A 55,689-nucleotide genomic window follows, 5' to 3' on the forward strand; every position below is an offset into this window, starting at 1 on the left:
ATCATCCCCGAGGATGGCAAGATGAACCCCGCTGCGCGGCGCGCGAACCGGCTGACCAAGGGCGCAGTGGCACGCCTTGTCGAAAGTGACCGGTTCGGCAAGGCCAAAACCGGCGACGTGATCTCGCTGGCTTGGCCCGCCGGGATGGCTGCCGAGGCATTGGATGTGCTGGTTCTGCCGCGCCGTCCCGATGCGGATGAAGCCCGCAAGGCGGGGGTCGCGCTGGCCAAATTGTCTGGCGGCAAGGCGCTTCTGGTCATGGCCTCCAATCAGGTGAGAGTCGCGGATCTGGCACTTGGGATTGTGCTACGCAGCTATGATTTCGACGCGCACAAGACCAAGGACTCGGACCCGATGGGCGAGGTGGTCATCAGCCATTCGAAATCGGATGAGGCTGAAGCCACGTTTGCCCCCCTTTATGCAGTGGCGGACGGCGTACGCATGACCCGCGACCTGACCAACGAACCGGCCAACATCCTGACCACGACCGAGTTCGCCGACCGTCTGGCCGAGATGCAGGAACTGGGCCTTGAGGTGGAGGTTCTGGAAGAGGACAAGCTGGCCGAGTTGGGCATGCGAACGCTGCTAAGTGTCGGGCAGGGGTCGGACAGCCCCTCGAAAGTGGTGGTCATGCACTGGAAAGGCGGGGACACCGATGACGCGCCGCTGGCTTTGATCGGCAAGGGTGTGGTGTTTGACACCGGCGGCATCTCGCTGAAACCGGCCGGTGGCATGGAAGACATGACCATGGATATGGGCGGTGCGGGTGTCGTCGCGGGGACCATGCGGGCGCTGGCCAAGCGCAAAGCCAAGGCCAATGTTGTGGGGCTGGTCGGGCTGGTCGAGAACATGCCCTCGGGCAATGCCACGCGCCCGGGCGATGTGGTGAAGTCGATGAAGGGTGACACGGTCGAGATCATCAACACCGATGCCGAAGGTCGTTTGGTGCTGTGTGACGTGATGTGGTACGCGCAGGAGCGGTTCAGCCCGGTGGGCATGGTCGATCTGGCGACGCTCACCGGTGCCATCATCATCGGGCTGGGGCATGAGAATGCAGGTGTGTTTTCCAACAATGACACATTCTGCGAAGCCTTCCTGAAGTCGGCCAAGGCCGAAGACGAGGGCGCATGGCGGATGCCCTTGGGCGACGCATATGACAAGATGCTGAAATCGCGGATCGCGGATATGAAAAATGTGGGTGGACGGCCTGCCGGATCGATCACGGCCGCACAATTCCTGCAAAGGTTCGTGAAAGAGGACACGCCGTGGATTCACCTGGATATCGCGGGTGTGGCCTCGGTCGCTGCCGAGACCTCTTATGCGCCGAAGGGGGCAACCGGGTGGGGCGTACGCGCGCTGAGCCGGTTTGTGCAGGACAATTTCGAGTAACGTATTATGGGCGCTGTCTATTTCTATCACCTGACCCAACGTCCGTTGGAGCACACTTTGCCCGTGTTGCTGGACAAGGCGCGGCAGGCCGGGTGGCGGATTGCCGTGCGCGGAACGGAGTCCGCACGGATGGACTGGCTGGACGAAAAACTGTGGCTGGGGCCCGAGGACGGGTTCCTGCCGCATGGCCGTGCCGGAGGACCGCATGACGCAGCTCAGCCGATCCTGCTGACAACCGGCGAGGCCGAGGCGGGCAACAACCCGGCCTGCCTGATGTCGGTGGACGGGGCAAGCGTTGCACCGGATGAGGTGAATGGTCTGGAACGGGTATGTATCCTGTTTGATGGCAATGACGCCGCCGCGGTTCAGCATGCGCGCGGGCAGTGGAAGGCTCTGACCGGCGCGGGGTGTGCGGCACAATACTGGTCCGAGGAATCGGGTCGTTGGGAAAAGAAGGCCGAGGCGTAAGCCGATCGGCGATGCATTTCAGGAGAGCGACGGATGGAGATGAAGCCTTTGGGCCGCACCGGAATCATGGTGACGGATCTGTGTCTGGGGACAATGACGTTTGGCAGCCAGACCTCGGAGACCGAGGCGCATACCCAGATGGACATGGCGCTGGAGGCCGGGATCAATTTTGTCGATGCCGCCGAGATGTACCCGGTCAATCCCATTGCCAGGGAAACGATCGGACGCACCGAGGAGATTCTGGGCAACTGGAACGCCGCCAACGCTGCGCGCCGGGACCAATATGTGCTGGCCACCAAGCATTCAGGGGCCGGGATGGCACATGCGCGCGACGGGGCACCCATCTCGGGCGCGACGATCCCGGATGCGATTGAAGGTTCGTTGCGGCGATTGCGGACGGATTGTATCGATCTGTACCAATTTCACTGGCCCAACCGCGGCAGCTATATGTTTCGGCAGAACTGGGATTTTACACCATCGGGGCAGGACACGCAGGACGTGTTGGACAATATGCACGAGTGTCTGGCGGCCCTGCAGACACAAGTGGACAAGGGCAACATCCGCGCCTTTGGGCTGTCGAATGAAAGTGCCTGGGGGACAGCGCAATGGGTGCGTTTGGCCGAAGCGACGGGCACGCCCCGTGTCGCTTCGGTTCAGAACGAATACTCGTTGCTGTGCCGGTTGTTCGATACGGATATGGCCGAACTTTGCGTGCATGAGGATGTGGGTCTGATGGCCTTTTCACCTTTGGGTGCAGGTTTTCTGACCGGTAAATACCAGGGCGGAGCGGTGCCGGACGGATCGCGCATGTCGATCAATGCCGAGATGGGAGGGCGCAAATCCGAGCGGGTTTTCGATGCTGTGGCAGCTTATTTGGAGATTGCCCAACGGCATGGATTGGATCCGATTCACATGGCGCTGGCCTGGTGCCGGACGCGTCCTTTCATGATGTCGGCCATTTTTGGCGCAACGACAGTGGCGCAGTTGGAACATATTCTGGAAGGGCGCAACTTACGGCTGCCCGAGGATGTTGTAAACGAGATCAACGCGGCGCATCGCGCGTATCCGATGCCGTATTAGGGGGCGCTGCCCCCGCCGCGCGGGGCGCGCGCGGCTCCCCCGGAGTATTTTGAAAAGATGAAGATCAGTGGGGCGTAGGCTGGGTGCGTTCCAGCCTGAGGTCGCGTGCGGATTGCCCATGGGCGGTGCGGAAAGCACGGGCAAAGCTGGATTGCGAGGCAAAGCCTGTGGCAAGCGCCACATCCATCAAAGGCCGGTCGGTGTCGGTCACCAGACGGCGGGCCTCGGCCAGTCTGAGCTGCAGGTAGTGGTCCTGTGGCGTGGTGTTCAGACGCAGGCGGAATTGTTGCTGCAAGGTACGCGGGCTGGTGCCCAGGGTCTCGGCAATGTCGGCCAGAGGCAAGGGTGTGTCGAGGGAGGATTCCATCAGTGCATTTGCTTTGGCGGTCAGTGTTGTGTGGCGGAGTGGCGCGCCGGTGCGGCTTTGGGGCTTTGATGGCGCGGACGTGCCTTCGTAGAGGAACAGGCCGGAGACGCGGGCTGCGAACCCTGCGCCGTGGCGCGCGGCGATGATGTGGAGCATCATGTCCACAGCCGGGACGGCTCCGCCAGACGTCAGGCGGTTTTCGGAGACGGTGAAGCGATCCGGGCACACGTCGACGGCCGGGAAACGGGCTGCGAAGCTTTCGAGATCCTCCCAATGGGTGGTTGCGGCGTGGCCGTCGAGCAGACCGGCTTCGGCCAGCAGCCAGGGGCCTCCGTCGATGCCGGCCATGGTGGCGCCAGTTGCAGCAACGCGGCGCAGGCCCCCGAGCAGGCTGGGTGTGGCGTGGCGGGCGAGTTGGAAGCCCGCGACGACGATCATCAGATCGCAACTTTGCAGGCGGGCCAGCGGGATGCCCGGGACGGTCAGGGCGCTGGTCAGCAGCGCGGGTTCGGCTGTGGCGGTCACATAATCCCAGTCAAAGGCCGGGCGGTCGGCCAGCCGGTTGGCGGCGCGCATCGGATCGACGGCGGCGGCGAAGCTGAGCGTGTTGCACTCATCCAGCACCAGCACCGCCGTTTTCAGGGCGCGATGTTCAGGCTGGAGGATGTTTTTTGCGGATTTCATCAAGTTCGATTCGCATTCTGGCAAGTGTTTCCTCAAGGCTGCGTCAGACTTGGGAACAACGCAAATCGATAACCGGGGAGAAGTCTGGGGAGAACCCGTGGCACAAGCCGGTATAAACTGGGGAAAACGCCATGCCTTTGGAAATGAACCGCGACGTCTTTATTACTTGTGCCGTGACCGGCTCGGGCGGGACGCAGGATCGCAGTCCGCATGTGCCACGCTCGCCTGCTCAGATTGCTGAAAGCGCGATTGCTGCGGCAAAGGCGGGGGCGGCGGTGGTGCATTGCCATGTGCGTGATCCGGAGAGCGGCGCGCCCTCGCGCGATTTGGGCCTGTATCGGGAGGTGACAGACCGGATTCGCGATGCGGATGTGGATGTGGTTTTGAACCTGACGGCGGGTATGGGCGGGGATATCGTGCTCGGCGGCGTCGAGAGCCCGTTTCCGGTGAACGAGGCCGCGACCGACATGATCGGGGCGAATGAGCGCGTGGCGCATGTTGCCGCGTGTCTTCCCGAGATCTGTACGCTGGATTGCGGCACTATGAACTTTGCCGAGGCTGATTATGTGATGACCAACACGCCCGGCATGTTGCGGGCGATGGGACAGATGATGACCGATCTTGGGGTGAAGCCCGAGATCGAGGCGTTTGACACCGGTCATCTGTGGTTTGCCAAGCAGTTGGTGAAAGAGGGCGTGCTGGAACCGGATGCTCTGGTACAGCTGTGCATGGGTGTGCCGTGGGGTGCGCCGGACGATCTGAACACTTTTATGGCGATGGTTAACAATGTGCCTGATGATTGGACGTTCAGTGCTTTTGCTTTGGGACGGCATCAGATGGCCTATGTCGCGGCCTCCGTGCTGGCGGGGGGTAACGTACGGGTCGGGCTTGAGGATAACCTGTGGCTGGACAAGGGCGTATTGGCCGAGAACTGGCAATTGGTGGAACGTGCAGGAACGATCATTGAAAACATGGGGGCGCGCGTGATCGGACCCGAGGCGGTGCGTGAGAAGTTGGGGTTGGTGAAACGGGCACCGGTGGCGCCGTGAGGGTAGGGTGGATTGGGGGCCAGCCCCCAAACCCCCGGGATATTTTGGGCCAGATGAAGTTTGGGACGTGTTGAGATGAAAGCAGCGGCGATTATCGGTGGCGGGGTTATTGGCGGCGGATGGGCCGCTCGGTTCCTGCTGAACGGCTGGGATGTGCGGGTGTTTGATCCGGACCCGGAAGCCGAGCGCAAGATTGGTGAGGTTCTGGACAATGCACGGCGGTCGCTGCCGGGGTTGTGTGATGTACCTTTGCCGCCTGAGGGGGCGCTGAGTTTTCATGACGAGATGGGCGAAGCCGTGCGGGGGGCCGTCTGGATTCAGGAAAGCGTGCCGGAACGCCTGGATATGAAGCTAAAGGTCTACAAAGGTTTGCAGCAGGCCTGTGATCCGGAGGCGATCATCGGGTCCTCGACCAGCGGGTTCAAGCCATCGGAACTGCAGCAAGGAGCGTTGCGGCCTGAGCAGATTGTGGTCACGCATCCGTTTAACCCGGTGTATCTGCTGCCGCTGGTTGAGTTGGTGCCCACCGATAAAAACCCGCCGGAAATGGTCGCGCGGGCGCAGGAGCTTTTGAAATCGCTCGGGTTCTTTCCGTTGCATCTGCGAAAAGAGATCGATGCGCATATTGCTGACCGGTTTCTTGAAGCGGTTTGGCGCGAGGCGTTGTGGCTGGTCAAGGACGGAATCGCCACGACGGAAGAGGTCGATGAGGCCATTCGCATGGGCTTTGGTATCCGTTGGGCGCAGATGGGCTTGTTTGAAACCTACCGCGTAGCCGGGGGCGAGGCCGGGATGAGGCATTTTATGGCGCAGTTCGGGCCTGCGCTGAAATGGCCCTGGACCAAACTTATGGATGTGCCGGATTTCACAGACGAACTGGTCGATATGATTGCGGAGCAGTCGGATGCGCAGTCGGGCATGCATTCGATTCGGGAATTGGAGCGCATCCGCGACAATAATCTTGTCGGGATGATGCGGGCGCTGAAGGCGCAGGATTATGGTGCCGGGGCAGTACTGAATCAGCATGATGCGGTTTTGAAACCCGGCGCGCTGCCGACATTGGATCAGGCGGATTTGAGCCAGCCGATCCTGACGCTGGCCCGTGCAGTGCCGCTGGACTGGACCGATTACAACGGACACATGAATGAGGCGAAATACCTTGAGGCTTTCGCCGCGGCCACAGACCGGTTCATGGAGATCGTCGGATGTGACATGGATTATATCGCCACCGGTGGCAGCTATTTCACCGCCGAAAATCACATCAGATACATACACGAAACGCATGCGGGTGCGCGGATCGAGTGCCGGACGCAGATGCTGCTGGGGCAGGGCAAGAAACTGCATGTGTTTCATAGCATGTATGAAGGCGACAAGTTGCTGGCCACGGGCGAGAGCTTTTTGTTGCATGTCAGCCTGGACAACCGGCGCCCCAGCGCACCTTCACCTCAGATCGAGGCAGCGATGGCGCGGATCGCCGAGGCGCAAGCCGGGTTGCCCTATCCCGAAGGCGCGGGTGCCGCGATCCGCAAGCCTGTATGAGCAGGCGGGTACTGATCACGGCTGGAGCCGCTGGCGTCGGGCGCGCCATGGCTGAGGCGTTTGATGCGGCGGGTGCGCGGGTTTGGGTGGCTGATGTGGATCAGGCGGCCTTGTCGGAATGTCCCGCGCATTGGGTCACGTCCCATATTGATGTCGCGGATGAGAGCGATGTGACGACCATGTTTGCCCGGGTCACTGCGGAATGGGGCGGGGTGGATACGCTTTGCGCAAATGCCGGTATCGCTGGACCGACGGCTTTGGTCGAGGACGTGGCGTTGAATGATTGGCGGAACTGCCTGTCGGTGAACCTTGAGGGCACGTTTCTATGCGCGAAATACGCCGCCCCTATTCTCAAGCAACAGGGTAGCGGGGCGATTCTGATCACGTCCTCGACCGCAGGTCAATTCGGCTATCCCAATCGCGCGCCTTATGCGGCCGCTAAATGGGGCGTCATCGGGTTGGGCAAAACACTTGCGATGGAGTTGGGCCCATACGGTGTCCGCTGTAACATCATTTGCCCGGGCTCGATCGAAGGTCCGCGCATGGAAGGGGTTCTGCAGCGTGAAGCCGTGGCCAAGGGCATGAGTCGCGATCAGGTTTACAACGGCTATGCTTCGGGCACCTCAATGGGGCGGTTCGTCGAGGCCAGTGATATTGCCAACATGGCCGTGTTTCTGGCCTCGGACGCGGCGCGGCTGGTGTCGGGGCAAGTCATTGCCGTGGATGGGCACACCGTCAACCCCGACCCAAAGGTGTGATCAACCCTGATTGGGGCCGCGAATCTGGCGGATGGTCTGACGAACGGCCTGCCAATCCTGCGCCTGTTCTGCCTGTCCGGCGGCCTCGCATTCGCGCATCTTCTTGGCGGCTTCGGCCTCGGCCCGATCTCCGTGTGCCGAGTAAAGCGCGCGGGCGTATTGAGCGGTTTGTAATGCGTCCATTCCTGTGGTCCTCCGTCATTGGTCGGAATGCCTGAAAGTTCGCGCCTTTGGACAATACCACAGGTTGGGTCCTAGCGCATCTTTTCGCGCATATGCTCAAGATGTGTGGGGAAATCCCGCGCGGTGATATCAGCTTCGCGGACTAACTGATCAAAATGGCGGGTAAAAGTTTCGATCCGGTCTCGATCCCGGAAGGCCATGTAGTGACTTCCGGCATAAAACACGCACATTAAGGGACCAAAGATCGTCACCGGCGCGGAGTAAAGCCGTTTGGCGTCAAACAGGTAGATACGCAACCGTGGGTACAACTGATCGCAAAGGGTTAGCAGATGGTCGATCTGCGCCAGCCGTGTCGCCAGGGCCAGTCCTTCATAATACCCGGTTGCGGCAACAAAACTGTCGATTTCATAAAGCGGCATGGCGATTTCATAGTCGGATTGTGCCGCACGCATCCATGTTAGGCGGTCGGCGGACGCTCCAATCGCCTGATCTGCGCTGCGCCCCAAATGAGGCGCATATTCCCATTCCAGCACCGCTCGTGTCTTTAGCATGTCAGGCAAAGTGGCCGGAACATAACGGATTTTGTAACCTGCAGCCTCTTTGTGCCACGCGAAAATTCGTTCATCCACAAGTGCGCGTGGCGCTTCGGTCACCGTCAGGGAACTGGCCAGAAGTTCAGCGGCGCTTTCAGGCCGGTCAGACAGGCTGAGTAACCAATCGGCGGAAACGCCCAACGCCGATGCACAACTGCCGACCACATGAGCGTTGGGCAACCGCGCGCCGTCACCTGTCAGAAGCTGGGATACGGTCGAACGATCCACGCCGATGTCGCGGGCCAGCGCGCTCTGACTGATTTGACGGCCCTCCATCGCTTGGGCGAGACGATACCGGAACTCAGCGGCGCGGTCGCGTTTGTCAATTTTGTCCAACATTGTTTGGAAATTATCACAATATGTGAGTTTTGTTAACTACATACAGAATGTTCAACGTTCTGCACCGCGCGTACGTCTTGAATTATAACAACAAAACGGGTGACGGAATGGAAACGCGGCGCAGATCGGTCGTGAAAGCGGTGGTGTGGAATGCAATCGGCCTGATGGTGATGACTCTGGTGGGTGGAGTGACAACCGGATCGACAGCCATCGGGGGAACGCTTGCCGTGGTGAATACGGCCATCGGTCTGACGCTTTATGTAATGTACGAACGTTTCTGGGCCGGCGTGGCCTGGGGCCGAAATGTCTGAGCGCGCCGGGCCGGAGTGGGGCACGTTTGCCCTGATCATCCTGTGCTACATGGCGTGGCTGCTGGCATTATTCTGTCTTCCGGTTCTGTGGATGATCCCGATCATGGGGATGGTGGCAGCCCTGCATTCGTCCCTGACCCATGAGGCGCTGCACGGACATCCTTTTCGCGCACGATGGTTGAACGAGGCGCTGATGGCGCTGCCGCTGACCCTGTTCATCCCATACCAGCGGTTCCGGGATTTGCATCTGGCCCATCATCGTGATGCGACCCTGACTGATCCATATGACGATCCCGAATCGAACTATCAGGACCCTTCAGTTTGGCAAAGCTTGCGCAATTGGCAGAGACGACTGCTGCGCATCAATAACACTCTGCTGGGTCGTATCATTCTCGGGCCGGCCATTGGTCAGCTTGTATTCCTGAAAGCTGAGGCGCGCGGGATTGCACGTGGTGAAGGCAGAGTGCTGCGCGCATGGGCTGTGCATGTGATCGGTGTTGTCGGCGTTCTTTTTGTAGTCACCCAATCGGGAACGCCGGTTTGGGCCTATGTTCTGTCCGCTTATATAGGCTTGGCTCTGGTCAAAATCCGAACGTTTCTGGAACATCGGGCACATGACAAGTCGGGGGCCAGAACAGTCATTATCGAAGATCGTGGTTTTCTTGCTTTTCTGTTTCTGAACAACAACCTGCACGTCGTTCATCATATGAACCCAAGCGCACCCTGGTATCGGCTGCCAGCCTTGTATCGGGACGGCAAAGACAAATATCTGACCTTGAACGAGGGCTATGTCTACCGCTCATACGGTGAGATCTTTCGGGCTTATTTTTGGTGCGCCAAGGATCCGGTGGCGCATCCTCTCTGGCCAAAGGGCTGATTTCACGACACAAGGGTTCTTATGAGCCTTTGGATTCCCGTCACAATCGCGGCCGCGACGTTTCAGACCGTGCGGTTCATGCTGCAAAAATCGCTGAGCAGTGTGAAATTGTCGGCGGCGGGCGCAACCTTTGCACGGTTCGCCTATTCCTTGCCGCTGGTCCTGGTCGCACTGATTTCCGCAATCTGGCTGACTGGGTTTTCCGTGCCGTCTTTGACCGGTTGGTTCTGGCTTTATGCGATTGTGGGGGGAACGGCGCAGATCCTGGCGACTATTTGTGTGGTCGCTTTGTTCAAACAGCGGAATTTTGCGGTCGGGATCACCTTCAAGAAAACAGAAGTCATTCAAACTGCCATTGTCGGGTTTCTCGTTCTGGGGGATCAGGTCTCCGGCGGCGCATTTGTTGCCATTCTGCTGGGCCTGTGCGCTGTCCTGTTGTTGTCCAAAAACCCCGGCGGCGAAGGTGCATGGTGGAAACACCTGAGCAACCGTGCCTCGCGCTTGGGGCTTGGGTCGGGCGTGCTGTTTGCCTTTTCTTCGGTCGGGTATCGCGGCGCTTCGCTGGAACTGGGGGATATCGACGCCTGGTTCAGGGCATTGGTCACACTGACCTTTGTGGTCACGTTCCAGTTTCTGAGCATGGGCGCGTGGCTGCTGTGGCGTGACCGGGCCGAGTTGCGCGCGGTCTGGGACACGCGCAGGACGGGCATGTTTGTCGGTCTGACCAGTCTGTGTGGCTCGTTCTGCTGGTTCTTTGCGTTCACGCTGCAGAATGCGGCCTATGTTAAAGCCTTGGGGCAGGTCGAGCTGATCTTCAGCCTGTTTGCGTCGATCCTGTTTTTCCGCGAACGCATCACCCGGCGCGAAATCGCCGGGATGACATTGCTGGGTGCGTCGATTCTGGCGTTGGTATTGTCGATCTAGCCCGCGCGGCGCTCATCAAAGCTAAGCGCGATGAAACTGGGCATGTGATCACCCATACCAACAACGGCAGAGCCTCTGTTTTCGCTGCGACCGCGTCCACGCCCCTTGGGTTCCTTGTCCTTTTTGGGCTCGGTCTTCTTGCTGTCCGAGGGCTTGGAAGGTTTTTCAGCTTTTGGCTTCTCGGCCTTGGGGTCCTCGACCGGCATCGGATTGTCCAGACGCGGGATTTCCTTCTGGATCAGGGTCTCGATCGCGGCCAGCGCCTTTTCATCGCGGCCCGAACAGATTGTTATCGCCTTGCCGTCGCGTCCGGCACGCCCGGTGCGACCGATCCGGTGAACGTAGTCCTCGGGGTGGCCGGGGACGTCGAAATTGAACACGTGGCTGACCGAAGGGATATCCAGCCCCCGCGCGGCCACGTCTGATGCAACCAGCAAACGCAAGCTGCCATCGCGGAACCCGTCCAGCGTTTTCATCCGCTGGGACTGATCCAGATCGCCGTGAATGGCGGCGGCGTTATAGCCGTATTTCTTCAGCGACTTGGCGCAGATATCTACATCCGTCTTGCGGTTGCAGAAGATGATAGCGTTGGTGCATGCTTCGCCCTCGGCGTCGATCAGTGCACGCAGTGTCTTTCGCTTGGCGCTGGCCTCGCGGTCGCGACGGCCGCCTTTGAACAGGACAACGCCCTGTTCGATGGTTTCCGAGGCGGTGGCCTGACGAGCGACTTCGATCCGTGCCGGGGCCGACAGGAATGTGTCGGTGATCCGCTCGATTTCGGACGCCATCGTGGCCGAGAAAAACAGGGTCTGTCGCGTGAAGGGTGTCAGTGAGAAGATGCGTTCGATATCGGGTATGAAACCCATGTCCAGCATCCGGTCGGCTTCATCCACCACCATGATCTGAACACCGGTCAACAGCAGCTTGCCGCGTTCGAAATGGTCCAGCAGCCGGCCCGGAGTGGCGATCAGAACGTCGACGCCTCGGTCGATCAGCGCGTCTTGTTCCTTGAAGCTGACACCACCGATCAACAGCGCCTTGGTCAGTTTCAGGTGCTTGGAATAGGTGTCGAAATTCTCGGCCACCTGTGCGGCCAGTTCCCGCGTCGGGCACAACACCAATGACCGGGGCATCCGCGCACGCGCGCGGCCACGGGCCAGCAGGGTGATCATCGGCAGCGTAAAGCTGGCGGTTTTCCCGGTGCCGGTCTGGGCGATCCCCAATACATCGCGCCCTTCCAAAGCGGGTGGAATCGCGCCTTCCTGGATCGGTGTCGGTGTTTCGTAGCCAGCTTCCTCAATGGCTTTGAGGACCTTGGGGTTCAGGTTCAGTTCGTTAAACTTTGTCATGTATGTCCGGTTCATGCGGACACGTGTACCTGGCCCGCGCGTATGAAATATGCCGGGCCCGGATGGCCATGCGCTTCGTGCGCATTTCGGCTTGGACGGGGACATAACAAAATCGTAGGGCAGGGTCAAATGAAGAGGGTTTAATCATTTGCCATCCTGGGGCGCTCTGGATTTTCGGCAACAATTCAGATGGTTCCGGGAAAGTGTTTCTGTACCTTCTCATCCAGACACAGCGGTCTGTGCCGGATCATATCATGATCTTCCAGACGATTTAGGACCTCGGTGTCGATGCCACTGATTTCGTCATAGAACTCTTGCAAGCCCGGTTCGCCGTATTCCTGTTCGATCCAGCTGAGCAGTTCGAACTTATTCAACCCTCCGATCTCGCGGGCTCTGTTGGGGGTTCCGGTGGCTTGATAGGACCCGCGTTCCATCCGAAAACGGTAATGAGCCAGCCAATGCTCCCAATTCGGGGCGTGGCGATGGCACAGGTCGATCTCGGGGATTTCGGTTGCTACAGGCAAAAGCGCCCCGTTCTGAAACAGGTTGTGAATCCGGTCGCTGAGATTTGGTAAACCCCTGCGCACAAACAATTTGCCCTGAACGTGGCTTAGGAACCCGCCCAGCAGAAAAGCGCCGTAGTTTGGATAGATTGCCTCGACCAGCCTGTTGCGATCAGGACCGGCCGGGATGAACGCTTTATAAAGATCGTGACCTCCGGCCAGCGCCTCGATGGGGCGAACACGTACCGCCGGGATGTCATCCGGCACACCCGCCAGCAGGTCGGGAATCGGGGCCATCGGCCATAGAAACTCATCCACATCAATATGTGCCAGCCAATCCAGTTCGGTTTGGCGATAGGTGAAGTTTGCGTTGAAGGATTGCCGGACCTGATGCGCCTGAGGTCTTTCCCGCCCACGGCGAGCCCAATACGCATCATTACAGACCCGAATGTCGATCTTGGGATGCCCGCGCAGGGTTCGGACCGCGCGGCGGTTGGAGTCATCGAGAAACAGATGCAGCCAGTCCGCACCGAGATCGATGTGATGGGCGGCAAAACGCAGAATCTCGTCAAGCGGAGCCCGGGTGGTCATGACTATTCCCCAGGTCGGCTTGATGTCGCTCATCAGATGTCCAAAGTCGTTGTCGCGTGGTGCGCGCGACGGATCGCGCGCGGGGTGTTACGTCATCATTTCCTTGGTCGCCGTCAGGGTCAGAGCCGGGTAATCGCGCACCACTCGGTCGATGTCCCATTGCAGGCGCGTCAGGTAAACGATGTCGCCGTCATGATCATGGGCGATGTGCTGTTTGTTGGTGTTGACGAACTTCTCGACCTCGGCCTTTTCCCCGTTGACCCAGCGCGCCGAGGTGAACTGAGACGCCTCGAACCGTACCGGCAGGCCGTATTCCATCTCGATCCGGCTGGCGAGCACTTCAAATTGCAGCGCGCCAACAACGCCGACGATAAAACCCGATCCGATTGAGGGTTTGAATACCTTTGCCGCGCCTTCTTCGGCGAACTGCATCAGCGCCTTTTCCAGATGCTTGGCCTTCATCGGATCGCCCGCGCGGACGCCTTGCAGCAGTTCGGGCGCGAAGGACGGGATGCCCTTGACCCGGATCGCCTCGCCCTCGGTCAGCGTGTCGCCGATGCGCAATTGCCCGTGGTTGGGGATGCCGATGATATCGCCGGCCCAGGCTTCCTCGGCCAGTTCGCGGTCGGATGCCAGAAACAGCACCGGGTTCGAGATCGCCATTGGTTTCTTGGTGCGCACATGGGTCAGCTTCATGCCGCGTTTGAAATGGCCCGACGCCATACGGACAAACGCCACCCGGTCGCGGTGCTTGGGGTCCATGTTGGCCTGCACCTTGAAGACAAAACCGGCGACCTTCTTTTCATCGGGCGCAATCTGGCGGGGCTCGGCCGACTGAACCTGCGGCTGCGGGCCATAAGCTCCGATCCCTTCCATCAGTTCCTTCACGCCGAAGGAATTGATCGCAGAGCCAAACCAGATCGGGGTCATGTGCCCTTCAAGCACCGCCTGTGGGTCGAGTTTGGGCAGCAATTCGCGCGCCATCTCAACCTCCTCCAGCAATTTCTCTAGCAAATGTTCAGGGACATGTTCGGCCAGCTTGGGATCGTCCAAGCCATTGATTTCGATGCTCTCGGCCACCTTGTTGCGGTCGGCACGATCCATCAGTTCCAGCCGGTCGCGCAGCATGTCATAACAGCCGATGAAATCGCGACCCACACCAATCGGCCACGCGGCGGGCGTGACGTCGATGGCCAGCATTTCCTGAATTTCGTCGATGATCTCAAACGTATCGCGGCTTTCGCGGTCCATCTTGTTACAGAAGGTCAGAATTGGCAGATCGCGCAGGCGGCAAACCTCGAACAGTTTCTGCGTCTGGCTTTCCACACCTTTTGCGCCGTCGATTACCATCACGGCGGCATCGACGGCGGTCAGGGTGCGATAGGTATCCTCGGAGAAATCCGAGTGACCGGGCGTGTCCACCAGATTGAATCGGAAATCGCCATAGTCGAACGACATCGCCGAGGCGGAAACCGAGATGCCCCGATCCTTCTCCATCTGCATAAAGTCCGAGCGCGTGCGCCGCGCCTCACCCTTGGCGCGGACCTGACCGGCCATCTGGATGGCACCACCGTACAACAGGAACTTTTCGGTCAGCGTCGTCTTGCCCGCATCCGGGTGCGAGATGATGGCGAATGTCCGGCGCCGGGCAATCTCGGGCGGCAGAGAGGGTTGGTTCGAGGTATCAAGCATGCTCGCGCGTATAGGCGGGGAATCCTGCCGAGGCAAGATAAAGGGGCTGGTTCGAATCGTGTCGCTATGGCAATAAGAACATATAGTGAACAAATAATGGAGAGGACCTATGAATTTGAAAGAGATTGCCGACGAACTGGTGGCAGGCTGCCGCGAGGATCGCGCGAAAGAGAATTTAGAGAAGCTGTATGCGGAAGATGCCGTTTCGGTCGAGTCGCAGGATTTTGAGGGTATGGGCCGCGAAACGCATGGCAGGGATGCGATCCGGGGCAAACATGAATGGTGGGAAGGGGCGCATGAAGTCTCAGGGGCGTCCGTCAGCGATCCGTTCCCGCATGGCGAAGATCGCTTTGCTGTGATCTTCGAAGTTCAAGGCAAGGTGAAAGAGTCCGGAGAAGCCTTTGATATGCGTGAGGTTGGCGTCTACCACGTTGCCGATGGAAAGATCGTGCGGGAAGAGTTCTTTTATTAACGAGCGCTGAAATCTGGTCTTCCCCGTCTGGCCGGTGCTAGACATGGCGGCAACAATAGATGGGGAGGATCACATGGATCTGGGTATCAAGGGAAAACGCGCGCTGGTCTGTGCAAGCAGCAAGGGCTTGGGTCTTGGCTGTGCCGAGGCTTTGGCGGCGGCGGGCGTCGATCTGGTAATGAATGCGCGCGGGGCCGAGGCACTGGAAGCCGAGGCGGCGCGTCTGCGTTCGGAATATGGAGTAGACGTGCAGACCGTGGCTTGTGATGTTACCACAACGGACGGTCAGGCGCAGGTGACCAAAGCCGCGCAGGGTGTTGATATCCTTGTGACAAATGCCGGGGGGCCGCCTCCGGGCATGTGGTCGGACTGGGATCGCGACGATTTCATCAAGGCGTTGGACGCCAATATGTTGACCCCGATTGCCTTCATGAAGGCGCTGTTGCCGGGGATGATGGACAAGGGCTGGGGACGTGTGGTCAACATCACCTCGCAATCCGTGCGTTCGCCGATTGCGGTTCTGGGCCTGTCGAATGCGGCACGGACGGGATTGACCGGTTATGTGGCTGGCACATCGCGGCAGGTCGCGCCGCATGGGGTGACGATCAACAACCTGTTGCCGGGTATCCACGCGACTGACCGTGCGGATTCGCTGGATGGTGCAGTTTCACTGCAGAAAAACATCTCGATTGAGGATGCCCGTGCAGAACGTGCTGCCACAATCCCGGCACGCCGTTATGGCACAAGGCAGGAATTCGGGGCGGCCTGCGCCTTCCTGTGTTCGCAACACGCAGGCTTTATCGTTGGGCAGAACATCCTGCTGGACGGCGGCAGCACGAACCTGACGATGTAGAGATGGCGCAAGGGTTCTCACTCAAGGATCAGTTGTTCAACGCAGAAAAAGTTCGTTACCTCAGTGCATTATTCGCAAAATCTGAACCATCTTTTGATGCGGGCGTGTTCGGGAAACGGGTGATGTCGCGCCTGCCTGAGCTTGAGTTGAAAGAGCGGATGGCGTGGATCGCCACTTGCCTGCAAGACGCGGTCCCCGGCAATTTGTCAGACGTCGCACCGGTGATCCTGCGCGCTCTTCCTCCACCGCTTGATCCCACCAAAAGCGACGATGATTTTGGTGATTTCATCTTTGCGCCGCTGGGTGACTGGGTTGCTGACGTTGGGTTGAATCAACCCGATCTGGCGTTGGACCTGTTTGAGGAACTGACTCAGCGGTTTTCGATGGAGTGGGCAATTCGTCCGTTCCTGAACCGTCACCCAGATCGGGTGCTGGCGCGTATGGAGGCGTGGTGCGACCACGACAGCTATCACGTGCGCCGTCTGGTCAGCGAAGGAACCCGACCGCGTTTGCCCTGGGGGCAGGCGGTTGGATTGCAGTTGACGGACCCTCTGCCGCTGCTGGATCGGTTGCACGCTGACCGGACGCGTTACGTCACGCGGTCGGTGGCCAACCATCTGAACGATATCACCAAGAAAGATCCGGATCTGGTGCTGGACCGGCTACGGAGCTGGTCCAAAGATGGGGCGCAGGATGCGGCGGAATTGCGCTGGATGACGGCCCACACGTTGCGCGGGTTGGTCAAGTCTGGCCATCCGGGCGCGATGAAGATTCTGGGCTATGACTCCGACGCTGACATATCGGCAGCGATTAAGGTGACGGGTGAGGCGCGCATTGGTGGCGCGCTGGCATTCGAAGTTGAGCTGGAGGGCTTGGGGGATCAGCCAGTGCTGGTCGATTATATCGTGCATTTTCAACGTCCGGGCGGTAAAAAATCCGCCAAGGTGCATAAGTTGAAACAGACCACATTGAAGGAAGGCGCGCTAAACCTTGGCAAGGTGCACAAGCTGAAAGGCAATGCGACGACGTTCAAGCTGGTGCCGGGTCCCCATCGGTTGGAGATTCAGGTAAACGGTCGGGTGCGGGCAGGTGTGGATTTCGAATTGCTGAAGTAACGCTTTTGTAAAGTGTCGCTGGAGTGGATTGCGCAAAGGGCGGGGCTGCATTAGCTGACCCAAAGTCAGACACAGGGGATAGTTTCGATGAAGCATGAATCAGTGCAGAATTACTACGGCGATGTCCTTCAAAGCAGCGCGGATTTGCAGACCAATGCGTGCTGCACGCCGGATGACATGCCGGATCACGTGAAAAAGATCCTCTCGAAAGTGCATGACGAGGTTCTGACCCGCTATTATGGCTGCGGGTTGATTGCGCCACTGGATCTGGAGGGGATGAGCATCCTTGACCTGGGTTGTGGGGCGGGGCGCGATGTCTATGCGCTGTCAGCCATGGTTGGAGAAACGGGCCGCGTTGTGGGTGTGGACATGACACCGGAACAGCTGGATGTGGCGCGTGCCCATCAGGAATATCACGCGCAGGCCTTTGGTCACGGCGCGTCGAATGTGGAATTCCATCACGGCTATATCGAAAAGCTGGATGAGCTTGACCTTGAACCCGGGTCTTTCGACATCATCGTTTCAAACTGCGTGATCAATCTGGCCACGGACAAAGAGGCCGTTCTGCGCGGCGCGCATCGGTTGCTGAAGGATGGCGGCGAGATGTATTTCTCGGATGTCTACGCGGACCGCCGGGTGCCGCAGGCTATGGCCGAAGATGAGGTGCTGTATGGCGAATGCTTGGCCGGCGCGCTCTATTGGAATGACTTCCTGTCGATGTCACGCAAGGCCGGGTTCGGCGATCCGCGCCGGGTCACACATCGACCTCTGACCATCGAGAACCCGGTTCTGGAAGACCGCGTTGCGCCGCTCAAGTTCCTTTCGGCCACTTATCGCTTGTTCAAACTGCCTGCCCTGGAACCGGCCTGCGAGGATTATGGGCAAGCGGTGATCTACAAGGGCACCATACCTAACGCTCCTCACCTGTTTGAACTGGATGACCATCACGCGATCGAGGCAGGCAAGGTCTTTCCGGTTTGCGGCAACACGTGGATGATGCTGAAAGACACTCGGTTTGCGCGGCATTTCGACTTTATTGGCGACTTCTCGACCCATTACGGCATTTTCGAAGGCTGCGGCGGGGAAAGCCCGTTTGAAGCAACCGGCGAAGCCGTAACGGGTGGATGCTGCTGATCTCTTGCGCCTGATGGGTGGGGTTGCTATCCCCGCCAAGCCCGATGAATTTGATCGGAAAAGGCAATGGGGTCCTTAATTGGCGGTGAATACAGTTCCTCCTCGGCTTGAAATTCGCAATCTGGTTGCCCGTTTTGGTGGCCGAACCGTAGTGGATGATGTCTCGCTGGCTGTTGCTGCCGGGCAGGTGACCTGTCTGCTGGGCCCTTCGGGCTGCGGCAAGTCGACGACACTGCGCATGATTGCGGGCGTCGAGATGCAAAGCTCGGGCGAGATATTCGTCGACGGCAAGCTGATCTGTGACACGGTGTTTCGTGTTCCGCCGGAACGGCGCGAGATCGGGCTGATGTTTCAGGATTTTGCCCTGTTTCCGCATCTGAGCGTTGCTGACAACGTGGCCTTTGGCCTGAAAGGCAGCAAAGACGAAAAGCGGACCCGGGTCGAAGAACTGTTGAACAAGGTGGACCTGATGCGGTTCATTGACGGCTTTCCGCATCAATTGTCGGGCGGTGAGCAGCAGCGGGTTGCATTGGCGCGCGCGTTGGCCCCGCGACCGCGGATCATGCTGATGGACGAGCCGTTCTCGGGCCTTGATAACCGTTTGCGCGACGGGATCCGGGATGAGACGTTGGCGATCCTCAAGGAAGAAGATGCTGCCGTTTTACTGGTCACGCATGAGCCGGAAGAGGCCATGCGCATGGCAGACGAAATCGCGCTCATGCGGCGCGGCAAGATCGTGCAGCAGGGCGCGCCCTATAATGTTTATACTCGACCAGCGGACAAGGCTGCAGTTGCTTTTTTCAGCGATGTCAACGTATTGCAGGCACAAGTTAACGGCGCGTTGGCGCATACGCCATTCGGGCGTTTTCTGGCGCCGGGGATTGCGGACGGAACCGATGTCGATATCGTCTTTCGCCCTCAGCACGTTAAGCTGGATTTTGATCGCAACGGCAAAGGTCCGTCACCCACACCCACGGATGGTGTTGCCGCGCGGGGCGTGGTCGAACGGGCGCGCTTTTTGGGCAATGAAAGCCTTGTCGAGTTTCGGATGGATTACAACGGCTCAATACTCAAGGCGACGGTTCCAAACGTTTTTGTGCCCGCGCCCGGACGAGTTATGTGGCTGACCATCCGCCGTGACCGGTGCTTTGTCTTTCCGTCCTGATTGCTGGCACTTTGCGCAAAAGTGGTGCGCGAATGCCGCAGATTGAGCGCGCCCGCTGCTTGCCGCAGCGCGGGGGCGGGTCTATCAAGGGCAAAACGCGGGGGTGGAGCGGGCATGCGAGTTCTTCTGACAAATGATGACGGGATCAATGCACCGGGGCTGATCGCGCTGCAGCATATCGCGCAGGACGTGGCGGGCCCGGATGGCGAGGTCTGGATCGTCGCGCCCGCCTTCGAGCAATCCGGGGTTGGCCATTGTATCAGCTACACCCATCCGATGATGGTCGCCAAGCTGGACGATCGCCGCTTTGCCGCCGAAGGCTCGCCTGCGGATTGCGTGCTGGCGGGTTTACATGACGTGATGAAGGACGCACCGCCGGATCTGGTGTTGTCCGGCGTGAACCGGGGCAATAACTCGGCAGAGAATACGCTGTATTCCGGGACCATTGGGGGCGCGATGGAGGCGGCCTTGCAAGGCGTGCCGGCAATTGCATTGTCCCAGTATTTCGGCCCTCGCAACCTGGGTCTGGAAGACCCGTTTGAGGCCGCGACCCGTTTTGGCGCCGATGTGGTTCGCCGCATTCTGGCGGCCAGCCCGGCCCAACAGGGTGACTATAAACTGTTTTACAACGTGAATTTCCCGCCCGTTCCTGCAGATGAGGTTCTGGGCAGGCGCGTGGCCCCGCAAGGGTTCCGCCGTGACACGCATTTTGGCGTTGAACCTCACAGCTCGCCTTCGGGGCGGCGGTTTTTGTGGATCAAGGGCGGATATCAGCACAACCCGACGGCCCCCGGCACCGATGCGGCGGTGAATCTGGAGGGGTACATCTCGGTTACACCGATGCGCGCCGATCTGACCGCCCACGATGCGCTGGAGGCGCTGAAGGTAGTCGAATGACCGGACTGACACCCGAAATCACCATGCAATTCCTGTTTGCCCTGCGTTCGCGCGGGGTGACGGATGCGCGCGTTCTGGCCGCGATGGAGCAGATTGACCGGGGGCAATTCGTCAAAGGGCTGTTTGCGGATCGCGCCTACGAGGACACGCCGCTGCCGATCGCCTGCGGACAAACGATCAGCCAGCCGTCGGTCGTGGGGCTGATGACGCAGGCGCTGCAGGTCCGTGCGCGGGATACGGTTTTGGAGATCGGCACCGGCTCGGGCTATCAGGCGGCGGTCTTGTCCAAACTGGCCCGGCGGGTTTACACAGTCGAGCGTCACAAGCGTTTGGTTCAGGAAACCGGGCAGTTGTTTCGCCAACTGGGTCTGACCAATGTCACCGCCATGCTGTCGGACGGGTCCTTCGGGTTGCCGGAACAGGCACCGTTTGATCGTATCATTGTGACCGCAGCCGCCGAGGACCCGCCCGGGCCGCTCTTGGCGCAGTTGAAAATCGGCGGTATCATGGTGTTGCCGGTGGGACAGTCAGATGCCGTTCAGACGCTGATCCGTGTGACGCGCACTGAAACCGGCCTGGAATATGATGAATTATTACCCGTTCGATTTGTTCCATTGCTGGAAGGTCTGGGAAAGGACGGCAATTAAAGGTATACTCGGTGAAAAGCGCTGGAACCCCGATCAAACAGGGGCAGGTGTTGAGGACAGTAAAATGAGAGCAGTTTCCAAATTCCCTCTGGGTCGATTTGCGGCATGTGGTGCGGCGCTGGCGGTTCTGGCTGCCTGCGAAGGACCGCTGGATTATGATTTGCGCGGTCAGGTGGGCGGATTTTCCACCACGGATGCGGTGCAGAATGCGACGGCCAATCGTCCGGTGCCTGATGCGCGAGGGGTGATTTCCTATCCAAATTATCAGGTCGCGGTCGCACAGCGCGGTGACACGGTGACAGATGTCGCCACGCGTGTCGGGTTACCCCCGACCGAACTGGCCCGGTTCAACGGCTTGCAGGTCAGCGACCCGTTGCGGGACGGTGAAGTAATTGCCTTGCCGCGTTCGGTGGGTGGGACAAGTAATGTTGATATTGCCGCCCTTGCGGGCTCGGCGATTGATGGAGTGCCGAGCACCGGGTCGGTTCAGACCTCGACTTTGGAGCCGGCCAAACCTGCGCCCGCGCCCGCACCTTCGGGGCCGGAGCCGATCGGCCACAAGGTCAAGCGGGGCGAGACGGCCTTTACGATCTCGCGGCTCTATGATGTGCCGGTTGAATCGCTGGCCGAATGGAACGGGCTGGGTCCGGATTTCGTGGTGCGCGAGGGTCAGTTTCTGCTGATCCCGATCAAAAACCAGCCCGCACCGGTCCAGACCGCCGCTGTTCCTGCGACCAACGTCACGCAGCCCGGTGAGGGTTCGCCCACACCCACGCCGCCCAGTGCGACCCAGCCATTGCCGGATGAAGAGATCACTCCGCCGCCGCCAGCGCCGGATGTGACTGCGGATGCGCCTACCAATCAGAGTAATTCTGCGCTGGCCTTTCCGGTCGGCGGGACCATCATTCGCACCTATGACAAAGGCAAGAACGAGGGGATCGACATCGCCGCATCACCCGGAACACCGGTGCAGGCGGCCGAGGCAGGGACCGTTGCGGCCATCACAGCAGACGCGGATCAGGTGCCCATCATCGTGGTCAAGCACCAGAACGATTTGCTGACAGTCTATGCCAACGTCGACGATATCACTGTCAAGAAAGGCGACCGTGTCCGCCGGGGCCAGAAGATTGCAGCGCTTCGGGATGGCGATAACGCCTATGTTCATTTCGAAGTGCGCAAAGGGTTTGAGTCCGTTGATCCCGAGCCGTTCCTGAAATGACCCGTGCCGGGCCATGCCTCCGGCGGGAGTATTTTGGAAAAGATGAAGCGGGTCAGCCGTTTGGGGTATAATCGCTGAGGCGTTTGCCGGGTTCATCGGCGAAAATCTCGGGTATGGGTGAGAGCGCTTCGATCAGGTCGATGCGAAACACGCGGAAACCTGCGCGCAATTCGCACCAGGCGGTGAGCGTCCAGACCCGGCCCCAGTATTCCATATGCAATGGACGGATGATGCGTTCGGTCAGGGTGCCGTCGATCCGCCGGTAGCTGAGCTGCAATTTCTGGCGGGATTTGATGGCGGCACGGATCGGGGCCATATGGGCCAGTCCGCGGGCAGCATCGGCAAAGGGGTAGACGGCGAATTTCCAGGTGTCAGCTTCGGAAATGACCTGTGTCGGCAAGACCGCGTCGATCTTGTCAGCCAGGGATTGGGCGGCGGATTTGAGCTCGGGGTCGGCGGCCTCGGCCACGATAGCCATGCCGAGGTTCAGGGCTTCGAGTTCGGCCGGCGTCAGGTTCAGCGGGGGCAGGGTAACCTGCTCGCGCACCATATAGCCCACGCCGCGTTCCCCTTCGACCGGGACGCCTGAGGCGACCAGCGTATCCATGTCGCGATAAATGGTGCGGACCGACACTTCGAGCCGATCCGCAATGTCCTGCGCGCGGTGCAGTTTGCCGTCACGCAGGATCTGGATGATGTCGAACAGGCGGTCAGTGCGGCGCATGACACGCCGCCTGATCCGCGTTTAGGCGGTCATGTTCCATAGTACGGTTTCATGGCGCATCTGCGCGCTTTCGGGGTTGATCGCGGCCATCAGGGCGGGCGCAAAATCCTGCTGCATGAAGGCTGCGGCGGCTTCTTCTGCGGATTTCATGTCGGTCCAGATGACATAATCCGTCCAGCGGCCATCCGCGCCCTGGCTCAGTTGACGATGGGCGAAACCGGGCGCGGCGCGGACGAAGGCTTCGGTCGTTTGGCTGAGTTTCACGAACTCTTCGGGTTTTACGCCATCTGCCAGGGTGAACGTGACGATTTCTGCGACATGGGTCATCTGAGTCTCCGTTGATCAGGGTTTGATGCCCTGTTCCTAACGATTACCAACTGACATAAACCTGTCAGTTGAGAAATGCGAGTCCTCAAAAAATGCGGGTTTGGCCGGAATTTGATCGTGGATTTGATCTGTCTCACTTTCTCCGGGCGCCGTCCGGGCGTAGACACGGGGCCAGATCATATTTCCGGCGCGTGGCGCCGACGCAGAAGGAGACAAGACATGCTTAACAATATCGGCCTTCCAGGCCTGCTGCTGATCGCTGTTGTGGTGCTGGTGCTGTTCGGTCGCGGCAAGATCAGCTCGCTCATGGGCGAAGTGGGTAAGGGCATCACCGCATTCAAGAAGGGCGTCAAAGACGGATCGGAAGAGCTGGAACAGGACGCATCGGAACTGGCCAAGGACGTCACGCCCGAGACCGAGAAAGACAAGGTCTGAACATAGATGTTTGATCTGGGCTGGACCGAGCTTCTGGTCATCGGAATCGTTGCACTGATTGTGGTGGGTCCAAAAGACCTGCCCGTGTTGTTTCGCAATGTCGGGCGTTTTGTCGGCAAGGCGCGCGGCATGGCGCGCGAATTCAGCAGCGCCATGAATGAAGCTGCCGATCAGGCGGGTGTGAACGAGATCAAGAAAGGTCTGAACGCTGCGACCAACCCTGTCAGCACGGCTATGGAAGGTGTGAACGAGGCTGCGCGCGATGTGGCCAAGTCGCTTGATCCGACCAAGTTTGATCCGGATAGCGAAACCGGAAAGCTGGCTGCGGAACGCGCCGAGCAAGCCAAGAAGATACAAGCCACGACGGCGCGGGCCGCCGCCGAGCGCAAGGCCAAGGAAGCAGCCGAGGCCTTGACCAAAGCGGAAGAGGCCGAAGCGGCGTTGAACACTGAAAGCAAGACATGACCAAAACGGACGAGATCGAGGATTCCTCGGCCCCTTTGATCGAGCATCTGGCGGAACTGCGGACCCGGTTGATTCACTGCGTCGTGGCGTTTCTGATCGGAATGATCATCTGTTTTTCGGTGGCCACGCCGCTGTTCAACTTTCTGACCCAACCGCTATGCGAAGTTCTTACAGAGCGTGGCCAGGATTGCGGTTTGATCTTCATCTCGCCGCAAGAGGGCTTCTTTGTCGCGATCAAGGTTTCTCTGTTGGGTGGCTTCATTCTGGCCTTTCCCTATATCGGGATGCAAATGTGGCGCTTTGTTGCGCCGGGCCTGTATAAGTCCGAGAAGAATGCATTCCTGCCGTTCATGCTGGCCTCGCCCTTCATGTTTCTTCTGGGGGCGAGCTTTGCCTTCTACGTGGTCACGCCGCTGGCTTATGATTTCTTTCTGGGCTTCCAGCAATTCGGAGCCGAAGGAGAGGCCGTAACCGACGGCACCGCTGCCGCGCCGCTGAGCGTGGTGTTTCAGGGCTCGGCACAGGAATATCTGAATCTGACGATCAAGTTCATTGTCGCCTTTGGCTTGTGTTTTCAGCTGCCGGTGCTGCTGACCCTGATGGGTAAAGCGGGGTTGGTCAGCGCGCAGGGTCTGGGCGAAGTTCGCAAATACGCGGTGATTGGCATCCTGGTGCTCGCCGCCATCGTCACCCCGCCGGATGTGATCACGCAGATCATCCTGTTTGTGGTGGTCTACGGCCTTTACGAAGTGTCCATCTTCCTCGTCGCCCGGGTCGAGAAAAAGCGCGAGGAACAACTCCGCGCCGACGGCTATTACGATGATGAAGCCGAAGCCGATGCCGAGATGATGCAGGAAGAAGAAGGAAAGTAATCCAGCCCGGCTGAAACGAAAAGGCGTGCCCGGGATCGGGCGCGCCTTTTTCGTGCCGCGCCCTTGTTGAGACTGCGGGAAAATGGTTTGAAAAGCGCATGTGCAGACCGGAGGCAAATATGAATGAAGAGGCCCTGAACCGTATCGCCGACGCGCTCGAACGGATCGCACCCGCGCCTCTGGCGGCCCCGGATTTCAATGTAGCGCCGGCATTTGTCTGGCATGTCGACCCGGACCGGCTGGAGCCGGTGACGCAGGTCAATCGTGTCGATCTGGACCTGTTGGTGGGGATCAACCGGTCCCGGGACACGCTGCTGGACAATACGCGACGCTTCGCGTCGGGCTACAAGGCCAACAACGCGTTGCTTTGGGGGGCACGGGGCATGGGCAAATCCAGCCTCGTCAAGGCCGTGCACGGGACTCTGTATTCGGATTATCCCGATCTGAAGCTTGTTGAATTGCAACGCGAGGATATGGGTTCGGTCGCGCGACTGCTCAACCACCTGCGCGCCGCGCCGCATCGGTTTATCCTGTTTTGCGATGACCTGTCGTTCAGCCACGATGACCAGCATTACAAGTCGCTCAAGGCGGTTCTGGACGGCGGCATCGAAGGCCGCCCCGAAAACGTCGTGTTCTACGCCACCTCGAACCGCCGTCATCTGATGCCCCGGGACATGATCGAAAACGAACGCTCCAGCGCCATCAACCCGTCCGAAGCGGTCGAGGAAAAAGTCTCACTGTCGGACCGGTTCGGCCTGTGGCTGGGCTTCCATCCCTGCGATCAGGATGAATACCTGGCGATGATCGATCGCTATTGCGCTGCCTACAAAGTCTCGGTGGACCCCGACATCTTGCGGGCCGAGGCTATCGAATGGCAAGCCACTCGCGGCGCACGTTCGGGACGGGTTGCGTGGCAGTTCTTCGTCGATCTGGCCGGGCGCAACGGCACCCATATCGCCTGATCGGCCCGCTTCATCTTTTCCAAAATACTCCCGCCGGAGGCCTGGCCCGGTAAGGGCCAGTCTTACAGCAGGGCCAAAATCCGGATGGCTTCATCCGTCGGGCTGGTCAAGACATCCCGATCCTCGCCGGGGTGAAACCTGGCGCGTACCGCAGTGGGCATCGGCGCGGGCTCAACAATCGAAACCCGGGGCCCGGTTCGTTCGGTTTCAACGGCCCAACTGCGGGCCAAGGCCATCTGCGCACCCTTAGTGGCACCATAGATGCCATAGAACTTCTCGCCGGCTTTCGGATCGTCGAAAAACACCGCGTGGCCGGTTTCTCCCAGCAAGGGCGCGACATAGGGAATTAGAATCGAGGTCGCCGTGGCATTGGTGCTTACCGCCTTCGCCCATTCCTTGGGATCAATGAAATGCGTGGGTGTCAGGGCCGAGGTGTGAATGGCGGTATGCAGCCACAAATCAACCTTGCCCCATCGGTCGTGAATCCCGCGGCACAAGGTGGCCATGGCGTTCGGATCGGCAATATCCATCGGGGCCAGTGTGGCAGCGCCACCTTTGGCCTGAATGCGATCGTCCAGCTCCTCCAGCCCACCTGTGGTGCGGGCGACGGCGACGATATGATACTCAGGGGCCAGCGCCTCGGCCAGTGCGGCACCCAACCCGCGGGACGCCCCGGTGACAAGGGCAATTTTGGTCTGATCGGTCATGACTGCGGTTTGACCCGCCGCGCGCAAGGCGTCAAGGCAGGATTAGCTGCCGGGGATGGTGATCCGCCGGGTCTGGCCGCTTTGTCGCAGCATCACGCCCTCTGCATCGATGGCAATGACCGAGCCTGAAGACACCCGGCTGCCGTGCCCGACCTCTTTCACGCGCCCCGATGCCAGACGGATTAATGCGCGCATCTCGGTTTTGGGGCCAAAGACTCCAAGCAGAGACAATGAATTCCTCTTGAGCGCGCGCCGTTGCGTGGCCGCGCTTTCGACAGTTGCATTGGACATGATCTGTGGTCAGAGCTGAGCGCCCGACCCCTTGTAGTGAGTGGTTGGTCAGGCGCGGGGCTATCAAACGCGATCCGGAAACAAAAGCCGGTCGTCCGGTCGCGTTGGGTCATGTGCAGGACGCCCCGGCGAACTCTTTGCGATCACATCCTCTTCTCCGCGAAGTTGTGCGCGGAATTCCACCGGTTTGGTTCGGGTGCCTGTCAGGATCGCGCAGATGGTAACAATATCGCCGCGCTGAAGGTCACTTGATTCGCAGGGTCCACACAGCCTGAGCCCTTAACCTGATGCCAGCTTTGCAGCGTTCCAGGACCCTCCGGGAACCTGCATGTCCTGCCTTTTCTTGCTGACCCGGTTGCTGTTTTCCAGGCTTTCCAGATAATCCTCGCTGACGCTGCCAGTGATGTATTTCCCGTCAAAACATGAACAGTCGAAGGCTTCGATCTCGGGGTTGCCTTCCTTGGCCGCCCAGATCAGATCGTCCAGATTCTGATAGAACAGGGCATCTGCCCCCAGTTCCTGCCGAATCTCCTCGATCTCTTTGCCGTTCGCGATCAGTTCATGCTTGGTGGGCATGTCGATGCCGTAGACATTGGGATATTTCACCGGCGGCGAGGCGCTGGCGATATAAACTTTCTTGGCCCCCGCCTCGCGGCACATCTGTACGATCTTCTTGATCGTATTGCCCCGCACGATCGAGTCGTCGATCAACAGCACGTTATGCCCGTCAAATTCCAGCGGCACCGCGTTCAGTTTGCGGCGCACGGATTTCTGTCGTTCGGCCTGACCGGGCATGATGAACGTGCGCCCGACATAGCGGTTTTTGACCAGACCCTCGCGATAGGGAATGCGGGTAATCTTGGCGGCCTCAAGCGCGACGGGGCGGGCGCTGTCGGGGACGGGGATAATCCGGTCGATCTCAAGCCCGGAGTCTTCGATCTGTTTGGCCAGTGTTTGACCCATGCGCATCTGGGTCTTGTAGACCGATACACCGTCCAGCAGTGAATCCGGCCGCGCAAGATAGACATATTCGAAGATGCAAGGTGTCAGGCTGCCTTCAACGGCCTGAAACTCGTGCATCTTGCCGTCAAGGTCGATCAGGATCGCCTCGCCGGGGCGCAGGTCGCGCAGTTTCTCGAACCCGTTGATGCCAAAGGCTACATCCTCGGACGCAAACGAATAATCCGCCCCGGCACCGTCATTTTCGCGCATGGCCACGGATAACGGGCGAATGCCGAACGGATCGCGGAAGGCCAGCATCCCGACGCCTGCGATCAGGCAGATGACGGAATAGGCACCCTGCACACGTTCCATGGTCATTTTCACGCCGGCAAAGATGTTACGGATCGGGTCCGCGTTGCCATTGACCTTGATCGCATCGGCGACCTTGTCCGCCAGAACGTTCAGCAGAATCTCGGAATCGGACGTGGTGCGCAGGTGACGGCTGTATTTGCCGGTCACTTTCTCGCGCTGCTGCGCGGTGTTGGTGATATTCCCGTTGTGGACCAGATAGATGCCATAAGGCGCGTTCACAAAAAACGGCTGCGCTTCGGCAGCACTCAGCGAGCCCGCGGTGGGATAACGGACATGGCCCATGCCGACCTTGCCCAACAGGGTCTCGGCGTCCTGCGCGTTGAAGACATCCTTGACCAGACCGTTGGCCTTTTTCTCACGAAAGTATTCGCCATTATAGGTGACGATCCCCGAGGCATCCTGTCCCCGGTGCTGCAACATCAGCAGCCCGTCATAGATTTCCGCAAACACATCATGCGTTCTGCTTGCGATCCCCAAAATCCCACACATGTACGGGCTCCAATTTCTATGACGTTATGGCGGTGAGAGCGTTCAATGGAACAGACCGGACTGACAATATGTGGACACCTGAGAGGTCTGTCGCAGATCGTCCAGACGGCACAAAACCGCATGTGACAAGACAGCCAGCACAAGACACAACAGATACAGCAAGATCGGCAGCTCCGATTCCATGTCGGTTCGGCCTTCACATAATGCCTAACGCAGCGTGTGTCATCAAAGGATCACATTCTTGAGCACATGCTGATTGATTTTGGGATTTTGTGTCGCAGCAGGTGACAAACCGGAGTGCGTGTGCTGTCGTTACGTAAGTTTGTTTCCTGTTGCGTACCAGTAACCAGATTGGATGCCCCCATGTGGCAACACAAGGTCAACAAAAAGAAAGAGACACCGCATAAACGCCGATGCCACCGTTGCCGCGGGGCCGGACGTGCGCCCTGCGAGATCTGCAAAGGCAGCGGTGAGCTGATCAAGAGCCGCGATCAATATGGCAAGCCGATCTCAAGCCGGTGTGACGGTTGTTTCGGGCTGAAAAACACGCGCTGCACAGTGTGCGGCGGTGAAGGGTTCATCTGATCCCAAAAGCCGAAAAAGCCCGGCTAGACCGGGCTTTCTTGTCCATCATGTCTTATAGGCCTTAACCTTCGGTTCCGGCCGTGCAGCTGGCAACCAGTTCTTCATATTGTGCGGTGACCCAACCCAGCGCGGCTTCGGGGTTCTGCTCTTCGATCTGACCGCTGAACTGCTCGAACACCTTGGCCGAGCGGCTTTCATCGACCAGCGTGTACGACTGACCGGTCATCACCGTGTCGTAGACAAAGAACGCGATCGCGACCAAAAGAATACCGCGCGCTATTCCAAAGAAGAACCCAAGCGCCTGATCCAGCCCGCCCAAAGCTGATCGCTGGACCAGCGAGGAAAACAGCGGAGTGAATATGCTGACCACGATCAGCGCGATGGCAAAGACTGCAGCAAAGCCGGTGATAACCGACAATTCGCAACTGTCACGCAGGAACTCTCCGACCACCGGGATTTCCTTGACCAGAGGCACAGCCTGTGGGGCAAAGATGAAGGCCAGCACAGCGGCCGCGACCCAGCCCGCGATGGCCAGAACCTCGCGCATGAAACCGCGCGAATAGGCCAGAATGCCCGACAGCACGATGATCAGGGCAACGACCCCGTCAATAATAGTAAAACCTTCCATGGCCCTCGCCTGTTTTTCTGCCCCTCGGGGCGCGACCTTAACCTGCTCCGAAGGTTTCGCCAACAAACCCCACCAAATCAGAGGGTCGGGTGAGTGTCAGACCTGCCACAGTGCCGGTTTTGCCACCCGCCGGAGCAATTGCCGCGGTGAAACCAAGTTTTTGCGCCTCTTTCAACCTGTTTTCGGTCTGCGGGGCGGGTCTAAGTGCCCCGGACAGCGAGATTTCTCCGAAAACCACGGTGTCTGCCGGCAGGGCAGTGTCTTCGCGGGCACTGAGCAGCGCTGCGGCGACGGCGAGATCGGCGGCGGGTTCGGATACTTTCAGGCCACCGGCCACGTTCAGATACACGTCGAGCCCCGCGAAGGGGATGCCGCAGCGGGCCTCGAGCACCGCGAGGATCATCGCGAGGCGTCCGCTGTCCCAGCCAACGACCGTGCGCCGGGGCTGAGAATGGGGCGAGGGGGCGACGAGGGCCTGCAATTCGACCAATACCGGACGGGTGCCCTCGATACCTGCAAACACGGCTGAGCCGGGGCTGGGTGTGCCGCGTTCCGACAGGAACAGGGCCGAGGGGTTGGTGACCTGCGCCAGACCCTTGCCTGTCATTTCAAACACACCGATCTCATCGGCGGGGCCAAAGCGGTTTTTGACGGCACGCAGGATGCGGAACTGATGACCGCGTTCGCCCTCGAAATAGAGCACGGTGTCAACCATGTGCTCAACCACACGAGGGCCCGCGATCTGGCCTTCCTTGGTGACATGGCCGACCATGATGATCGAAACGCCGTGACGTTTGGCAAACGTCGTCAATTCATGGGCTGCGGCCCGGACCTGCGACACCGACCCCGGTGCGCTGTCCACATTGTCGGCCCACATGGTCTGAATCGAGTCGATGATCGCGAGGCCGGGCCTTTCGGCCTCAAGCGTGGTGAGGATATCGCGCAGATTGGTTTCTGCCGCCAGTTGGACCGGGGAGTTTTCCAGCCCCAATCGGCGCGCGCGCATTCTTACCTGCGCGCTGGCTTCCTCGCCCGAGACATAGATGGTCTTGATGCCATTGCGGGCAAAGCGGGCGGCGGCCTGTAGCAGAAGGGTGGATTTGCCGATGCCGGGGTCTCCGCCCACCAGCAGGGCAGAGGCGGGGACGAGGCCGCCGCCCAGCACCCTGTCCAATTCCTCGACGCCGCAGAGGGTGCGGGGCGGGGGTGTTTCCTCGGTGGACAGGTCCGTGAGTGTGATGGACTGGCCCCGCTTGCCACCGAGGGATTTCTTGGCGGGCCCGGCTGAAAGCGGGACGTCCTGTGCGATAGTGTTCCATTCACCGCAGGCGTCGCAGCGACCGGACCATCGGGTATGTGAGGCGCCGCAGGCCGTGCAGGAGAAAGTGTTCGTCTTTGCCATGCGGCACTTGGTGCCTCAGGTCGGGCGGTTCTTCAAGCCCTTGCGGGCATTCATCTCCGCCGGTGGTGGCCGCCGCCTCGGGCCCAGATGGGCCCTCGTTGGCGGCGGGCGCTGGTGCGCCTATTCGGCGGCGCGAGGGGGAGACATTGCAATGACACTGTGCGTTCCGGGTTCGGTGTCATCTGATGAACTTTGAAGTTGGGCCGACAGTTCGGGCAGCAGGTCGAACAGCTCGTCACGCAGCCGGGCCAGTTGAGATTTGGCGATGGATTCCTCGATCTCGATATCGCGGGTCCATTGGCGCAACTCGTGCTGAACGGTCTGAGCGTCCTCGATCCGGGCCTGGAACTGCTCGACCTCTTCTTGACGTTGCTTCAGGAAAGCACGCGCCCGATCGACCTTGGCGTCACCATAAGTATCCGCCAGTTCCTGACTGATCTGGCTCATTTGCGCAGCCAGTTCCAGAACCTGCGGCTCGAGCGCTTGCAGATCGGGATGATCGCGCAGAAAAGCCATACGCTCCTTGACCGCATCGAACTCGGATGACAGGGCAAAAGCCCCGCTGCGGTCGGCGGCATGGGCCAACTGGTACGCTCCGGCCACGTCCTGCATGTTCATGGTAAACTTGCGATGGGTACTCTCCAGCGCCATCATGCGTGCGTTGGACGGCAGGTAGAAGGCAAGCATAACGACCAGCGCGGTCAGTCCTGATTGAACGTAAATTCCGGCATCTATGACGCTGCCATTTGCGAACCCTGCCTGCATTGACAACCATGGCAGAACGCCGGCGGCAGCCAATGCGGTGGTCGTCACTGCGAACAAAGCCGCCGCGCAGATCAGGAAAAAGGTTAGTTTCAGAAAGATGTTCTGAAATTGCAGAGTAACTCTATGAAGGGCGGCCATGATCATCGATCTCCTTCTTCAACCGAAATAAAACCGGGTCAAAGCAGAGGACAATCAAGCACGATATGATCCGCTGCGGACCGGTGAACTACAAACACGTTGCTGCTCGAAATATCTAAATGATACTTAGAAATGCGTTTTCAATCAATTAGGTCTGAGCTTTTCGTGAACCGAATGTCATCTCTGTAATATGACCCAAGGCCAGCGAGGCCAAAATACAGCCGGTAAACAGGTAGAGACCCCATGCGGTCTCGACAGTCGCGTATGAGATGCCCTTGGCCAGCGTGATGTAAAGCGCGATGAGGAATATGTCGGCCATTGCAAGCTTGCCGAGCACATTCAGAGCGGGCTGCACGCGCGGGTCCAGCAGGTTCCATTGCACCAGCGCGGTGCCGATGGTTTTGATGTAGGGCGCGAAGAGGGCGAAGATGGTGACGATCAGCGCGAGGAAAATGTCGGATTTCCACAAGGACTGGAGCCCAGTGATGACGCTTATTTCGCTGAGGCCGAAGATCGGGAGGAGCCCTGCGCGCATCAGCGGGGCGAACCACGCGATGGGGTAGAGGATCAGGAGGGAGAGGGTGGCGAGGCGGAGGGTCATAAGTTGCTAAAGATCCTCAAAGTCTATAGGGCAACTATATTATGGAGCGCATTGAGTGCACATACAGAATTCTCAGAGTGATCGAAGACCACTATCCAAATGCCCGGAAAACTTGAGAAAATGCGATCGTTACCGCAATTCCCACAGGGATACAGGCAAATCCAAGCACTCTCGCCCATTTTGGCAATTGGCTCTTTCTCTCGGGTACGCTGACTATTACGAGAATAAATAGAAAAGCCCAAATATTGCTTAAAACAAATAGCATTGAAGACTGCACAAAAAGTGAAAGAAAAGCCGTTAGACCTGCAAGAATCAAGTTACCAGCAAGCAAGGGCATCTTCCTGAAACAGACGACGACCAAGCATAGTGCGTAAAGCCAGCAAGCTGGCCATCCATACAATACTAAATAACTCAAGAAAAACTGGTTCACCGCACCGCCTCAATCGGCCCCTCAGCACTCCCGCTGATAAACTGCTCCACATAAGGATCACCCGAGGCGTCCATCTGACCAACCGGGCCGGTCCACTGGATGACGCCTCCGTGCAGCATGGCCACGTTGTCGGCAATGGCGCGGACCGAGCTCATGTCGTGGGTGATGGTCATCGCGGTGGCGCCCATCTCGGTCACGATTTCGCGGATCAGGTCGTTGATGACGCCGGACATGATGGGGTCAAGCCCCGTGGTGGGCTCGTCGAAAAATATGATCTCGGGTTCGGCGGCGATGGCACGGGCGAGGCCGACGCGTTTTTGCATGCCGCCGGACAGCTCGGCCGGGAAGCGGTCTGCGACGTCGGATTTCAGGCCAACGCGGCGCAGTTTCTCGATGGCGATTTCGCGCGCCTCTTCCGCAGGGCGTTTCAGCGAGCCGCGCAGCAGGCGGAAGGCGACGTTCTGCCAGACGGTCAGCGAGTCAAACAGCGCCGCGCCCTGAAACAGCATCCCGAACCGTGCCAGAAACGCATCCCGGTCACCTTTGCTGGCGTCTTTACCATCGACATAGATCATGCCGCTGTCGGGCTTGATCAGGCCGAGGATGCATTTCAGCGCAACCGACTTGCCCGTGCCCGACCCGCCAATGATCACCATCGAGGTGCCCTTTGCAATCTCAAGGTTCATGCCTTGCAGGACGTGGTTCTCGTCAAAGGCCTTATGTACGTTCTCCATCCGGATCATAGCGAGAAGAACACCCCTGTCAGAATGAAGTTGGCGGCCAGAATCAGGATTGCGGCGGATTCGACCGAGGATTTGGTGGCGCGCCCCACGCCCTGCGCCCCCCGGCCCGAGTCCATGCCGTAAAAGCAGCCCATGATGGCCGCGATCAGGCCAAATGCGGCGCCCTTGACCAGAGAGGAGACGATGTCCCGCATTTCGAGGAAATTGACCGTGTTCAGCAGGTAGGTTGCCGGGTTGAACCCAAGGTTCTGGGTCGCCACCACATAGCCGCCTGCAATGCCGATGATGTCTCCGATCCCGACCAGCAGCGGCACGGTGATCAGCGCCGCCAGAACGCGGGGCGCAGTCAGGTATTTCATCGGATGGGTGGACAAGGTGACCAGCGCGTCGATCTGCTCGGTCACTTTCATGGTGGCAATCTCGGCGGCGATTGACGAGGTCACGCGCGCGGCGATCATCAGGCCGACCAGAACCGGACCCAGTTCACGTACCATGCCGATGGCGACGATCTGGGGCACCACGGCCTCGGCGTTGAAACGTGCGCCGCCTGCGTAGATCTGCAGCGCCAGCGCGCCGCCGGTGAAGATGGCGGTCAGGCCGACAACGGGCAAGGACAGCCAGCCGACATTCAAAAGCGCAACCGCGAACTCCCGCGGATAGAAGGGCGGGCGAAAAATATGCGAAACCGCGTCCAGCGCAAACAGCGCGACGCGGCCGAACGTTGCCAGCAGGGTCAGGACGGCGCGTCCCAGCCCGCCCAGCATATCAAGAGGGTTCATTCAACGTAGCCCCGCGAAAAACGACTGCCCAAAGAGGTCAGCACCTCATACCCGATCGTGCCTGCGGCCTCGGCCAGATCGTCGACGGTCTGGTGTCCGTTGAGGATGCGCAGGCTTTCAGGATTAAAGGGTAGGTCGGTGACGTCAATGGTAATCAGGTCCATTGAGACACGTCCGACCACGGGGCAGGGCATATCCCCTGCAAATGCATCAATTCCGCCACCGATTGCGCGGTGCAGGCCATCGGCATACCCCGCCGCCACGGTCGCGATGCGCGACGGGCGGCGCGCAGACCAGCTGTTGCCGTAACCGACGGTCTCACCCACGGCAACGTCGCGAATCTGAATCACCGGCAGATCAACAGTGACCACGGGCCTTGCCCCGGCAAACGGCATCCCGCCATAGAGGCCAACGCCGGGACGGCAGAAATCGAAATGGTATTCCGGACCCAGCAAGGTGCCACCGGTCGCCGCCAGTGACCGGGGTACAGTCACACCGTCAGTCATCTGCCGGAAGGTCAGCAATTGCTGACGGTTCATCGGATGCTCGGGTTCATCCGCACAGGACAGATGGGACATGATGACGGCAGGGTTCGCCGCCAGAGCTTTGCTGCGCAATTCGGCCCAGTCTGCGGGTTCCAGGCCCAGCCGGTTCATGCCGGTGTCCAGCTGAATGCCGAACGGATGATCTGGCAATGCCTGCATGTGGCGTTGAAATTGCGGGCCCGAATTGATCAGCGGGATCAGGTTATGCGCTGTCAACAGGTCCGCGTCCTGTTCCATGTGGCCCGAGAACACAAAGATCGAGGGTTCGGGCCCGACCGCCCGGCGTACTGTCACGCCTTCCTCGGCAACCGCGACGAAAAACTTTTGCACACCTTCTTCGGCCAGCGCACGAGACACCGGTTCGGAGCCCAGCCCATAGGCGTCCGCCTTGACCACGGCGGCTGTCTCGACGTTGGTTTTGTCATCCAGCGCCTGCCAGTTTTGCGTCAGTGCGTGGAGGTTGATTGTTAGACGTGCGGTACTCATGATCCCGTTCATGCCATTGCGCCGCACAAGGTCAAGAGGAACCTTGCGTTTACCCGCAATCATATGCCGATGTTCCGGCAGATTTTGGCTGGTATGATATAAAATCAGGGTTTTCGGTACGCGTTACCTGCTGAAAAAGCTGACCCTAATTGTGTCGAGCTGAAACATAAATCAGGTTCAGAACGCGCATCGTTTACCTGTTTTGATCGAGAAGCTCTGAGTTTCGCGCAGAAGCCTGACATAACAAAGGTTTATTGTTGCTGACATGACGGGCGATCAGTTTCTTCTGACGCTTGTTGCTGGGGATGTGGCATGACGATGGCATCGTGCTGTGCTCGGACAGGTCAGGGAAAAGCGTCAGAACCTCTTGCAGCGCTTCACGCGGCAAGGTGCCCAGGGCATGCGGGCCCAGAAACAGGCTTTCACTGGGTGCGCCTTCCGCGAACAAAACGACATGAGTTTCAAATATCAGATGGTAATACGTGATGCTGGGCAACTGGTCATCCAGACAAACACCGGGTAGGGCGGTCAGGTGGATGGCTGATATCAGGACGGTGTCTTCGCCGAACATGCGGCGCGCGATGGGCGAACTTGTCAGCATCCTGTGCTGCCGCGACACCAAAAGATCCCGGCGGGGCAGGTCCTGCCCCAGTGCTCCGGCCAGAATACGCACGGGCCGCAGTTTCGGCATCTTCATCAATTCCGATGTCCGCAGCGTCCGAGACAATACCAGCCTAAGTTCCTCATAGCGTCCGTTGTGGGTCAGTACGCGGTCGCCGGGTTGCAGGTCTTCGATGGGAACCTCGCCTTTATCGGTCATGATGCGGGTGCCGGTGGTAAAGCAGGGCGCACCGGGGTTGGGGTTTGGATCGACGAAAAAGTTCACACCGTCCCTTGAGCTGAGGGACGAGGTTGAATCGTTTCCGTTCGTTCCGACCTGGGTCGATGTCAGCCCGTCTGCAGCGCCTTCGTTGGCGGTGACTTCCCGGTCGAAGGACACAAAGCTCAGCACATTGCCGTTTTCGGTCAGCGAGACAGCGCCAAATCTGTTAATGGGGGCCGTGACCACGTAATAGTCGAAATTGCCAACCGTGGTCATCGTGGCGTTGCTCAAATCCGTCGAACTGCGCAGGGATCCGTTGGTGTTATACACATCCACCGACAGGCCTGAAACATCGTCACCTGTAGGAACGCGGATTTCAATGTAGTCTTGATTGGGCTGGAAACCCGGACCATTGCGATATCTGATTTCAGAGATGATTGCGGTCAATGGATCAGGGCCTTGGCCTGTGCGGGTTCATCAAATCCTAACACAGACGAGATGAACCCCCAATGAACCAATTTCAAACAATTATAAGCAGTTGCCGACCAATCAATACCCTTCGATCTGACCTTCTTGCTGCCATGGCTTGACCAGATTACCAAAACGGGTGAACTGCGCCTCGAACGACAGTTCAACTGTTCCGATGGGGCCGTGGCGCTGCTTGCCGACGATGACCTCGGCCTTGCCATGCAGGCGCTCCATGGCCTGCTTCCACTCTTCCATCTTCTCCAGCTCGTGATCGCCGGGCTTTTCGCGCTCTTTATAGTATTCCTCGCGGAACACGAACATCACCACGTCGGCATCCTGTTCGATCGAGCCCGATTCCCGCAGGTCGGACAGTTGCGGGCGCTTATCGTCGCGGTTTTCCACCTGACGCGACAGCTGGGACAGGGCGATAACCGGGATGTTGAGTTCTTTGGCAATCGCTTTCATGCCCATCGAAATCTCGGCGATCTCGTTAACGCGATTGTCGGACATCCCCCGACACAGCTGCAGATAGTCGATGACCAGCAAGTCCAGCCCATGCGTTCTCTTCAGCCGCCGCGCACGCGCGGCGAGCTGAGAGATCGGGAGGGCGGGGGTGTCATCTATGAATAACGGGCAGGCTTCCAGTTCCTTGGCGGCGTCCACAAAACGGCGGAACTCGGCCTCGGTCATGTCACCCTGACGGATTTTATGAGAGGAAATTTCAGAGGCTTCGGCCAGAACCCGGCCTGCCAATTGTTCGGCGCTCATTTCCAGTGAAAAGAATCCAACGACGCCGCCGTCTACTGCGCCTTCGGTTCCGTCCGACTTTTGGCCGCGCTTATAAGCCTTGGCCACATTGAACGCCACGTTGGTTGCAAGCGAGGTTTTTCCCATCGAGGGACGGCCCGCCAGAATGATCAGATCAGACGGATGCAGGCCCCCCAATTGCTTGTCCAGGTCGGCCAGACCGGTGGAAATCCCCGCCATGCCGCCACCGCGCTGGTAGGCCTCGTTGGTGACGTTGACGGCTTCTGTGACCGCCTTGAGGAAGGATTGAAACCCCTGTTCGGTCTGGCCCTGCTCGGACAACTGATAAAGCTGCTGCTCGGCCTCGACGATTTGTTCTTTCGGCTCGCTGGAGACATCGACCCGCGCCGCCTTGTCCGAGATGTCGCGGCCCAGCCGGATCAGCTCGCGCCGGATGGCCAGGTCATAGATCATCTGGGCATAATCATGCACCGCAAAGGCGCTGATCGAAGCCCCGGCCAGCTTGACTAGATAGGCTGGACCACCCAGTTCCTTCAGGCCATCATCATCAGCCATGAAGGATTTCAGGGTTACGGGTGAGGCCAGCGCATTCTTGGCGATGCGTGCGGCCGCCACCTCGTAGATCCGTGAGTGGACCGGGTCAAAAAAGTGCTCGGCCCCGATGATCGAGGCGACACGATCATAGAGATCATTATTGGTCAGAATCGCGCCCAGAAGCTGCTGCTCGGCCTCAATCGAATGCGGCATGGTTTCGGCATTCTGAATCTGTGCCGCCGCCTGCTCGATACTGCTTATCTCGTTCATTTCGTCCCCGCTGCCCGTGCTGAGGTTCTACGCGTCCAGCCCGGTTCAAGCTATCTGCAAATGAATGGGGGTAAGTTGGGATAACCGCCCCCGGCTTCGGGATAACTGCCCATCTGAATGGGGATAACTTCCGCCTAGTTTTACACGAGAACGGTGCCACCGCAACATTTGGTGTTGGTTTTGTGAGTTGTGACTAAATAGGCGAGTTTCGAGGCGATTCGAAAATCAACTATCCCCGAGCAGTCCACAGGCCAGAAGTTACGATTTATGCGCTTCCTGCCAGCCCCGGGGGTCGTTCAGGAAGGCTTCGACACCGCTAAGGGTTTCTTCATCAAAGGCCTTTTGCGCTCTGGCCTCGGCCAGAACATCCCACCACGTGCAAAGGGAATGCAGCTGAATGCCATGATCGCCCAGCGTCTTCTCGGTCTCGGGGAAAATGCCATAGTAGAAGATCACCGCCGTATGACCACAGGTCGCGCCGGTTTCGCGGATCGCATCCACGAAGGATAGTTTCGAGCCGCCATCGGTGGTCAGATCCTCGACCAGCAGCACCCGTTCGCCTTCGCTCATCGCGCCTTCGATACGAGCGTTGCGACCGTAGCCTTTCGGTTTCTTGCGCACATAGGTCATCGGCAGCGCCATGCGTTCAGCGACCATTGCGGCGAAGGGGATGCCTGCGGTCTCACCCCCTGCGATGTTGTCGAAGGCCTCGAACCCCGCGTCGCGCATCACGGTGACGGTCAGAAAGTCCATCAGGGTCGAGCGGATGCGGGGGTATGAGATCAGTTTGCGGCAGTCGATATAGGTCGGGCTGGGCAGGCCCGAGGCTAGCGTGAACGGCTCGCGCGAATTGAAGTGCACGGCTTTGATCTCCAGCAACATGCGCGCGGTCAGGCGGGCGATTTCGGTGCTGTCGGGGAAGGAACTGGGGATCATGGCGCAAACCTCTGGGCTGAAACACGTTGCGGGCTGATAGCCTGCTTGCGCCCCCAGAGTCGATAGGCCGAAACAGAAAAGCGGGCCCGCCAAGGCCCGCTTTTAGCGTCCGTGCTGAAACCCGCTCAGCTGCTCATGTCATAAGCGCGTTCGCCGTGCACCGACAGGTCAAGCCCATTGGTCTCGGTCTCGGCATCGACGCGCAGCGGAGTGATCAGGGAAACAAGTTTGATCAGCACAAAGGTAACAACCACAGTAAAGATACCGACGATGACCAAACCGCCCAACTGAGCCGTCCATGCCCCCAAACCGAAAACGGCGATCATGATCGTGCCGAAGATGCCGCCGACGCCGTGCACCGCGAAAACGTCCAGCGTATCATCGATGTTGAATTTGTTGCGGATAATATTCACCGCCTCCTGACACAGCACACCGGCGACCGCGCCGATGATCAGCGCCTGAACCGGCCCGACATAGCCCGAGGCCGGGGTGATCGAGGCCAGACCGGCAATCGTACCCGTCACCAGGCCCACCATCGAAGCCTTGCCATATTTGATCCGCTCATACAGCGCCCATGTCAGCGACGCGGTGGCGGCCGAGATATGTGTCACGGTCATCGCCATCGCAGCGCCTCCGTCGGCGGCCAGTTGCGAGCCGCCGTTGAAGCCGAACCAGCCGACCCACAGCATCGCAGCGCCGATCATCACAAAGCCCGGATTGTGCGGAGGCGTGGTGCGGTTGCGGCGGGGCCCAAGGGCAACGGCGATCACCAGCGCGGCCAGACCCGCAGTTTCATGCACCACGATGCCGCCCGCAAAATCGCGCACGCCGATTTCGCCGAGGATGCCGCCATCGGTCAGGATGCCGCCGCCCCAGATCCAATGGACGACCGGTGCGTAGCACAGCAGCATCCACAGGGCCGAGAAGGTCAGGACAAAGCCAAAACCCACGCGCTCTACATAGGCGCCGACGATCAGGGCAGGGGTGATGATGGCGAAGGTCATCTGGAACGCAAAGAACAGGACTTCGGGCAGATTGCCCGACAGGCTGTCTGCGTCGACGCCGTTCAGAAAGGCTTTGCCCAGACCGCCCCACAGGCCCGATCCACCGTCACCGAACGCGATGGAATAGCCTGCGACCAGCCACAGGATGCTCATCAGACATGCGATTGAAAAGCAGTGCATGAAGACGCTCAGCACGTTTCGGGCGCGCACGAGGCCGCCATAGAACAGGGCCAGGCCCGGAAGTGTCATGAACAGGACCAGGGCGGTTGCCACTATGATCCAGGCTGTGTCGGCTCCATTCATCGGCCGGTCTCCTCTTCAACTTGCGTGGCGGGCGTTGAAGCGGAGGGCGGGCGTGGAAAAAAGAGGCAGACCCCGAAATAGTTGCCTGTTTTTGGGGCTTTTGGCGAAGTGACGATTAAATGTGCGTCAAATGGGGGTGTTCGCCCTATTTTTGAGCGATTGAAGAAAGCGCCTTTGCCAGCAAGTCCAACGCATGGTCGCGGGCGGCACTGCGCACATTATCCCGACCCAATGCGCCGAATTCGATGGTTTCCGTCGTGGTTGTCAGGCCGTCGCCAGCCAGCCCGAAACACACGCGCCCCTCGGGTTTGAACTCGGACCCGCCGGGGCCAGCGATGCCGGTGATTGAGACGGCCAATTGCGCCTGCGACTGCCGCAGCGCGCCCTCGGCCATCTCGCGGGCGACGGGTTCGGATACCGCGCCGTTCGCGTCCAGAGTTTCGGCCCGGACGCCCAGCATCTGCTGCTTGGCCTCGTTCGTATAGGTGACAAAGCCACGTTCAACGACCGCCGAACTGCCGGGGATATCGGTCAACGCTGCGGCCACCATGCCACCTGTGCAACTTTCGGCGGTGGCGATCATGATGCCCTGCGCCTTGGCCTGATCCAGCAAATCGGCAACGTTCATAGCCCCATCACCACATGCGCGATCCCGGCCAGGATCAGAACGCCGACGGCGGCGAAGACCCCGGCGATGACGTCGTCCAGCATCACGCCCATCGCATCATTGCGCCGGTCCGCCCAACCGACGGGTCCGGGTTTGGTGATGTCGAACAGGCGGAACAGGATGAACCCCGCGACCCATCCAGGCCAGAGCGCCGTGATCTCGATCCCATGCGCCCATGAGGGGTAAGAGATGGCCCACAGTGCGATAAACTGCCCGGCGACCTCGTCGATGACGATTTCCGAGGGGTCGTGGTTGTCCTGACCTGCGGTCATGACGCGCGTGGCCCAGAGGCCGGCGAAGAACGCGGCAATGGTGGCAAGGACCAGCAAGGGAAACCCGCCAAGTGTGTGTAAAGCCCAAACCAAGGGCAGGGCGATCAGAGATCCCCACGTCCCCGGTGCAGGACGCAGGTAGCCGACACCGCAGACGGTTCCGATCAATCGCGCGACGCTCATGATTTCACCAGACAAGCTGTTGCAAGTGACGCGATGCCTTCACTGCGTCCGGTAAAGCCCAGGCGTTCCGACGTGGTCGCCTTGACCGAAACCTGATCAGCGCGCAGCCCCATGATCCGGGCCATTTCTTCGCGCATCGCGGGCGCGTAGGGGCCGATCTTGGGATATTCACAGACCAGTGTGCAATCAACGTTCGAGATGCTGAAACCCATTTGCCCGGCCAGCGCGACCGCGTGGCGCAGGAAGATCTCGCTGGCCGCGCCCTTCCATTGCGGGTCCGAAGGCGGAAAGTGCTGGCCGATATCCCCCCGAGCCAGGGCGCCATAGATGGCATCCGTCACCGCATGCATCCCCACATCGGCGTCCGAGTGGCCCTGCAACGACCGGTCATGCGGTACCTTTACGCCGCATAGGGTGACGTGATCACCGTCCCCAAATCGATGCACGTCATAGCCATTGCCCAGTCTTACATCCATATTCGTTCCCAATATACGTTCGGCGCGGGCAAAATCCTCGGGCCGGGTGATCTTAAGGTTATCGGCATCGCCCGGCACGATGGCCACATCCAGCCCGGCTGCTCGAGCCACTTCCACGTCATCGGCGGCCCCTCCGGGGTGGGCGGCATGAGCAGCGACAATGGCGTCATAGTGAAACCCCTGCGGTGTCTGAGCCGCAAACAAACCGGTGCGATCCTGCGTGCCGGTCACTTGCGCCTTGTCACCGGTCCAGAGCGCGTCGGTCACGGTCAGACCGGGCGCAGCTGCGGTGTGTTCTTCCAGCGCTGACAGAACCTCAATAATGATCCGGTCGCTGACGCAGGGGCGCGCGACATCATGGATCAGAACGCGGGTCACACCCTGATCTGCAAGCGCAGCCAGCCCGTTGATCACCGATCCGGCCCGGTCAGCGCCGCCGGGTGCAAGTGTGAGATTCGAGTTGCGAAATTCAACCCAGGCGTCATCGTCGTCTTGCGCCAGAACCAATACGATCTGATCCACATGCCCTTTGAACGCTGCAAGCGCCCAGTCGGCAACGCGTTTGCCGCCCAATGGTCGCCATTGTTTGGGCGTGCCACCCCCGGCGCGGGTTCCGCGCCCGGCGGCAACGATGATGGCGGCGGTGGTCATGGTGCTGCGTCTCCTGCTTGGGCCCCTGTTTAGGGGGCGGTGAATGGAGAGGCAATCACCCGAACAGGAGTGATTAATTATTAGGCAACTGATGATTTAGCAGGCTTGAATGCTGTCGTTTTGTTGTTCATACGCTGCGATTTCGATATTACTGCCTCGAATGCTCAAGGATTAAGCACATTGTCACTCCGTCTTGCTGAAAAGGACTTGTCGCCACCGGTACTGCTGGCTCCGATGGCCGGAATCACTGATCGGCCTTTTCGCGATCTGGTGATGCGGTTCGGCGCGGGAATGGTGGTCAGTGAAATGGTGGCCAGTCAGGAAATGGTTCAGGCCAAGCCCGGCGTGCGTGAACGGGCCGAACTGTCGGCGGATGTGGAGAACACGGCCGTGCAGTTGGCCGGGCGCGAGGCGCACTGGATGGCCGAGGCCGCCCGTCAGGTTGCGGATCGGGGCGCACGGGTCATCGACATCAATATGGGCTGCCCGGCCAAGAAGGTGACGAGCGGGTATTCCGGCTCGGCGCTGCTCAAGACACCGGATCATGCGCTGACATTGATCGAAGCGGTGGTGAAAGCCGTTGATGTGCCGGTAACCCTGAAAACGCGGCTGGGCTGGGACGATGCCCTTTTGAATGCACCGGACGTTGCGCGGCGGGCGCAGGAGGCCGGTATTCAGATGGTCACGATCCACGGACGAACCCGCTGTCAGTTTTACAAAGGTCAGGCTGATTGGCGGGCAATCCGGCGCGTGAAAGATGCCGTATCGGTTCCGGTTATTGCCAATGGGGATATCGTGGACACCGGTTCCGCCCGGACCGCGCTGGCTCAGTCTGGTGCAGATGGGGTGATGATCGGACGAGGCGCACAAGGCAAGCCCTGGTTGCTGGCCCAAGTATGCCATGACCTCTATGGCACCGGGGCCCCAGCGATTCCCGATGGCAATGATCTGATCGGGATGGTGCAGGCCCATTACCAGGCCATGCTGGATTTCTACGGACCAGAGCTTGGGTTGCGGGTCGCGCGCAAACATCTGGGCTGGTACATGGACGAAGCCGCAACCCCTGCGCAGCTGCGGCGCGCCGTCTTGACCTCTCGCGATCCGGCCGAGGTGATGCGGATGTTGTGCGACGCTCTGAGCGGCAATACCGAGGTGGCGGCATGACCTCGGATCAAAGCATTTGGGCGTCGTTGCCCGTGCCGGCCTTCATTATTGACGGTGATGACAAGATTACCGATGTCAATTCCGCGGGCGAGGGATTTCTGAACGCATCGCGAAAGGCCGTAATTGGTCATCCCGTCTGGGATCAGATCGCCGTTGACGCACCATTGGAAGAAGCCTTTCAACGCGCGAGACAGTTTGGGACGCCACTGTTTGTCAATGATGTCGATGTCGGATCAGGCAACCGCGCGCCATTGCAATGCGCCTTGCAGATCGCGCCTTTGATCGACCATCCGGGCATGATGATCATGATCATCTCGCCACGTGAGTTGTCGGGGCGGATGACCCGGGGCAACACGGTGAAATCGGCAGCGCAATCTGCCATCGGCATGGCCGAGATGCTGGCGCATGAGATCAAGAACCCGCTGGCCGGGATTACCGGCGCGGCGCAACTGCTTAGCATGAATATCTCATCGCAAGATCTTGAACTTACCGATCTTATTGTTGCTGAAAGCAGGCGGATCGTGAAGCTGTTGGAGCAGGTGGAGCAGTTCGGAAACCTGTCCGCGCCGGACTTCAGGCCCGTCAATATACATGATGTTCTGGATCGCGCGCGTCGATCGGCCTTGCTTGGGTTTGGCGCCCATATGACCATCATCGAGGATTATGATCCGTCGTTGCCCCTGGCTTACGGTGATCCTGATCAGTTTTTGCAGGTCGTGTTGAACTTGCTGAAGAACGCCTCGGAAGCCGCTGATCCCAAAGGTGGAACAATCCGTCTGCGGACGTATTTTGAACACTCCTTCCGTCTGCGCCGCAGCGATGGGTCGGGCCATTCGCTGCCGCTGCAGATCGAAATAATTGATGACGGCCCGGGTTTGCCGGACAAAATCCGCAGCGATATTTTCGACCCTTTTGTGTCCGGCAAGGAAAATGGCACCGGGCTTGGCCTGGCGCTGGTGAGCAAGATCGTATCTGACCACAACGGCTGGATTTCGGCGGAGTCCGTGCCCGGACGCACAGTGTTCCGCCTGTCTCTGCGCCGCGCCCCCGGCCAAACCGATAATAAGGAGAGCACCTGATGGATGGCACAGTTCTGGTCGCGGATGACGACCGCACGATCCGCACGGTTTTGACACAGGCACTGACGCGAGCGGGGTGCAAAGTCCACGCAACATCTTCGCTGACCACCCTGATGCGCTGGGTTGCCGAGGGAAAGGGCGACGTGGTGATCTCGGATGTGGTGATGCCGGATGGAAACGGGCTGGAGATGCTGCCCAAAATCTCGGAGGACCGGCCCGGTTTGCCGGTGATTGTTATCTCGGCTCAGAACACGATCATGACGGCCATTCAGGCGGCCGAAGCGGATGCCTATGATTACCTGCCCAAACCGTTCGATCTGCCGGACCTGATGAAGCGCACGGCGCGCGCGCTGGACCAAAAGCAGCGCGTTCAGATCGAACCCGCTGACGAGCGCCAGGACAGGCCGGATGATCTGCCACTGGTTGGCCGTACGCCGATTATGCAGGCGCTGTATCGTCTGGTTGCGCGCGTGATGAACACCGATTTGTCGGTCATGATTTCTGGTGAAAGTGGGACTGGTAAATCACTGATTGCGCGTGCTATTCACGACTTTTCCGATCGCCGCACCTTACCCTTTGTCACCGCAACAGCGGCGGATTTGCGCGAACTGGAAGGTCCGGCGCGGGTGATGGCGCGGGTGCGGGGCGGAACGCTCCTGATCGATGAAATCGCCGATATCGATGATGAGATTCAGGCGCGGATCGTGCGGATGATGGACACGCCGGGCGATCATGTGCCTCGGTTCATGGCCACCAGCCAGTCCGACCTGACAGACGCGATGGAAAGCGGTCGGGTGCGGCAGGACCTGTATTATCGTTTGTGCGGCGCGACAATCCATGTGCCGGCGCTGCGCGAGCGGGTTGATGACATCTCGCTGCTGGCCGAGCATTTTCTGGTGCGTGAGGAGCGGGAAAGCGGCGCTAAACGCTGGCTCAGCCCCGAGGCCGTCGAGCTGGTGCGCATGTATTCCTGGCCCGGCAATGTGCGCCAGCTTGAAAACGCGATCCGGCGCCTGAGCCTGACCAGCCGCGCCGACGAAATCTCGAAAACCGAGGTCGAGGCGGTTCTGGGCAGCCAACCCGAGGCCGAGCCGGTTCTGGGTGACGGTGAGCGCGAAAAACTGTCGACATCGGTCGAGCGGCACCTGCGTCGCTATTTCGACCTGCACGGCAATATTCTGCCGCCGCCGGGTCTCTATCAGCGCATTTTGCGCGAGGTCGAGGCGCCATTGATCGAAATTGCGCTGGATGCGACCGGAGGCAATCAAGCAAAATGTGCTGATCTTCTGGGGATTAACCGGAATACGTTGCGGAAAAAGATCACTGACCTCGATATTCAGGTGACACGTCGCCGCAAACTGATGTAATATCGCCACACAAACCGTGGCATCCGGGTCTCGGCCCGGCAACGACCACGACATAAGGCGGTTCGTCGCGCAAGCGACACATCAGAATGAGGGCAGAAGGTGGCAACCCGGGCACAGAACCGGCCGATCGTAACGATCAACCGGTGGCGCAAGTCACGAAAAATGCGCAATATCGGAACCTTGGGTCTGGTTATTCTGGGTCCGATCCTGACGCTTGCAACCTATCTTGTCATCGGTCCCTTTGACCTGGGCGCCACGGCCCCGACCTTGCGCCTGATCCTGCTGGCCGATCTGGTCTATGTTCTTGTGGTGGCAGCGCTTGTTCTGGGGCAGTTGGGCAGTCTGATTGCAGCGCGACGTGCGAAATCCGCGGGCTCACGCCTGCACCTGCGCTTGATCGGTGCCTTTACCTTTGCCGCGCTGGTGCCGACCGTGACGGTTGCGATCTTTGCTGGACTGACGGTGAATATCGGGCTTGAGGGCTGGTTCTCGGAGCGGGTTCGCGAAGTTGTCGGCTCATCCCTGACCGCGGCCGAAGCCTATGAACAGGAACACCGGCAAGGTCTGACTCAGGATGCTGCCGTTCTGGCGCGGTTTCTGGACAATGCCCGGGCACTGGATTTCTATATTTCAGACGCGGAATTGAGAGAAGTTCTGGCGCAAGGTCAGGCGCAGATTCAAAGGGGCCTGCGCGAAGCTTATGTTATTGACGGAGCCGGTGAAATCCGCTCGCGCGGGGACAGGTCTTATCTGTTCAACTATGAGCCGCCCACGGCAGAGGAAATGGCGCAGGCCAATGAACAGGGCCTGGTCATTATTGCCGATTGGGAGAATAACGAATTCCGCGCATTGGTGTCATTGCAGGCCTATCTGGACCGCTACCTGTATGTCAGTCGCGAGGTGGACGGGCAATTGCTGACCTTGCTGGACGATACTAAGGAAACCGCGCAGTTCTATAGCCAGCTGGAAAGTGAACGCGGGCGGGTGCTGTTTGAATTCGGCCTGTTGTATCTGGGCTTTGCGGTGATCCTTATTCTGGCCGCCATGTCGCTGGGGATGTGGTTTGCCGAACGTCTGTCCCGCCCGGTCGGGCGCCTGACGACCGCCGCGCAGCGCGTCGGTGCGGGTGATCTGAGCGTTCAGGTTTTTGAAGAGGCCAGCGACGACGAAATCGCGATGCTAGGCCGGTATTTCAACCAGATGACACGCCAGTTGAAAGGCCAGCGTGACACGCTGCTGCAAAACACCCGTCAGATCGAGCGCCGCCGCAGGTTGTTCGACTCGGTTCTCAGTTCGGTGACCTCAGGTGTCGTCGGTGTAGATCCCGAAGGATGCGTAACGATGGTCAACCGCTCGGCGGAACGGCTCTTGGACTGGTCGCGCGGCGAAGAGCATCTGGCCATTGGGATCGCTGTACCGGAGTTCCTGCCATTGTTCGAAACCCTCAAGGATAGCGGGCAGGAAGCGGTTCAGGGTGAGATCAAGGTGACCCGCAAGGGCCGTCTTGAAAACCTGCTGGTACGTATGGCAACACGGCGGGGCGAGGACGGCGGGCTGGAAGGCTATGTGCTTGCTTTTGACGATGTTACCGATCTGGTCAGTGCGCAACGTATGGCAGCCTGGGGCGACGTGGCGCGCCGGATTGCGCATGAGATCAAGAACCCCCTGACCCCCATCCAACTGAGTGCTGAGCGCATCAAGCGAAAGTTCTCGTCTAAATTGGATGAGAAGGATAGCGATACGCTGGTTTCGATGACGGATGTGATTGTTCGGCAGACAACGGATCTGCGGCGCATCGTCGATGAATTCTCGAAATTCGCCAGAATGCCCGAGCCCAAACGGCAGGAAGAGGATATCGTTGCCCTGGTGCGCGAGGCCGTTTTGCTGCAGCAGGCCGGTCAGCCTGACGTGCAGATAGACGCGGATTTGCCGGACGGGTCGATTGCTGCTGACGTGGATGCCACCATGCTGAGCCAGGCATTGACAAACCTGATCAAGAATGCCGGTGAGGCAATTGAAACACTTAAGGAAAAGGGTGCACCCGATAACCTGAAACCGCAGATCAAGGTCTCGGTCTCCAGCGATGATGCGGGCACGATTATCACCATCATGGACAATGGCATTGGCCTGCCCGAAGACCGGGCCCGCCTGTTTGAGCCATATGTGACAACGCGGGACGAGGGTACGGGCCTTGGCCTGCCGATCGTGAAGAAGATTATCGAAGAACATGGCGGAGCGCTGACATTGGAAGACGCGCCCACCTTTGACGGACAAGACCATTTCGGCGCGATGGCTGTGATCCGTTTGCCCGGGGCTGCACATGCCTCGACCGTCGCGCCACCCAAGCAGGCAATAGATACAAACAAACTGAAAGCAGGCCAAAGATGAGCGACATTCTGATCGTAGACGATGAACGCGATATTCGCGAATTGGTGTCCGATATTCTCGAGGACGAAGGCTATTCCACCCGGCTGGCGGGCAACTCGGACGATTGCATGGCCGCAATCAATGCCGAACCGCCGGGCTTGTTGATCCTTGATATCTGGCTGAAGGACAGTCGCATGGACGGGATCGACATTCTGAAGGCGGTCAAACGTGACAACCCTGATGTGCCGGTGGTGATCATTTCGGGCCACGGCAATATTGAGATTGCGGTGGCAGCCATCAAACAGGGTGCATATGACTTCATTGAAAAGCCCTTCAACATTGATCAATTGATGGTGGTGATCCGCCGCGCCATGGAAACCTCGCGCCTGCGGCGTGAGAACGCCTCGCTAAAGCGCAAAGAGGTCAGCTGTTCCGACATGATCGGCAAATCGGCCTCGTTCCGCGCGATGCAGAGCCATCTGGACAAGGTGACCAAATCGAACGGCCGTGTGATGCTGACCGGCCCCGCCGGGTCGGGCAAGGAAATCGCCGCGCGCTATATTCATGCCCATTCCAACCGCGCAAATGCGCCGTTCGTGACGGTAAACTGCGCAGGGGTTGAACCAGAGCGGATGGAAGAGGTTCTGTTTGGACGCGAGTCCTCGGAACGCGGTGTGGAATCGGGCCTGTTGGAAGAAGCGCATGGCGGTGTCATCTACTTTGATGAGGTCGCTGACATGCCCCTGGGCACACAATCCAAGATACTACGGGTTCTGGTCGATCAGCAATTCCAGCGTGTGGGCGGCACGGACAAAGTACGGGTTGATCTGCGTGTGATCTCTTCGACCAATCGCAGCCTTGAGGCGGAGATCGAGGCTGATCGCTTTCGCGAAGAGCTGTACCATCGCCTGAATGTGGTGCCGATTGCGGTGCCATCGCTGGAAGAGCGGCGCGAAGACATTCCGGTATTGGCGCAGCACTTTATCGAAATGTGCAACGAATCCCAAGGCCTGCCGGCGCGTGAATTGTCAGATGAGGCAATAGCATTGCTGCAGACGATGACATGGCCCGGCAATGTGCGTCAGTTGAAGAACCTGATTGAACGGGTGTTGATCCTTGGCGACGGAACCGGCCCGATCGAGGCGCGTGAGCTGCCCAGCGAGGAAGAGAAATCCGACGATTCAGGTCGCGTGGTCCTGTCCGGGGCACTGGCAACCTTGCCGCTGCGCGAAGCGCGAGAAGCATTTGAACGTGAATACCTGCTGACCCAGATCAACCGGTTCGGGGGCAATATCAGCCGCACCGCCAGCTTTGTCGGGATGGAACGCAGTGCGCTGCATCGCAAGCTGAAATCGCTGGGTGTGGTTACCTCGAACAAATCCGGTGCGCGAGTGGCGCAAATTGACGAACCGGAACCGGCAGAGTGATCTGCCGGGTCAACCCGCCTGTCCGGGTGTGATGATCTGAAACGACCCGTCGTCGAATTTGACGAAACAGGACTCGGGCCCAATTGGTGGCAGGGTGGTGGTGCGTGTGGCGGGCACGCGCGATTTTACGCGCTGTTTGCAGGGTGGAAGGCTGACCGGGCGAAAGCCCTTTTGCGCCATGCATTGCGCCTCGACCCTGTTGCGCAGTCCTTTGTTGACATCGACGGTGTAGATGTTGCCCGGCTGCCACCAGCCGGGGTTGCGATAGCACCGCCCGCGACTGTCGCAATATGTCCGCCCCGGCCAATAGGTTGGCGGGCTTTGGCGGACCTGATTGGCCACAGGCGCGTCTTTCAGGGCTTCAACCTGACAGGCCGTGGTTTCGGTCTGCAACCGGGACACGCTTTCGCCCTCGCGATAATACATCGACAACGGACCGCAGGCGGACAGCAGCATCAGGGGAACAAGCAGGGGTGTCACTGTTTTCATAGGCTTATCCTGCCGTAGTTCGGGCAGGGTGACAATTCAATTGACCGCTTTCAGGGCATCTGTCATTCAAAGCGTTCAGGCAGAAGGGCCATAAACATGAAGGTCATCATTTGCGGCGCTGGTCAGGTTGGCTGGCAGATTGCGCGTCACCTGTCGGGTGAACTGAATGATGTGACGGTGGTCGACAACAATCCCGATCTGGTGCGTCGCGCGACCGAGACGCTGGATGTGCAGGGGATCGCGGGCTTTGCCAGTTACCCGGATGTGCTCGAACGGGCGGGCGCGCGCGATGCGGATATGATTATTGCTGCCACGCATTCGGACGAGGTGAACATGGTCACCTGTCAGATGGCGCATTCGGTGTTTTCGATCCAGCGCAAGATCGCGCGCCTGCGGTCGAAATCCTATCTGCAGGCTATCCATTCAGACCTCTACCGCCGCGATCACCTGCCCATCGACGTCGTCATCAGCCCCGAGCGCGAAGTGGCGGCGGCGGCGATGCGACGTCTGTCGGCCCCATCGGCTTTCGACACCGAGATTTTCATGGAAGGCAAGGCGCAGCTGTTGGGCATCCGCGTGGATGAGGATTGCCCGATCGTGAACACGCCGCTGCGGCAACTGACCGATCTGTTTTCGACGCTCAGCTCGATTGTGGTCGGGGTTCGGCGCGAGGGGACTTTGTTTGCCCCGGAATCCGAGGATCAGCTGTTTGTCGGCGACGAATGTTATGTCTTTACCAACGTCAACGACGTTGATCGCACGATGGAGGTGTTCGGCAAAGCGCAACGCAAGCAAGACAGGGTTGTCATCGTGGGTGGTGGCAATGTCGGGCTAGAGGTCGCGCGGTCGCTGGAAGAGCGGGAAAGCCGGGTGCGCGCCAAGGTCATCGAGCGGGATCGCAGATGCGCCGAATTGGCGGCCGAAACTCTGGAACGGACAATTGTTTTGAACGGGGACGGGCTGGATGCAGCGCTGCTGCGCGAGGCGGGGATCGAGCGGGCAGATGCGATGCTGGCCGTGACCGATGATGACAGGGCAAATATGCTGGCCGCAGTGCGCGCCAAGGCGGAAGGCTGTGCGCTGGCCATCGCGCTGATCAACGACCCCAGCATGGTGGCTCTGATGGGGCCGCTTGGTATCGACGCCTATATCAATCCGCGCGCCACCACGGTCAGCTCGATCCTACGGCACATCCGGCACGGGCGCGTGCGGCAGGTCTATTCCATCGGTGATGCAGAGGCCGAGGTGATCGAAGCCGAGGTCTTATCAACCTCTCCCATGGCGGGGCAGCGGTTGCGCGATATCGACTTTCCCGAAGGCGTTCTGGTCGGAGCGGTGCGTAAGGGGGATGGACTGGTGCGCCCCACAGGAAGTTTACGGATCGAGGAAAAGGATGTGGTGGCCATTTTTGCGATGGCCAACGACGTTCCCGAAGTTGAACGTCTGATGCAGGTCTCGATTGATTTCTTCTGATGTTACAGGCGCGTAGACAGCAGATCGGGGTGATACGGCGTTTGCCGCTGATCCTGCTGATCTGGGGTATCGCAGCGCTGTTGATGTGGATTCCGGCCATATTCGCGCTGATGATGGACGATCACCCGACCTCGCGCGCGTTCTTCTATTCCGGCCTGTTAGGAGTGTTTGCGGTGTCGATCATTGCGCTTGCGATGATGAACCGCCAACCGCGTCGCGGGACATTGGGACAATTGGCGGCTTTGCTGGCCACTTTCACGATCCTGCCTGCGTTTCTGGCCATTCCGTTACACGAGGCCTTGGCCACTACCAGCTTTCTGAATGCGTATTTCGACATGGTCAGTGCGCTGACAACGACCGGCGCGAACCTGTTCCCCGATCCTGCACGTCTGTCCGCGCCGCTGCATTTGTGGCGTGCGCTGGTCGGGTGGATGGGCGGTCTGCTGATGTGGATCGCGGCGGCGGCGATCCTGGCGCCCTTGTCGCTGGGCGGGTTCGAGGTGACCGCCCGTGGTCAGCCCGGGCGTCCGGTGTCGGGCGTGGCGCAAAGCGAAAAAACGGACCCCCGAGGCTTGTTGATCCGGGTGACTTGGACCCTGGCCCCCGTTTATGCCGGTTTGACAGCGGTTGTCTGTCTGTTGCTGCTGATCTCGGGCGAACAGGGGCTGGCAGCGGTTTGCCACGCCATGTCAGTTATGGCGACGTCGGGGATCTCTCCGGTGGGCGGGCTGGAAGGTTCGACCGCCGGGTTCACGGGCGAAGCGATCCTGTTCCTTTTTCTGTTTTTCGCCCTTTCGCGCCTGACTTTTTCGGCAGATACCGCCGCAACCGGGTTCTCGCGACTGGACAAAGACCCCGAGTTCCGGATTGGCGTTTTTGTTGTTCTGACAGTGGCCGCATTGCTGTTTATCCGAACCTGGGCCGGTGTTGCTGAACTGGGGGGGCAAATTGCGCCCCTGCAAGCGCTGAGCGTGACCTGGGGGATGATCTTCACGGTGATGTCGTTCCTGACAACCGCAGGGTTTGAAAGCGTTCACTGGAATGATGCGCAACAGCTGTCTGGTCTGGGCACACCGGGCCTGATCCTGATGGGCCTTGCGTTGATCGGGGGGGGCGTGGCCACAACTGCCGGAGGGGTCAAGCTGCTGCGCGTGTTCGCGCTGTATCTTAATGGCAAGCGCGAGATTGACCGGCTGATCTATCCTTCGTCGGTCAGCGGCGAAGGGGGCGGCAATCGTCGCATCCAAAGCGACGGCGCGTTTATCGCTTGGATCTTTCTGATGATGTTCGCCCTGACTCTGGCCGTTTTTGACTTATTGCTGGCAGCAATGGGCGTTGGGTTCGAACACGCGATGGTCCTCAGCGTCGCCGCGCTCAGCACAACCGGACCGCTGATCGAGCTGGCAACCGACGATCCCATTCGACTGATTGACCTGTCACAGGCCGCGAAACTGACCTTATGCGCCGCGATGGTCATCGGTCGGTTGGAAGCCCTGGCGATTATTGCCCTGATTACACCCTCGCTGTGGCGGGATTGACCTTGGGTCATCGTATTGTCGTTAGGGACTGATTTTTCATCTGGAATATCTGTGCGCACCGCTCCATAGTGTGCCAGAGGGAGCGCGTTGGTCCGCAGCGCGTAGCAAGAACAATGGCGAGATTATAACACTATGGCTTCGGACAGACAGAATCTGCAGGACGCGTTCCTAAATAATGTACGGAAAGCAAAAGTCCCGGTCACGATTTTCCTGATCAATGGCGTGAAATTGCAGGGTGTGATCACCTGGTTCGACAATTTTTGCGTTCTGTTGCGCCGTGACGGACAGTCGCAGCTTGTCTACAAGCATGCGATTTCGACCATCATGCCGTCTCAACCGATCAACTTGTATGAGGGCGAAGACGCCTCTTGATGGAACATGACAGGCTGCGCACCCGCGCCTGGGTGCTGCATCCGGAAATCAAGTCAGATGAACAGCGCCGTGTCCCCGAACCGGCGCTGCAAGAAGCAGTGGCTTTGGCCGCTGCCTTGCCCGAGCTGGATGTTATGGGCTCTGAAATCGTGCGCCTGCAACGTGCGCAGCCAGGGCTGCTGTTTGGCAGCGGCAAAATTGAAGAATTGGCCGAGCGACTGCGCGACAACAAGGTGGAACTGGTTCTGATCGACGGGCCGGTAAGCCCGGTTCAGCAGCGAAACCTTGAAAAAGCCTGGAACGTCAAAATCCTGGATCGGACCGGACTGATCCTTGAGATTTTCAGTGACCGTGCCCGCACGCGCGAGGGTGTGTTGCAGGTCGAGATGGCCGCGCTCAGTTATCAGCGGACTCGTCTGGTGCGGGCCTGGACCCACCTCGAGCGTCAGCGTGGCGGGTTGGGGTTCGTCGGCGGCCCGGGCGAGACGCAGATCGAAGCGGACCGCCGTGCGATTGATGAACAACTGGTGCGCTTGCGCCGGCAATTGCAGAAAGTGGTCAAGACGCGGACCTTGCATCGCGCCGCACGGGCCAAGGTGCCCTATCCGATTGTCGCTTTGGTCGGCTACACAAACGCCGGGAAATCCACACTGTTCAATCGCCTGACCGGGGCTGAGGTGATGGCAAAAGACATGCTGTTTGCCACGCTCGATCCGACAATGCGGCGCGTTGAGTTGCCAGACGGGCCCGAGGTGATCCTGTCGGACACTGTGGGCTTTATCTCGAACCTGCCGACCGAATTGGTTGCCGCTTTCCGCGCGACGCTGGAAGAGGTACTGGGCGCTGATCTGATCGTGCATGTGCGCGACATCAGCCACGAGGATTCGCAGGCACAGGCGCAGGATGTCGAAACCATTTTGACCTCGCTGGGTGTGGATGAGGACCGCCCCCGGCTGGAGGTTTGGAACAAGATCGATCTGCTGGCTCCCGACGGGCGCGAAGCGGCCATGGCCCGTGCAGATCGGGACCCTGCGATCTTTGCCATCTCGGCTGTGACCGGCGAGGGTGTTAAGCCTCTTTTGTCCGAGATCGCGACAAAACTGCAGGGCGCGCGGCACGAAAGCACTGTCACTCTCAGCTTTGCCGAGGGCGACAAGCGGGCGTGGCTGTTT

57 protein-coding genes (2 of these 57 running past the window's edge) are annotated in these 55,689 nt (G+C 59.4%); 30 read left to right on the forward strand and 27 right to left on the reverse strand.

Annotated elements, in window-relative coordinates; genetic code table 11:
• The 3 genes in view from ACR0K4_RS01980 to ACR0K4_RS01990 are tightly spaced (at most 33 nt apart) and all read left to right on the forward strand, a layout consistent with a single transcriptional unit that may run on beyond the window.
• Positions 1-1,389, forward strand: partial view of a leucyl aminopeptidase gene (locus tag ACR0K4_RS01980; RefSeq protein ID WP_480852603.1) — the 3' portion only. It extends 78 nt beyond the left edge of the window; the window shows 1,389 of its 1,467 coding nt (coding positions 79-1,467); its start codon lies off the left edge, out of view; the stop codon is at positions 1,387-1,389.
• Between the two features lie 6 nt (positions 1,390-1,395).
• Positions 1,396-1,857 (forward strand): DNA polymerase III subunit chi, encoded by a 462-nt coding sequence (locus ACR0K4_RS01985; protein ID WP_480852604.1) that lies wholly within the window; start codon positions 1,396-1,398, stop codon positions 1,855-1,857.
• A gap of 33 nt (positions 1,858-1,890) precedes the next feature.
• Positions 1,891-2,937 (forward strand): aldo/keto reductase, encoded by a 1,047-nt coding sequence (locus tag ACR0K4_RS01990; RefSeq protein ID WP_480852605.1) that lies wholly within the window; start codon positions 1,891-1,893, stop codon positions 2,935-2,937.
• A gap of 64 nt (positions 2,938-3,001) precedes the next feature.
• Here the strand turns inward: ACR0K4_RS01990 and ACR0K4_RS01995 are convergent, their stop codons facing one another.
• A complete protein-coding gene (locus ACR0K4_RS01995) occupies positions 3,002-3,988 on the reverse strand; it encodes a GlxA family transcriptional regulator (RefSeq protein WP_480852710.1) in 987 nt (328 codons plus the stop codon).
• A 131-nt stretch (positions 3,989-4,119) separates the two neighbouring features.
• Here ACR0K4_RS01995 and bcoG point away from each other — a divergent pair, with 131 nt between their 5' ends.
• From bcoG to ACR0K4_RS02010, 3 genes are all read left to right on the forward strand, one after another.
• On the forward strand, positions 4,120-5,037 hold the full coding sequence (bcoG, locus tag ACR0K4_RS02000) for a 3-dehydrocarnitine:acetyl-CoA trimethylamine transferase BcoG (protein WP_480852606.1): 918 nt from the start codon (positions 4,120-4,122) through the stop codon (positions 5,035-5,037).
• Positions 5,038-5,112: 75 nt separating this feature from the next.
• Positions 5,113-6,576: a carnitine 3-dehydrogenase gene (locus ACR0K4_RS02005; protein ID WP_480852607.1), complete on the forward strand. Its 1,464-nt coding sequence runs from the start codon at positions 5,113-5,115 to the stop codon at positions 6,574-6,576.
• Positions 6,573-7,334: an SDR family oxidoreductase gene (locus ACR0K4_RS02010; protein WP_480852608.1), complete on the forward strand. Its 762-nt coding sequence runs from the start codon at positions 6,573-6,575 to the stop codon at positions 7,332-7,334. Before ACR0K4_RS02005 ends, ACR0K4_RS02010 begins: the two co-directional genes overlap by 4 nt.
• Here the strand turns inward: ACR0K4_RS02010 and ACR0K4_RS02015 are convergent, their stop codons facing one another.
• Positions 7,335-7,517 (reverse strand): hypothetical protein, encoded by a 183-nt coding sequence (locus tag ACR0K4_RS02015; protein ID WP_480515209.1) that lies wholly within the window; start codon positions 7,515-7,517, stop codon positions 7,335-7,337.
• Between the two features lie 71 nt (positions 7,518-7,588).
• A complete protein-coding gene (locus tag ACR0K4_RS02020; RefSeq protein WP_480852609.1) occupies positions 7,589-8,449 on the reverse strand; it encodes a helix-turn-helix domain-containing protein in 861 nt (286 codons plus the stop codon).
• A gap of 107 nt (positions 8,450-8,556) precedes the next feature.
• Between ACR0K4_RS02020 and ACR0K4_RS02025 the strand changes: the two genes are divergently transcribed.
• The 3 genes from ACR0K4_RS02025 to ACR0K4_RS02035 are packed head-to-tail and all read left to right on the forward strand — an operon-like array spanning position 8,557 to position 10,561.
• Positions 8,557-8,760 carry a DUF2061 domain-containing protein gene (locus ACR0K4_RS02025; RefSeq protein ID WP_480852610.1) on the forward strand — a complete coding sequence of 68 codons (204 nt, stop codon included), beginning with the start codon at positions 8,557-8,559 and terminating at the stop codon, positions 8,758-8,760.
• Positions 8,753-9,637 (forward strand): fatty acid desaturase, encoded by an 885-nt coding sequence (locus ACR0K4_RS02030; RefSeq protein ID WP_480852611.1) that lies wholly within the window; start codon positions 8,753-8,755, stop codon positions 9,635-9,637. Before ACR0K4_RS02025 ends, ACR0K4_RS02030 begins: the two co-directional genes overlap by 8 nt.
• A gap of 21 nt (positions 9,638-9,658) precedes the next feature.
• Entirely contained in the window at positions 9,659-10,561 is a 903-nt protein-coding gene (locus ACR0K4_RS02035) for an EamA family transporter (RefSeq protein ID WP_480852612.1), read from the forward strand.
• Here the strand turns inward: ACR0K4_RS02035 and ACR0K4_RS02040 are convergent.
• The 3 genes from ACR0K4_RS02040 to ACR0K4_RS02050 all read right to left on the reverse strand — a co-directional run bounded on the left by ACR0K4_RS02040 (position 10,558) and on the right by ACR0K4_RS02050 (position 14,696).
• Positions 10,558-11,910 carry a DEAD/DEAH box helicase gene (locus tag ACR0K4_RS02040; RefSeq protein WP_480852613.1) on the reverse strand — a complete coding sequence of 451 codons (1,353 nt, stop codon included), beginning with the start codon at positions 11,908-11,910 and terminating at the stop codon, positions 10,558-10,560. The two genes, ACR0K4_RS02035 and ACR0K4_RS02040, sit on opposite strands and share 4 nt — an antisense overlap.
• Before the next feature lie 185 nt (positions 11,911-12,095).
• Complete coding sequence (locus ACR0K4_RS02045; protein ID WP_480852614.1) at positions 12,096-13,037, reverse strand: glycosyltransferase family 2 protein; 942 nt, start codon at positions 13,035-13,037, stop codon at positions 12,096-12,098.
• A 54-nt stretch (positions 13,038-13,091) separates the two neighbouring features.
• Complete coding sequence (locus ACR0K4_RS02050; protein ID WP_480852615.1) at positions 13,092-14,696, reverse strand: peptide chain release factor 3; 1,605 nt, start codon at positions 14,694-14,696, stop codon at positions 13,092-13,094.
• A gap of 109 nt (positions 14,697-14,805) precedes the next feature.
• Here ACR0K4_RS02050 and ACR0K4_RS02055 point away from each other — a divergent pair, with 109 nt between their 5' ends.
• From ACR0K4_RS02055 to ACR0K4_RS02090, 8 genes are all read left to right on the forward strand, one after another.
• Entirely contained in the window at positions 14,806-15,168 is a 363-nt protein-coding gene (locus ACR0K4_RS02055) for a SnoaL-like domain-containing protein (RefSeq protein WP_480515193.1), read from the forward strand.
• A gap of 73 nt (positions 15,169-15,241) precedes the next feature.
• Positions 15,242-16,021 carry an SDR family oxidoreductase gene (locus ACR0K4_RS02060; protein WP_480852711.1) on the forward strand — a complete coding sequence of 260 codons (780 nt, stop codon included), beginning with the start codon at positions 15,242-15,244 and terminating at the stop codon, positions 16,019-16,021.
• 2 nt (positions 16,022-16,023) lie between these two features.
• Positions 16,024-17,136 carry a hypothetical protein gene (locus ACR0K4_RS02065; protein WP_480852616.1) on the forward strand — a complete coding sequence of 371 codons (1,113 nt, stop codon included), beginning with the start codon at positions 16,024-16,026 and terminating at the stop codon, positions 17,134-17,136.
• An 87-nt stretch (positions 17,137-17,223) separates the two neighbouring features.
• A complete protein-coding gene (locus ACR0K4_RS02070; RefSeq protein WP_480852617.1) occupies positions 17,224-18,270 on the forward strand; it encodes a methyltransferase domain-containing protein in 1,047 nt (348 codons plus the stop codon).
• Positions 18,271-18,349: 79 nt separating this feature from the next.
• Positions 18,350-19,435 carry an ABC transporter ATP-binding protein gene (locus ACR0K4_RS02075; RefSeq protein WP_480515188.1) on the forward strand — a complete coding sequence of 362 codons (1,086 nt, stop codon included), beginning with the start codon at positions 18,350-18,352 and terminating at the stop codon, positions 19,433-19,435.
• Between the two features lie 114 nt (positions 19,436-19,549).
• Positions 19,550-20,332 (forward strand): 5'/3'-nucleotidase SurE, encoded by a 783-nt coding sequence (surE, locus tag ACR0K4_RS02080; RefSeq protein ID WP_480515186.1) that lies wholly within the window; start codon positions 19,550-19,552, stop codon positions 20,330-20,332.
• Positions 20,329-20,979, forward strand: a complete 651-nt coding sequence (locus ACR0K4_RS02085) for a protein-L-isoaspartate(D-aspartate) O-methyltransferase (protein ID WP_480852618.1) — start codon at positions 20,329-20,331, stop codon at positions 20,977-20,979. Before surE ends, ACR0K4_RS02085 begins: the two co-directional genes overlap by 4 nt.
• 64 nt (positions 20,980-21,043) lie before the next feature.
• The gene (locus tag ACR0K4_RS02090; protein WP_480852619.1) at positions 21,044-22,198 is read left to right on the forward strand and encodes a peptidoglycan DD-metalloendopeptidase family protein; all 1,155 of its coding nucleotides are present in this window, start codon (positions 21,044-21,046) and stop codon (positions 22,196-22,198) included.
• Between the two features lie 52 nt (positions 22,199-22,250).
• Here the strand turns inward: ACR0K4_RS02090 and ACR0K4_RS02095 are convergent, their stop codons facing one another.
• Positions 22,251-22,922 (reverse strand): helix-turn-helix transcriptional regulator, encoded by a 672-nt coding sequence (locus ACR0K4_RS02095; RefSeq protein WP_480852620.1) that lies wholly within the window; start codon positions 22,920-22,922, stop codon positions 22,251-22,253.
• A gap of 21 nt (positions 22,923-22,943) precedes the next feature.
• A complete protein-coding gene (locus ACR0K4_RS02100; RefSeq protein ID WP_480852621.1) occupies positions 22,944-23,249 on the reverse strand; it encodes a hypothetical protein in 306 nt (101 codons plus the stop codon).
• Between the two features lie 219 nt (positions 23,250-23,468).
• On the opposite strand from ACR0K4_RS02100, the gene ACR0K4_RS02105 reads away from it, so the two are divergent.
• The 4 genes from ACR0K4_RS02105 (at position 23,469) to ACR0K4_RS02120 (ending at position 25,983) form a co-directional block, all read left to right on the forward strand.
• Positions 23,469-23,684 (forward strand): twin-arginine translocase TatA/TatE family subunit, encoded by a 216-nt coding sequence (locus ACR0K4_RS02105; protein WP_117868756.1) that lies wholly within the window; start codon positions 23,469-23,471, stop codon positions 23,682-23,684.
• A 6-nt stretch (positions 23,685-23,690) separates the two neighbouring features.
• Positions 23,691-24,149, forward strand: coding sequence for a Sec-independent protein translocase protein TatB (gene tatB, locus ACR0K4_RS02110; RefSeq protein WP_480515178.1), 459 nt, complete (start codon positions 23,691-23,693; stop codon positions 24,147-24,149).
• On the forward strand, positions 24,146-25,021 hold the full coding sequence (gene tatC, locus ACR0K4_RS02115; protein ID WP_480852622.1) for a twin-arginine translocase subunit TatC: 876 nt from the start codon (positions 24,146-24,148) through the stop codon (positions 25,019-25,021). Before tatB ends, tatC begins: the two co-directional genes overlap by 4 nt.
• Before the next feature lie 119 nt (positions 25,022-25,140).
• Complete coding sequence (locus tag ACR0K4_RS02120) at positions 25,141-25,983, forward strand: ATP-binding protein (RefSeq protein ID WP_480852623.1); 843 nt, start codon at positions 25,141-25,143, stop codon at positions 25,981-25,983.
• Between the two features lie 62 nt (positions 25,984-26,045).
• Here ACR0K4_RS02120 and ACR0K4_RS02125 read toward each other — a convergent pair whose 3' ends face one another.
• From ACR0K4_RS02125 to ACR0K4_RS02210, 18 genes are all read right to left on the reverse strand, one after another.
• Entirely contained in the window at positions 26,046-26,690 is a 645-nt protein-coding gene (locus tag ACR0K4_RS02125; RefSeq protein ID WP_480515173.1) for an SDR family NAD(P)-dependent oxidoreductase, read from the reverse strand.
• Positions 26,691-26,732: 42 nt separating this feature from the next.
• Positions 26,733-26,981, reverse strand: coding sequence for a hypothetical protein (locus ACR0K4_RS02130; protein ID WP_480852624.1), 249 nt, complete (start codon positions 26,979-26,981; stop codon positions 26,733-26,735).
• 279 nt (positions 26,982-27,260) lie between these two features.
• Positions 27,261-28,784 carry an amidophosphoribosyltransferase gene (purF, locus tag ACR0K4_RS02135; protein ID WP_480515170.1) on the reverse strand — a complete coding sequence of 508 codons (1,524 nt, stop codon included), beginning with the start codon at positions 28,782-28,784 and terminating at the stop codon, positions 27,261-27,263.
• Positions 28,785-28,826: 42 nt separating this feature from the next.
• Positions 28,827-28,967: a hypothetical protein gene (locus ACR0K4_RS02140; protein WP_480515168.1), complete on the reverse strand. Its 141-nt coding sequence runs from the start codon at positions 28,965-28,967 to the stop codon at positions 28,827-28,829.
• 463 nt (positions 28,968-29,430) lie between these two features.
• Entirely contained in the window at positions 29,431-29,997 is a 567-nt protein-coding gene (locus ACR0K4_RS02145) for a CvpA family protein (RefSeq protein WP_480515166.1), read from the reverse strand.
• Between the two features lie 37 nt (positions 29,998-30,034).
• Complete coding sequence (radA, locus tag ACR0K4_RS02150) at positions 30,035-31,399, reverse strand: DNA repair protein RadA (protein ID WP_480852625.1); 1,365 nt, start codon at positions 31,397-31,399, stop codon at positions 30,035-30,037.
• Positions 31,400-31,519: 120 nt separating this feature from the next.
• Entirely contained in the window at positions 31,520-32,302 is a 783-nt protein-coding gene (locus tag ACR0K4_RS02155) for a DNA repair protein (RefSeq protein ID WP_480852626.1), read from the reverse strand.
• A gap of 148 nt (positions 32,303-32,450) precedes the next feature.
• Complete coding sequence (locus tag ACR0K4_RS02160; RefSeq protein ID WP_480515160.1) at positions 32,451-32,903, reverse strand: paraquat-inducible protein A; 453 nt, start codon at positions 32,901-32,903, stop codon at positions 32,451-32,453.
• Positions 32,904-33,329: 426 nt separating this feature from the next.
• The gene (locus ACR0K4_RS02165; RefSeq protein ID WP_480852627.1) at positions 33,330-34,076 is read right to left on the reverse strand and encodes an ABC transporter ATP-binding protein; all 747 of its coding nucleotides are present in this window, start codon (positions 34,074-34,076) and stop codon (positions 33,330-33,332) included.
• The gene (locus tag ACR0K4_RS02170; RefSeq protein WP_480515155.1) at positions 34,073-34,855 is read right to left on the reverse strand and encodes an MlaE family ABC transporter permease; all 783 of its coding nucleotides are present in this window, start codon (positions 34,853-34,855) and stop codon (positions 34,073-34,075) included. The genes ACR0K4_RS02165 and ACR0K4_RS02170 overlap by 4 nt, the downstream gene beginning before the upstream one ends.
• Positions 34,852-35,886, reverse strand: a complete 1,035-nt coding sequence (gene alr / locus ACR0K4_RS02175; RefSeq protein WP_480852628.1) for an alanine racemase — start codon at positions 35,884-35,886, stop codon at positions 34,852-34,854. The genes ACR0K4_RS02170 and alr overlap by 4 nt, the downstream gene beginning before the upstream one ends.
• 193 nt (positions 35,887-36,079) lie before the next feature.
• Complete coding sequence (locus ACR0K4_RS02180; protein ID WP_480852630.1) at positions 36,080-37,156, reverse strand: Hint domain-containing protein; 1,077 nt, start codon at positions 37,154-37,156, stop codon at positions 36,080-36,082.
• 102 nt (positions 37,157-37,258) lie between these two features.
• Entirely contained in the window at positions 37,259-38,749 is a 1,491-nt protein-coding gene (locus ACR0K4_RS02185; protein WP_170653712.1) for a replicative DNA helicase, read from the reverse strand.
• Between the two features lie 258 nt (positions 38,750-39,007).
• Positions 39,008-39,685, reverse strand: a complete 678-nt coding sequence (locus ACR0K4_RS02190; RefSeq protein ID WP_480852631.1) for an orotate phosphoribosyltransferase — start codon at positions 39,683-39,685, stop codon at positions 39,008-39,010.
• A gap of 125 nt (positions 39,686-39,810) precedes the next feature.
• Positions 39,811-40,992 carry an ammonium transporter gene (locus tag ACR0K4_RS02195; RefSeq protein WP_480852632.1) on the reverse strand — a complete coding sequence of 394 codons (1,182 nt, stop codon included), beginning with the start codon at positions 40,990-40,992 and terminating at the stop codon, positions 39,811-39,813.
• Between the two features lie 145 nt (positions 40,993-41,137).
• Positions 41,138-41,620, reverse strand: coding sequence for a CinA family protein (locus ACR0K4_RS02200; RefSeq protein ID WP_480852633.1), 483 nt, complete (start codon positions 41,618-41,620; stop codon positions 41,138-41,140).
• Positions 41,617-42,114 (reverse strand): phosphatidylglycerophosphatase A family protein, encoded by a 498-nt coding sequence (locus ACR0K4_RS02205; protein WP_480852634.1) that lies wholly within the window; start codon positions 42,112-42,114, stop codon positions 41,617-41,619. The genes ACR0K4_RS02200 and ACR0K4_RS02205 overlap by 4 nt, the downstream gene beginning before the upstream one ends.
• Positions 42,111-43,241 (reverse strand): bifunctional 2-C-methyl-D-erythritol 4-phosphate cytidylyltransferase/2-C-methyl-D-erythritol 2,4-cyclodiphosphate synthase, encoded by a 1,131-nt coding sequence (locus ACR0K4_RS02210; protein ID WP_480852635.1) that lies wholly within the window; start codon positions 43,239-43,241, stop codon positions 42,111-42,113. The genes ACR0K4_RS02205 and ACR0K4_RS02210 overlap by 4 nt, the downstream gene beginning before the upstream one ends.
• Before the next feature lie 180 nt (positions 43,242-43,421).
• Here ACR0K4_RS02210 and dusB point away from each other — a divergent pair, with 180 nt between their 5' ends.
• The 5 genes from dusB to ntrX all read left to right on the forward strand — a co-directional run bounded on the left by dusB (position 43,422) and on the right by ntrX (position 50,645).
• A complete protein-coding gene (gene dusB, locus ACR0K4_RS02215; RefSeq protein WP_480852636.1) occupies positions 43,422-44,405 on the forward strand; it encodes a tRNA dihydrouridine synthase DusB in 984 nt (327 codons plus the stop codon).
• On the forward strand, positions 44,402-45,484 hold the full coding sequence (locus tag ACR0K4_RS02220) for a two-component system sensor histidine kinase NtrB (protein ID WP_480852637.1): 1,083 nt from the start codon (positions 44,402-44,404) through the stop codon (positions 45,482-45,484). Before dusB ends, ACR0K4_RS02220 begins: the two co-directional genes overlap by 4 nt.
• The gene (locus ACR0K4_RS02225; protein ID WP_480515134.1) at positions 45,484-46,851 is read left to right on the forward strand and encodes a response regulator; all 1,368 of its coding nucleotides are present in this window, start codon (positions 45,484-45,486) and stop codon (positions 46,849-46,851) included. Before ACR0K4_RS02220 ends, ACR0K4_RS02225 begins: the two co-directional genes overlap by 1 nt.
• A 162-nt stretch (positions 46,852-47,013) precedes the next feature.
• On the forward strand, positions 47,014-49,239 hold the full coding sequence (locus ACR0K4_RS02230) for a sensor histidine kinase NtrY-like (RefSeq protein WP_480852712.1): 2,226 nt from the start codon (positions 47,014-47,016) through the stop codon (positions 49,237-49,239).
• Entirely contained in the window at positions 49,236-50,645 is a 1,410-nt protein-coding gene (ntrX, locus tag ACR0K4_RS02235; protein WP_480515132.1) for a nitrogen assimilation response regulator NtrX, read from the forward strand. Before ACR0K4_RS02230 ends, ntrX begins: the two co-directional genes overlap by 4 nt.
• Before the next feature lie 9 nt (positions 50,646-50,654).
• On the opposite strand, the gene ACR0K4_RS02240 is transcribed toward ntrX, so the two are convergent.
• On the reverse strand, positions 50,655-51,134 hold the full coding sequence (locus ACR0K4_RS02240; protein ID WP_480852638.1) for a hypothetical protein: 480 nt from the start codon (positions 51,132-51,134) through the stop codon (positions 50,655-50,657).
• A gap of 96 nt (positions 51,135-51,230) precedes the next feature.
• Here ACR0K4_RS02240 and trkA point away from each other — a divergent pair, with 96 nt between their 5' ends.
• From trkA to hflX, 4 genes are all read left to right on the forward strand, one after another.
• Complete coding sequence (gene trkA, locus ACR0K4_RS02245; RefSeq protein ID WP_480852639.1) at positions 51,231-52,607, forward strand: Trk system potassium transporter TrkA; 1,377 nt, start codon at positions 51,231-51,233, stop codon at positions 52,605-52,607.
• Positions 52,607-54,145, forward strand: a complete 1,539-nt coding sequence (locus tag ACR0K4_RS02250; protein ID WP_480515126.1) for a TrkH family potassium uptake protein — start codon at positions 52,607-52,609, stop codon at positions 54,143-54,145. The genes trkA and ACR0K4_RS02250 overlap by 1 nt, the downstream gene beginning before the upstream one ends.
• A gap of 132 nt (positions 54,146-54,277) precedes the next feature.
• On the forward strand, positions 54,278-54,517 hold the full coding sequence (hfq, locus tag ACR0K4_RS02255) for an RNA chaperone Hfq (RefSeq protein ID WP_005982826.1): 240 nt from the start codon (positions 54,278-54,280) through the stop codon (positions 54,515-54,517).
• Positions 54,517-55,689, forward strand: the 5' portion of a protein-coding gene (hflX, locus tag ACR0K4_RS02260) for a GTPase HflX (protein ID WP_480852640.1). 99 nt of this gene lie beyond the right edge of the window; only the first 1,173 of its 1,272 coding nucleotides appear in the window; it begins with the start codon at positions 54,517-54,519; its stop codon lies beyond the right edge, outside the window. Before hfq ends, hflX begins: the two co-directional genes overlap by 1 nt.

The sequence above is a fragment of the Ruegeria sp. K11 genome (genome assembly GCF_056531905.1).

Bases quoted from the DNA above. Each gene is read 5' to 3' on its own strand.
- ACR0K4_RS02210 (WP_480852635.1), bottom strand. From the start codon at position 43,241: ATGACCACCGCCGCCATCATCGTTGCCGCCGGGCGCGGAACCCGCGCC.
- ACR0K4_RS02025 (WP_480852610.1), top strand. From the start codon at position 8,557: ATGGAAACGCGGCGCAGATCGGTCGTGAAAGCGGTGGTGTGGAATGCA.
- radA (WP_480852625.1), bottom strand. From the start codon at position 31,399: ATGGCAAAGACGAACACTTTCTCCTGCACGGCCTGCGGCGCCTCACAT.
- ACR0K4_RS02160 (WP_480515160.1), bottom strand. From the start codon at position 32,903: ATGACCCTCCGCCTCGCCACCCTCTCCCTCCTGATCCTCTACCCCATC.
- ACR0K4_RS02195 (WP_480852632.1), bottom strand. From the start codon at position 40,992: ATGAATGGAGCCGACACAGCCTGGATCATAGTGGCAACCGCCCTGGTC.
- ACR0K4_RS01990 (WP_480852605.1), top strand. From the start codon at position 1,891: ATGGAGATGAAGCCTTTGGGCCGCACCGGAATCATGGTGACGGATCTG.
- ACR0K4_RS02015 (WP_480515209.1), bottom strand. From the start codon at position 7,517: ATGGACGCATTACAAACCGCTCAATACGCCCGCGCGCTTTACTCGGCA.
- ACR0K4_RS02030 (WP_480852611.1), top strand. From the start codon at position 8,753: ATGTCTGAGCGCGCCGGGCCGGAGTGGGGCACGTTTGCCCTGATCATC.
- ACR0K4_RS02050 (WP_480852615.1), bottom strand. From the start codon at position 14,696: ATGCTTGATACCTCGAACCAACCCTCTCTGCCGCCCGAGATTGCCCGG.
- ACR0K4_RS02105 (WP_117868756.1), top strand. From the start codon at position 23,469: ATGCTTAACAATATCGGCCTTCCAGGCCTGCTGCTGATCGCTGTTGTG.
- ACR0K4_RS02240 (WP_480852638.1), bottom strand. From the start codon at position 51,134: ATGAAAACAGTGACACCCCTGCTTGTTCCCCTGATGCTGCTGTCCGCC.
- tatB (WP_480515178.1), top strand. From the start codon at position 23,691: ATGTTTGATCTGGGCTGGACCGAGCTTCTGGTCATCGGAATCGTTGCA.
- ACR0K4_RS02220 (WP_480852637.1), top strand. From the start codon at position 44,402: ATGACCTCGGATCAAAGCATTTGGGCGTCGTTGCCCGTGCCGGCCTTC.
- ACR0K4_RS02045 (WP_480852614.1), bottom strand. From the start codon at position 13,037: ATGAGCGACATCAAGCCGACCTGGGGAATAGTCATGACCACCCGGGCT.
- ACR0K4_RS02005 (WP_480852607.1), top strand. From the start codon at position 5,113: ATGAAAGCAGCGGCGATTATCGGTGGCGGGGTTATTGGCGGCGGATGG.
- ACR0K4_RS02230 (WP_480852712.1), top strand. From the start codon at position 47,014: ATGCGCAATATCGGAACCTTGGGTCTGGTTATTCTGGGTCCGATCCTG.
- alr (WP_480852628.1), bottom strand. From the start codon at position 35,886: ATGAGTACCGCACGTCTAACAATCAACCTCCACGCACTGACGCAAAAC.
- ntrX (WP_480515132.1), top strand. From the start codon at position 49,236: ATGAGCGACATTCTGATCGTAGACGATGAACGCGATATTCGCGAATTG.
- ACR0K4_RS02165 (WP_480852627.1), bottom strand. From the start codon at position 34,076: ATGATCCGGATGGAGAACGTACATAAGGCCTTTGACGAGAACCACGTC.
- ACR0K4_RS02130 (WP_480852624.1), bottom strand. From the start codon at position 26,981: ATGTCCAATGCAACTGTCGAAAGCGCGGCCACGCAACGGCGCGCGCTC.
- ACR0K4_RS01985 (WP_480852604.1), top strand. From the start codon at position 1,396: ATGGGCGCTGTCTATTTCTATCACCTGACCCAACGTCCGTTGGAGCAC.
- tatC (WP_480852622.1), top strand. From the start codon at position 24,146: ATGACCAAAACGGACGAGATCGAGGATTCCTCGGCCCCTTTGATCGAG.
- ACR0K4_RS02020 (WP_480852609.1), bottom strand. From the start codon at position 8,449: ATGTTGGACAAAATTGACAAACGCGACCGCGCCGCTGAGTTCCGGTAT.
- ACR0K4_RS02225 (WP_480515134.1), top strand. From the start codon at position 45,484: ATGGATGGCACAGTTCTGGTCGCGGATGACGACCGCACGATCCGCACG.
- ACR0K4_RS01995 (WP_480852710.1), bottom strand. From the start codon at position 3,988: ATGAAATCCGCAAAAAACATCCTCCAGCCTGAACATCGCGCCCTGAAA.
- ACR0K4_RS02010 (WP_480852608.1), top strand. From the start codon at position 6,573: ATGAGCAGGCGGGTACTGATCACGGCTGGAGCCGCTGGCGTCGGGCGC.
- ACR0K4_RS02205 (WP_480852634.1), bottom strand. From the start codon at position 42,114: ATGAGCGTCGCGCGATTGATCGGAACCGTCTGCGGTGTCGGCTACCTG.
- ACR0K4_RS02055 (WP_480515193.1), top strand. From the start codon at position 14,806: ATGAATTTGAAAGAGATTGCCGACGAACTGGTGGCAGGCTGCCGCGAG.
- ACR0K4_RS02085 (WP_480852618.1), top strand. From the start codon at position 20,329: ATGACCGGACTGACACCCGAAATCACCATGCAATTCCTGTTTGCCCTG.
- ACR0K4_RS02250 (WP_480515126.1), top strand. From the start codon at position 52,607: ATGTTACAGGCGCGTAGACAGCAGATCGGGGTGATACGGCGTTTGCCG.
- trkA (WP_480852639.1), top strand. From the start codon at position 51,231: ATGAAGGTCATCATTTGCGGCGCTGGTCAGGTTGGCTGGCAGATTGCG.
- ACR0K4_RS02125 (WP_480515173.1), bottom strand. From the start codon at position 26,690: ATGACCGATCAGACCAAAATTGCCCTTGTCACCGGGGCGTCCCGCGGG.
- purF (WP_480515170.1), bottom strand. From the start codon at position 28,784: ATGTGTGGGATTTTGGGGATCGCAAGCAGAACGCATGATGTGTTTGCG.
- surE (WP_480515186.1), top strand. From the start codon at position 19,550: ATGCGAGTTCTTCTGACAAATGATGACGGGATCAATGCACCGGGGCTG.
- ACR0K4_RS02140 (WP_480515168.1), bottom strand. From the start codon at position 28,967: ATGGAATCGGAGCTGCCGATCTTGCTGTATCTGTTGTGTCTTGTGCTG.
- ACR0K4_RS02035 (WP_480852612.1), top strand. From the start codon at position 9,659: ATGAGCCTTTGGATTCCCGTCACAATCGCGGCCGCGACGTTTCAGACC.
- ACR0K4_RS02155 (WP_480852626.1), bottom strand. From the start codon at position 32,302: ATGGCCGCCCTTCATAGAGTTACTCTGCAATTTCAGAACATCTTTCTG.
- ACR0K4_RS02040 (WP_480852613.1), bottom strand. From the start codon at position 11,910: ATGACAAAGTTTAACGAACTGAACCTGAACCCCAAGGTCCTCAAAGCC.
- ACR0K4_RS02120 (WP_480852623.1), top strand. From the start codon at position 25,141: ATGAATGAAGAGGCCCTGAACCGTATCGCCGACGCGCTCGAACGGATC.
- ACR0K4_RS02100 (WP_480852621.1), bottom strand. From the start codon at position 23,249: ATGACCCATGTCGCAGAAATCGTCACGTTCACCCTGGCAGATGGCGTA.
- bcoG (WP_480852606.1), top strand. From the start codon at position 4,120: ATGCCTTTGGAAATGAACCGCGACGTCTTTATTACTTGTGCCGTGACC.
- ACR0K4_RS02145 (WP_480515166.1), bottom strand. From the start codon at position 29,997: ATGGAAGGTTTTACTATTATTGACGGGGTCGTTGCCCTGATCATCGTG.
- ACR0K4_RS02065 (WP_480852616.1), top strand. From the start codon at position 16,024: ATGGCGCAAGGGTTCTCACTCAAGGATCAGTTGTTCAACGCAGAAAAA.
- ACR0K4_RS02185 (WP_170653712.1), bottom strand. From the start codon at position 38,749: ATGAACGAGATAAGCAGTATCGAGCAGGCGGCGGCACAGATTCAGAAT.
- ACR0K4_RS02060 (WP_480852711.1), top strand. From the start codon at position 15,242: ATGGATCTGGGTATCAAGGGAAAACGCGCGCTGGTCTGTGCAAGCAGC.
- ACR0K4_RS02090 (WP_480852619.1), top strand. From the start codon at position 21,044: ATGAGAGCAGTTTCCAAATTCCCTCTGGGTCGATTTGCGGCATGTGGT.
- ACR0K4_RS02170 (WP_480515155.1), bottom strand. From the start codon at position 34,855: ATGAACCCTCTTGATATGCTGGGCGGGCTGGGACGCGCCGTCCTGACC.
- ACR0K4_RS02200 (WP_480852633.1), bottom strand. From the start codon at position 41,620: ATGAACGTTGCCGATTTGCTGGATCAGGCCAAGGCGCAGGGCATCATG.
- ACR0K4_RS02190 (WP_480852631.1), bottom strand. From the start codon at position 39,685: ATGATCCCCAGTTCCTTCCCCGACAGCACCGAAATCGCCCGCCTGACC.
- ACR0K4_RS02070 (WP_480852617.1), top strand. From the start codon at position 17,224: ATGAAGCATGAATCAGTGCAGAATTACTACGGCGATGTCCTTCAAAGC.
- hfq (WP_005982826.1), top strand. From the start codon at position 54,278: ATGGCTTCGGACAGACAGAATCTGCAGGACGCGTTCCTAAATAATGTA.
- ACR0K4_RS02095 (WP_480852620.1), bottom strand. From the start codon at position 22,922: ATGCGCCGCACTGACCGCCTGTTCGACATCATCCAGATCCTGCGTGAC.